The sequence below is a fragment of the Marinobacter sp. B-21 genome, assembly GCF_056857895.1.
The window spans coordinates 1-57,671 of sequence record NZ_JBSXNZ010000049.1 but is presented as its reverse complement, the minus strand read 5'-3'; the positions used below and the strand labels follow the sequence as shown (position 1 = coordinate 57,671).

Sequence of the window (57,671 nt, the reverse complement as noted above, 5' to 3'; positions counted from 1 at the left end):
GGCGGGAAACGCTTGAAGTACCGACCGGTGATTTCGCCACCGTCGATAACCACAGCCGCGTTATACAGGAGCGCTCCGTGGCGCAGGGGTGCACCGATAACGATGGCCGGCTCCAGTTGCGCCTCCTGCAGCCGCTCCAGCGCTTCGTTAACACGAACCTCAAGGCTTGGCCGCAACAGCAGGTCCTCCGGCGGATAACCCGTCAGGCAAAGCTCGGGAAAGACCACAACGTCCGCCTGGTGGTCCGATGCCGCCCGCTGGACAGCATCAATGACGAGCTCCGTGTTGCCGGGAATATCACCCACCAGAAAGTCCAGTTGGGCCATCACCACCCGCAGTTTTCTGGCTGTCACCCCGTAGACGGCCTGTTTTCCGGACACGGACATAAATCGGCTCCTGTAACTCATTGCCATGAAAAGGCTATTATAACCCCGCACGCGCGTGGATTTCTTCCGACCAACAGCGGATTCCGGTAAATCATGGCAACAGAGACATCTACAACAACAGCCAACACCATAAGCCCGGCCGTTCCCACCACGCCTTCCGGCCTGCAGCAGGCAAAACTGTTCAGGATCTACAACCACTACCGCCTGGTGGTCAGCCTGATACTGGTGGCGCTGCTGTTCGTCGATCCGGTCAATTTCGACGTGCAATTCCGGATGCTCGACTACTACCAGGCCGGCGTTTCAGCGTATCTGGGGCTGAACGCCTTTATCGCCCTGCTCCTCGTGGCGGGGTTTCATCCTGGCCAGCGGCACATCACGCTCTCGATTCTGCTGGACATTCTGATCATGCACGGGCTGTTGCTCACCAGCACGGGCATTACCAACGGCCTGGCCAACCTTGTTATTGTTTCCGTGGCCGCGGGCAACATCCTGACCCCAAGCCGCATGGGAACGTTTTATGCGGCACTGGCCGCCATCAGTTCGCTGGGCATCTCCGGGTGGGCGGTACTGGCACTGGGTGAATCGGCAGACGATATTGTCCGGGCCGGCTCCCTGGGCATCCTCTACTTTGCGGCGGCCTTCGTGTTGCAGAACATCTCCCGCCGGATGATGCGCAGCGAGGCACTGGCCACCAGCCGGGCCCGCAGCATTGCCGAACTGGAGCAGATCAACCAGCAGATTATCCAGCGCATGCGCACCGGCATACTGGTGCTGGATTGTTTCGGCCAGATTCGCCTGGCCAATGCCGCCGCCGAGGAGCTTTTGTACGGCGCCCCCAAAGCCGCGGCACCCATTCATGAATTCACAACCGTGCTACCCAAACCCTTGAAACAGGGCCTCGAAGCCTGGCTGAAAGACCCCACTCGCCGGATCGAACCCTTCCAGCCCTCGCCTACGTCCCCGTTATTGCAGGCAAACTTTACCCAACTGGACCAGGAACGCGGCGACCAGATACTCGTGTTCATTGAAGATATGAGTAAGGTCACCCAGCAGGCACAACAGATGAAACTGGCTTCTCTCGGGCGACTCACCGCAGGCATTGCTCATGAGATTCGCAACCCTCTGGGTGCGATCAGCCATGCGGCACAGCTGATGGAAGAGGCCCCGAACCTTGAGCCCGGCGACCGCCAGATGCTTGGAATCATCCGGCGCCATTCCCGCAGGGTAAATGGCATCATCGAGAATGTTCTGGACCTCTCCCGGCGCCGGGCCGCCAACGCCGACCTGATCGAGTTGGAGCCCTGGCTAAAGGAATTCAGGGAAGATTTTCTCCAAACCCAGGACCAAGACTGCACCTCCTCAAATATCATCCTGAAGAACGACTCAGACGACCTGCCGCCAGCCCGTTTCGATAAAAGCCAGATCGAGCAGGTGATGGTTAACCTCTGCGATAATGGCTTGCGGTATAGTAAACAGCAGACCGGCGAGCGGCACATCGAACTTCACGCCGGAGCCACAGCAGATGGCGAACGAGCCTACGTGGATGTCCGCGATTTCGGGCCTGGCATTGCCCCTGAAAACCGTAACTCGGTGTTCGAGCCCTTTTTCACCACCGACAAGAGCGGAACCGGGCTCGGGCTTTATCTGGCACGGGAACTGTGCGAGGCTAATCAGGCGCATCTTTCCCTGGTAGACGACGACCAGCCCGGCTGCTGTTTCCGCATTACGTTCGCCCACCCTGGGCGAATGATCTGACCCTACACCGGCGGATATCGGGCGTTTGAACAACGACATGGAACCGACGACACAACATGACCACATACACAGCGCTGATCGTTGACGACGAACCGGACATCCGGGAACTGCTGGAAATCACCCTCACCCGAATGGGCATAACCACCTTCACGGCACCCGACCTGACCAGCGCTCTGGCGCTGCTGGAGCAGAACAAACCGAACCTCTGCCTCACCGACATGAACCTGCCGGACGGCAATGGTATCGAACTGGTTCAGTGGATCCAGCAGCATGCTCCGGCAACACCGGTGGCCGTCATTACCGCCTACGGCAATATGGACACGGCGATTGAATCCCTCAAAGCCGGGGCTTTCGATTTTGTTTCCAAGCCGGTGGAACTGCCCCGCTTAAGAGAGCTGGTAAACAGTGCGCTCAAGCTCTCGGAGCCCAAGGCGGACTCGGAAGATGGAGCCGACGAGCCCGGCCTGCTACTCGGTAAATCTCCGGAGATCCGGAAACTCCGGAACCAGACCCGAAAGCTGGCCAGAAGCCAGGCGCCGGTATTCATCAGTGGTGAGTCCGGCAGTGGTAAGGAACTGGTTGCCCGAATGATTCACCTTCAGGGCCCCCGCCGGGAGGGACCTTTCATTGCCGTGAACTGTGGTGCGATTCCCTCGGAACTCATGGAGAGTGAATTCTTCGGGCACAAGAAAGGCAGCTTTACCGGGGCTGTGGAAAACAAGGACGGCCTGTTCCGCTCTGCCAACGGTGGCACTCTGTTTCTGGATGAAGTCGCAGACCTGCCGCTGGCCATGCAGGTGAAACTGCTCAGGGCCATCCAGGAAAAAGCGGTCCGACCAGTAGGTGACACCAAGGAAGTACCGGTAGATATCCGGGTGCTGAGCGCCACCCATAAAAACCTGCCGGAACTGGTTCAGGAAGGCAGCTTCCGCCAGGACCTGTTCTACCGGATTAACGTGATCGAACTGGCTGTTCCGCCTTTGCGGGAGCGGCTCGATGATATCCCCATACTCGCCGGCCACATTCTTGAACGTATTGCCGGAGAGTACGAATGCGATCCGGCCACGTTAACTCCCGCTGCGATAGAGCGCCTCAAGAGCTACGATTTTCCCGGAAACGTGCGGGAATTGGAGAATGTTCTGGAACGCGCGTTTACCCTGTGCGATGCCGACCAGATTGACGCTGACGATCTGCATCTCGGGAATGGTGTACAGCATGCCGCATCGCCCTCACAGATTATTGCCGAGGGCCAGGCCGGCGAAGGTGAGAATTTTACCGTGCCGGATGGTGAAATCGATCTGGAAGGATACCTGGAAAGCATCGAACGGCAAGCGATTGAGAAGGCTCTGGAGGCGACCCGCTGGAACAAGACGGCGGCGGCGAAGCGGTTGGGGATCAGTTTTCGGGCGTTGCGGTATCGATTGAAGAAGTTGGGGATGGAGTAAAGTTAGCAGACATTTAAAGGGACTGGTTCACAGAATATAAATTCCATCCTTTTAAAATAATCTTACCGGATATCGCAGGACGTGAATCCGGCACTTCCCAAAAAGATAGAACATGGATGTTAACGATGAGTACCGCCAAATCACCTGCAGGTTTTACACTGCCGGAGCTTGTTATTACGGTCGCCGTGCTGGCCATTGCCACCGGTTTTGCTGTTCAGTCGTTCGGAGGTTGGATCGAGCGATCAAATCACAGAACTCTTATTGAACACTATCACTCAATCTTCGCATTCGCCCGCTGGTCGGCGGCAAGTCAGCGTCAGCTGATCACGGTCTGCCCCCTCTCGTCACAGAACAAATGCATAGACGACTGGCAAAACACCATTTCGGTATTTGTTGATTCAGACAATAACAAACAACCTGACGAAGACACGGTAATCCGGGAATTCACGCCAGACTTCGGGGGTTTCCGGATACGCTCTCGCACAGCCGGGCGAGGCTACTTTCAGTTTAATCCCAGGGGTATGGCTCATGGCGCAATGGGAAGCCTGATACTTTGTCCTTCGAATCCGGCAAGCGGCAACATGAGCTACATGGCGGTCAACATTGCCGGTCGTTTCCGGGCCGAGCACGACAAGGACGCGGATGGCATGATTAAGCTTTCATGGGGAGCGAAGGTTTTCTGCCCTGGTTAATTGTCGGACATAGACGAAAAGGCCGACCCTGAAGGCCGGCGTTTCAATCATTGCTGCAAGGATTACCGGAAGTTAGTTTTCCCAGGTATTATCACCAGCGCCAAAGCCATCATTGTCGCGATCCCAGCGTCGCGCACCGGTAGAGTCAAGCTCCAGGTTTCCATCTCCCGCTTGCACGCCTTTCGGAGTTGCCCGCAAGGTGTAGGAGTTTGCATCCGCAGCCTCGATGGTCAGATCGTAATACTTCTGCCCACCGTCGAGCGGCGCCTCATCCGGGTATATAGCCGGAGCACCGGTATCCGCACCACCGGCCGCTGCACTCTCATAAGTGTTGTTAGAAGCATAATATCGCTCCATAGCACCCGAGAGCCCGGTTAACGCTCCTTGAGCATCAGAACGGCGAGTACGATCCGTGTACTCTACGTAACTGGGATAAGCAATGGCGGCGATGATCCCAATAATCGCCACCACGATCATCAGTTCAATAAGCGTAAAACCTGACTGGGAACTCCTTGCCTTAACCAAGACTTACTCCTCGTACCAATAGGTTTCAACGACGCCCTTGAGAGAGTCTACCGTCACACATTCCGCGCCAACACACACCACATCCGTATCATCAACACGCATGCGCTGAGGGTCGGCAGGCAGACCGATCGTATTGAGTTCCACCTCCCGGTCAGGGCGGGTCAGCTCGTCGGCTGCGCCCACTCCGTCGTAGTTGACGACAGCACGCCCATCAAGCACCGACAGGTGATACAGGCGCGATGTACCGGCCGACGGAATACAGATGTTTGTACTTGGAGTTGGCTCGTAAGTAGTGACAAACACCTCATTATTGATGGTCTGGCTTGTCGAGAGCACCTTTTCACCGCTGTTCGTCAGGCGGATATACCAGCCATCCGCCAAGCCAATCGCCGCAGCAGCGTCGTTCTGCTCTTGCGATGTTCCCTGTTGAACCAGGTTGTCAGTGGCATCGTAAAGATCTGTCTCAGTAATGGGCGTGTACAGCACGTTGCCTTGGTCGTCGACCGGCGGCGCGCTGATCTCAGGAATTCGCATCATGTAAATGCGGTCATCAATATTTTCGTCCAGAGGGTGAGCCTGAAAGCCCGACCCGATGACCAGACCAAGGAACCGCGTTCCGCCAAACTTCAAACCGAACAGGTCCGGCGCATGGTAGAAACGCCGATTGTTCGCGGTACTGTTATCCTCCGCCAGATCTGCGATTACACCACCGGTAACCAGGTCATCGGCAGCGTTGGAATTGGTAACATCAAACCGGAAAATCTGTCCGCCCATATCACCCACGTATATCTGGTTAATCTTACCATCACCGGTCAGGTCTAGAGCCTTGGGGGCAGAGGGGATACTGTATTTCAGATCAGCAAGCTCAAGGTTCGCGCCACTGCCTGTGGGGCCAGCCCACCAGAGACGGTCACCGGTTTCAGCATCCACGATGTACAAAGCCCGGCCGATATCGTCAACGGTGCGCGTTGTTGCATCGTCCTGGTCAGCATCGTATCCGCCGCCGAAGATCAACACGTCGTGGATCTGGTTGCCAATTTCCACCTTGGTCTTGGAAGGTCTCGACCAGGTTTGGCCCAGCTCAGCGAAATCGGTATTGGCTTGCCCACCCTGAATCGACCAGAGAAAGTCTGGCTGATCAGGGTTGGTTACATCCAGTGCGTAGTAGTTGGAACCACCACGGCGCATACCCGAGTAGATATAAGCGAAATCGCCGTCGCCAGCAATGATACTGCCGTCATTGTTGTCATCATTAACCCAGCTGAGGATAGACGAGTCCATGCCATACACTTTATTCGCGGTCTCGCTGTTTTCTTTTAAACCTGCCTGATTTTTCAGAAGGTCTCTGGGCATGAATGAGAAGTGCGTTTCCCCGGTCTCACCATCGATACCGTGGATAAAGCCCTGATTATCCCCAAAGAACACTGCGGTATCCGGTGAAGACTCACTGCCACCATAGACGATCAGGTGCGGTACGGAGTGGAGCGGGTCCGCGATAAACTTCCGTGAGTCGGTTGTTGATGCATCACCGTCCGAATCATCGAGATCCTGACCCCGGGTCCAGTTAACCAGGGCGGAGAAATCTGCATCGGACATGTTTGTGTCCCCGAAGAGAGCCTTGGTCAGATTATTATTACCTGTTGCGAGCGCATTGGCGCTATTCGTCAGCCCCCTGTTTGTGGCGAGATTCGAATAGACCTTGCGATCGGAGTTGGGATCTGCATGCTGTGACGAGGCTCCTCCGTCGGTAACAACCTTGCCATCCTGGATATTGCTCCACCAGCTCTGGGCACTATCCTTGAAGAAACCGCTGTTCGGGTCGACGGCTGGCTGCCCGTCCTCGCCGACAATGACGGCCTCACTTTGCCCGGTAGTGGAATTCTCCTGGATAGCGAGTTTGTAGCGCTTAAGATTACCCGGCCAACGGGCTCCTTTCGCCGGCTGGAACAGAGCAAAATAGAGCGCATCGAGGTGATTCAGGCGGTCAAAAGTGTTGACCGCAATGCCTGGAGCCACATAGGTTGCAGAGGTCGCAAGGATGTCGTTGAAGGCTGTCTCAAACGCGGTTGCCAATGAAGCGGCGTCGTTAGCCTGAAAGTACTGTCCGCCGCCATTGGAAGCGGCGTCAGAAAGCAGCGTCTGATTGCTCTGGAAGCCCACAGTGTATGTGCGGATGGACTGCGGACCGTCCTGTTCCGTGCTCATGTCGTTATCAAACATGTACTCCGCAATTTCGTCGAGGCAGTTGCCGGAACACGAGCCGACGGTGCTCTCCATGGTGCTTTGATAGTTGGTATCCTGAGTGGGCTGGCCGTCCGTTAACAAAATGATGTTGTTTGGCTGGCACTGGTACTCGATCGGGCTGTCGTATTTGTTTCCATCCATCACATCGGCAACGCTGGAATCACGGATGAACGTATCACCTCCCTGAAAATACCTCATTGCCTCAAAAGTTGTCTCGGAAAGCGGCGTATTTCCGCCCGGCGAGAGCCCATTGATTGCGGTTTTCAATGGTGACCTGACGTCAGCAATCGGTTTGATTGCCGAGAGGAAATAACCACCATCGTTGCCACCAAAATACATGGCCCCGACATTGACGTCTTCCATATCATCCAGAAGATTGCCCATTACCGCCTGAACAACCTCCAGGCGATTGGACGTTCCTTCCGCGATATTGCTCATGCTTCCGGACTTATCGAGAATAAACAGAATGTTGGGCTTGACGATCTTGTCAGCGTCTGTAAAGAAAATCTCGGTATCGTCAGCAACCGCTGTAGAGGTGCCAACCGTCAGGGACATGGAAAGCAGGCCCCACGCGAATCGTTTTATGAAGACCTTCATTGCAGCTCTCCTTCTTGCTGGATAGGATAAATGACCATCAACGCCATCCCACTATCCGAATCCACGAGTACGGTACCGGCTTGGCCAGAAACGCGCCGGTATCCATCTGCACCTACGTCACGCTTGCCAACCTGAACCTTGAATCCACGAGCTGGAAGCAGGCGTGGTTCAGGGCAAAGCTCGCAGCCTTCGGTAACCACACTGAATACCCGTGACGATGAATCTACCATCAACTCGACGGAAGCGGCTTCATAGGCCTCAATCGGGCTATCAATTAACCGCGCATCCTCAAGACTCGCCGCACTGACCGGAGTGATCGCCCAAACGAACATTACCAGTGGTAAACAAAGCATTTTCTTGATCATCTTTTCCTCCAGAGCTGGTCCCAAAACCAACAATCAGTAATATTCGATTCCCTTGAAGACCGTTGAAGTCGCACCGGTCCCTGCCATGGTTGCAGTGCCACTTAACTCATATCGATAACCATCCAGTGCCGTGGAGCTCTCGTTAGCATCCAGTGAGCTGCCGCTACCGGCTATTATTTCGCCGAGGTACCGGGCCTGGTAGGTACCGGCAACGCCGTTCCCGGCGTCAACCGTGAAGTTAACCGAACTGCTCATATTGTCCGCAGATTGCATCGACTCTCTTAGCAAGCTCAAATCATTCCCGATTAACCGCTCCGTCAAGGCACTGGCGGAACTCTCGGCAGCCTGAAATGTCCGATTGGAGTTCTGGGCATTCACGGCCATACGCTCCTGCATCACTGACGTATTCATCCCCGCGACACCGATGAGCGTCAAGACCAACAAAACCACAAGGCTTACGATCAGAACTGCGCCACGCTCCTGGCGACCTGTCTTCAATTCAGTCATAGCTTCTATCCTCTGGCGTTCTATGCACCTATGCTTAATCCCTGTTTCTCAAGGTCACCGTACTGATGAAAGTCCGCCTCAAGCGGGTGTCTTCCGGGTGCGTCACCGGGCCGGCACCACTTGCTTCAGTAATCACTTCGCCTGGCAGCGCATAGCTCGATGTATCGTCCGTGTCCCGAACCTGGTCAGCGTCACTGATCAGCAAGCCGATTCTCAGCGCGACCACGCGAGACATATCGGTGACGTTGTCAGCGGTTTCGTAACGGATATTGTTGGTGGGCAGTATCTCCCCATACTGGATTTGCATGCTCTCGACCCCCTCCACCAGCTCGTCAACCTGGAAGCTTGGCCCGCCGGCAGCGAGCATGTTATTGGCGCCCCTATAGAGAGCAATTATGTCGTTACCCTGAATGTCATCACGCCCGGTATCGGCGACAAAATAAACGTTGGATGAGAACCTCATAATCCGGGCGCTTTCGTTGTACGCCTGCCCCAGATTGTTGCTGGAGTTCACGTTTTGGGCGTGCGCCCAGGTGCCGCTACTTGGGTCGCTCGATATTCGAAAAAGATCCGCGTTCTCGCAATCGGAAATCAGAACAATGTCATTCTGGGTAAACGAATTAATCGCAGTGCCTGCCACCTGAATGTTGGCGTTTACCACGTTCATGTTTCCGGTCACCTCGACGTCAATGGTCTGGCCGCGCTGTATCGAAATCACATCGCTTCCAACGAGGGCATTGGCCTCAATCGGGGTCCCGTCAAACTCGGTGCCATTGGCCCAGTTGCCGTCGGCGACTTCCCAGCCTCTAAGGGTGGTGGAGAAGAAATCTGCCGTAGGGGCGTTATCCGCGATAATCCTCATGGTCACGTCTGCAGGGTCCGCACATCCCTGAAAACCAATCATCCGCATGTCTCGCCCGACGATATCCGTCGCGATCCGACCGGATTCCTGAATCCGCGCAAGAGACGTACTGAGGCGAGCGGTCTGGCTTGAATCCACATAGACCGTGAAAATGCCAAGAATCAGCGTTGCACTCAGGGCAAGCGCGACCATCAATTCAACCAGCGATAAACCGGCCTGCCCTTTTGGGCTATGGGTAATGAACCCCTGAACTTTTTTGGCTCCCATCAAGCACCTCATAATGAGAAATTCAGGAAAAAGGAATTATCACCGGCGATTTGTTCGTTAGCATCGCCTTCTCTGACAACTTCATCCCACTGGACAGAGATCGTAAACATCTCGGTGCCGGCATCGAACTGAATCGAGCCTTGCCCGCCAGGCAAGAGCGTCATGTCGCTTCCGACTCCCTGAATCTGGCGCGCCCACTGAGCCAAATCCACCGTTACCTGTTGCGCCGGCGAACATCCGCCGTTCTGCGTCGCACAAACCGGGAGGTTTGTGGATGCGCCAACGGTCGTGAAGCCGTCATAGGCTCCACCGCCTACAGCCTGGGCCCGATTGGCCCGTATGCGGTCAGCCATGTCATAGGCCAGAATGCTCGCCTGGGTCCGCAAATACGCACCCTGATTGTTTCGCATTCCGTCGACCAGCAAACCGGCGAGGCCCAGAAGCCCTATCGCCAGGATGAACACGGTCACCAGAATTTCAATCAGCGTAAAGCCCTGACTTTTCATGCCTTTCATTTCGCTTCTGTTGGCACCGCGCTTCGGAATAAACGACGTTTTCATCATTGCGCCACTCTCACGGACAGGTGATATTTGCGTTGTTGTGATCGTTCAGTACGCCGTTACCCGAGGTATCTCGCGCCAGACGTGTCTGACCGGACACGCTGACAACAATTGCCCGAGCTGCCGCCGCACCACGGGAATCACATACTGTAATCGTGCCTGCAGCCGATAGACCAATTCCCGGAGGAATCGGGAAGCCATTGCCTGAAAACTGCACAAATGAGCCTCCACCACTGGTAAGGCCAGCGATTCTCATGGTGTTGCCACCTTCTAGGGCCTGGCTGATCCGGAGGAGCTGGTCGTCTCCGGCATCGAGCACGCGATCACCGTCAAGGTCGCGCATCACAATCCAGCCGGTCTCCCACGTGTTTGCACCACTGCATGAAGCGCTGTCAGCACTGGCGCAGACAGTAATCACGCCATCCTGCATTTTGGATGCTTCACTGCGGGCATAGCTCATAAGGCTGGACGCTTCATTTATTTGAGACGTCAGCCGATTATTAAGTACGGTCTCGCGAAAAGACGGAACTGCAAACGATGCAACGATTGCCAGAATGACGATCGTTATAATCAGTTCAAGCAACGTAAAGCCAGAGCTTCGCTGGAATCCGGACATAATTCTTCCCTATTTCTGATTGGTTACAGATTATTTTGAGTCAGGGTGCGAAACCACCCACCTGCGATAAGCGGGAGTCTTAGCATGATAAACGGTCGCTACTTAAGAAGTGAGGTGTAACGGTTCACAAAAAAAAGGGGGGGGGAAATAGGGCAGGATATTGAAAGTCTGGGAAGCTTCCCGAATGAAGCAAGGCCCCATCCGGCAAAGCTCACCTGCCATACGAGGGCAAAAGTCAGGAAACCTCTACCACATCAATCCTGAGCTCTTTGGGCATCGAAAACACAATATTCTCCTCACGCCCGGCAACTTCCTCCGGAACACCACCCCCCAATTCCCTGAGGCGATTGATCACATCGTTCACCAATACTTCGGGCGCAGAGGCACCAGCGGTTACGCCAACTGAGGTCTTTCCCTCAAGCCAGGCAGGATCAATCTGAGATGCCTCATCGATCAGGTAGGCCGGCGTACCCATCCGCTCAGCCAATTCTCGCAACCGGTTGGAATTGGAACTGTTCGGGGAGCCAACCACCAGCATCAGGTCACAGTCTCCGGCGAGCTGCTTCACGGCGTCCTGGCGGTTCTGGGTGGCGTAGCAGATGTCGTCTTTGCGGGGTCCCTGGATTTCGGGGAATTTGGCGCGCAGGGCGTCGATGACTCGGGCGGTGTCGTCCATGGACAGCGTGGTCTGGGTGACATACGAGAGCTTTGTGGGATCAGTCACTTCCAGCTTTGCCACATCTTCCTCGTTTTCCACGAGGTAGATGTCACCGCCATTGCGGTGGTCATATTGCCCCATAGTGCCTTCCACTTCCGGGTGGCCATGGTGGCCGATCAGGATGCATTCCCGGCCGTCGCGGCTGTAGCGCATCACTTCCAGGTGGACCTTGGTGACCAGCGGGCAGGTGGCGTCGAAGACTTTCAGGCCGCGGCGGGCAGCTTCGTTCTGCACCGCCTGGGAGACGCCGTGGGCGCTGAAGATGACGAGCTTGTCGTCCGGGACTTCGTCCAGTTCGTCAACGAAGATGGCGCCGCGGTTGCGGAGGTTGTCCACCACGAATTTGTTATGCACGACTTCGTGACGCACGTAGATCGGAGCGCCAAAGACATCCAGGGCGCGATTGACGATTTCGATGGCACGGTCAACACCGGCACAGAAGCCACGGGGGTTTGCGAGTCTGATTTGCATTATCTTGCCACTATTTCCGGACGAAGGACTTTGGAGCATTGCGACCGCGGGCTACGGGGAAGAACCTGCCGGGACACGCTGTGAATACGTCCCTGTACGCTTGACTGCAGCATCCATGCTGCAGACAGTCCCGGCAGGTTCTTCCCCGCACCCCGCTAGTTCAGAGTATGACGCTCAGCTATTTCTTTTTAATGGGTCGCCCCTGCGGGCTCCACATCAATAATCTGTACTTCGAAGGTCAGTGTACGCCCTGCCAGGGGGTGATTGAAATCCACCTCCACTTCATCGCCTTCCACCCGGCTGACAACGCCCGGCAGTTCGCTCTGGCGGGCATCCGCGAAGGAGATCATCACGCCCGGCTCCAGCACCATATCTGGGCTGAACTCGTGGCGCTTGAACGTCTGCACGTTGTTGGGGTTGTGCTGACCAAAGGCTTTTTCCGGGGGCACTTGATAGCTTTCCCGGTCGCCGGCCTTCATGCCCATCAGGTAGGCTTCGAAATTCTCCGGCAGGTTTTCATCGCCGATTTCGAGGGTGGCCGGCTCTTTCTCAAAGGTGGAATCGATCACTTCACCATCCGGAAACTTCAGGGCGAAATGCAGTTTGACCCGGGTACCCTTGTCGACAGGCAGTTCATTCATAAGAGTTACTCGCTCCTTTCAGCATCCCCACCAGAATCGGTGGGTTTGCGGAACATATCGAGAATCATCATGGCAGCACCGATGGTGATGGCGGTGTCGGCCAGGTTAAAGGCGGGAAAGTGCCAGTCCTGCCAGTACAAATGCAGGAAGTCGACGACATAGCCGTGCACCACCCGGTCGTAGACATTACCCAGGGCGCCACCGAGTATGAGCACGATGGCAACGGCGGTCCAGGTTTCATGGCGCTTCAGGTTTTTCAGCCAGTAGATCAGCACAACACTGACCACCAGGGCCAGGGTTACGAAAAACCAGCGTTGCCAGCCCGCGGCTTCGGCCAGGAAGCTGAACGCGGCGCCGGTATTGTGGAGCAGGGTCAGGTTGAACATGGGGATGACCGGAACCGGATCGCCGTAGGTCAGCATGGCCGTGGCCATGGCCTTGGTGCCGAGATCGAGGATGATCACAAGCACCGCCAGCCACAGCCACTTGAGTTTGCTTCCGGCGACCTGTTCAGGCATGGCAGCGTCCATCAGGCGTAAGCGCGGGCTTCACCGGGCCCTTCCACGTTGGTCACGCAACGACCACAGAGGTCCTCGTACCTGGCGTTACGGCCGACATCTTCCCGGTGATGCCAGCAACGCTCGCACTTGGTGTGGGTAGCCGGAGTCACCTTCACCCGGAGGCCTTCGTGGGAAGTCATCTCGGCGTCGCCCGCCTCGGAGACCGGCTTCACGGTGGCCTCAGACGTGATCAGGACGAAACGCAGTTCCTCACCAAGGTGTTTGAGCTCTGCCGCCAGATCACCTTCGCAGTAAAGGGTGACTTCCGCACTCAGGGAGCCCTTGATCTCTCCACGCGCCCGGGCCTCCTCCAGCCGTTTGTTGACGGCTTCCTTGACGCTGTAGATCTCGCGCCAGTAGTCGCGACCAAGCTCGGCGTTTTCCGGCAGTGCGGTCAGGCCTTCGTACCAGGTTTCGTAGAATACGGTATCGCCCCGCTTGCCCGGCAGGTGCTGCCAGATTTCATCGGCGGTGAAGCTCAGGATCGGGGCAATCCAGCGAACCAGGGCCTCGGCTACGTGATAGAGAGCCGTCTGGCAGGAGCGACGGGCCAGGCTGTCGGCCTGGGTGGTGTACTGGCGGTCCTTGATGATATCGAGGTAAAAGCCGCCCAGGGTCGCCTCGCAGAAGTTGTAGACCTTCTGGTAGATCCGCAGGAAGGCATAGTTGCCGTAATCCTCATGGAGCTCTTCTTGCAACTGCAGGGCACGATCCACCATCCAGCGGTCCAGGGCGATCATGTCCTCCGGTGCCACCATGTGCTGTTCCGGATCGAAACCGGTCAGGTTGCTCAGCAGGAAGCGGGAGGTGTTCCGGATCCGGCGGTAACCATCGGCGGTCTGGCGCAGGATGTCCTTCGAGACGGTCATTTCACCGCTGTAGTCCGTCGCCGCCACCCACAGCCGCAGGATGTCAGCACCCAGCTCGTTCATGACTTCCTGGGGCGCGATCACGTTACCCAGGGATTTGGACATCTTGTGGCCCTTACCATCGACGGTAAAGCCGTGGGTCAGAACCTGCTTGTAAGGCGCCACACCGTTCATGGCGATGGAGGTTTTCAGGGACGACTGGAACCAGCCACGGTGCTGATCTGAACCTTCCAGGTACATATCCGCCGGGAACTGGCCCAGTTCCTCGCGAACCCGCAGCACCGATTCGTGGGTCACGCCGGAGTCGAACCAGACATCGAGGGTATCGGTCACCTTCTCGTACTGCTCGGCATCGCTGCCCAGCAGCGCGGACGCATCCAGCTCGTACCAGGCGTCGATACCGCCCTCCTCAATCTGCTGGGCCACCTTCTCGATCAGGTTCTGGGTGTCCGGATGCAGTTCCTGTGTCTCCTTGTGGATAAACAGGGTGATGGGTACGCCCCAGGTGCGCTGCCGGGAGATGCACCAGTCCGGAGACTGGTTGAACATGGCTTCGATGCGATTCTTGCCCCAGGAGGGCACCCAGCGCACGCCCTTGATCGCTTCCAGAGCGTCGGCGCGGAGGTGTTCCTTGTCCATGCTGATAAACCACTGGGGAGTCGCCCGGTAGATCAGCGGGGTCTTGGTGCGCCAGCAGTGCGGGTAGCTGTGACGGAACTTCTCCGAACGGACCAGCTTGCCTTCGCGCTCAAGCGCGCCGCAAACCGGCTCATCGGCCTTGTAAACGTGCACGCCAGCCAGTTCACCGGCCGCCGAGGTGTAGGTGCCGTCGGCCTGAACCAGGTTGATGGTGCCGATGTTGTAGGCCTTGCCTACTTCAAAGTCTTCCATACCGTGATCCGGCGCGGTATGGACAGCACCGGTACCGGCGTCGGTGGATACGTGCTCCCCCAGGATGACCGGCACCTGCTTGTCGTAAATCGGATGCTGGAGCACCAGGTGCTCCAGTGCGGCGCCGGAACAGGTCGCCAGCACTTCATAGTCTTCCACCTGCCAGCGGGCCATGACGCCTTCCACCATCTCGGCAGCCAGGATCATGCGCTCCGGCCCCTGCCCGACGTCGGTCTGGACCAGCGTATAGTCCAGCTCGGCATTCACGGACACGGCCTGGTTGGCCGGAATGGTCCAGGGGGTGGTGGTCCAGATGACGACAGACACATCGCCTTCGCCCCTATCAGTGCCAAACAGTGAGAGCGCTTTTGGCTGATCAACGGCGGTGAAGCGGACGTCAATCTGGGTAGAGGTTTTGTCCTGGTACTCAACTTCGGCCTCTGCCAGTGCGGACTGACCCACCACACTCCAGTAAACCGGCTTATAGCCACGAACCAGGTGACCTTTGGCTACGATCTTGCCCAGGGCGCGAACGATCCCGGCTTCCACCTTGGGATCCATGGTCAGATAGGGCTTGTCCCACTCACCCATCACACCCAGGCGAATGAAGTCTTCCTTCTGACCGGCGATCTGTTTGGTGGCATAGTCACGGCAGGCTTGGCGGAAGGTCTTGTAATCCACCTTCACGCCTGCCTTGCCGATCTCCTGCTCCACCTTGTGTTCGATGGGCAGGCCATGGCAGTCCCAACCCGGCACATAGGGCGCGTCGTAGCCCATGAAGCCTTGAGACTTGACGATCATGTCCTTGAGAATCTTGTTGACCGCATGACCTATGTGAATGCTGCCGTTGGCGTAGGGAGGACCATCGTGGAGAATGAACTTGTTCCGCCCCTCACGCTGCTTGCGCAGGTTGCCGTAGACGTCGAGATCCTGCCAGCGCTTGAGCATTTCCGGCTCGCGCCTGGCCAGGTTACCGCGCATGGGAAAGGCGGTTTCCGGCAGATTCAGGGTGTGCTTGTAGTCGCTCATGTTTGTGTGCGTACTCTTTTGGTCTTGGTCAGTGTTGGTCAGTCTTTTATTCGTTGGGGCGCAGCCGGGCGTTTCAATGCGCGCTTTTTACAGTGCCGTGCTCCGAAATCCACGCACGGGCGTGCTCGAAATCCCGGGTAATCTGTTCTTTCAGTTCATCCACGGAAGCGAACTTTTCCTCGTCCCGCAGGCCGTGGCGGAACACGACTTCCAGGTGCTGGCCATAAAGTGTGCCAGCAAAGTCAAACAGGTGCACTTCCAGGGACGGCTGCTTGCCATCCACGGTCGGCCGCAGGCCTATGTTGGCAACGCCATCGTACACGGCGCCATCGTCCAGTGTGGCCGCCACCACATACACCCCTTGCAGCGCTGGTAGCCGGTGCAACAGGATGTTCGCCGTTGGCGCCCCGATCTGGCGCCCCAGTTGCCTGCCATATACCACCCTGCCCCGGATGCGGTATGGATGTCCGAGCAGCGCCTCTGCCTGCTCCAGGCCGTTCACCGTGAGCAGTTCCCGCACACGGGTGCTGCTCACCCGCTCGCCATCAACCGTTACCGTGCGGGTATTCTCAACCGTGAACCCTGCATCCTTGCCTACTTTCTTTAGAAGGGCGAAATCCCCGGCCCGGTCGCAGCCAAAGCGGAAATCGTCCCCCACCACCAGGTGCCGGACGGCCAGCCCCTGAATCAGGATGTCTTCGATAAAGCCCATGGCAGAGTAACTGCGGAAGGCCTGATTGAAGCGCAGGCACAGCACGATATCGATGCCCTCGGCCAACAGGGCCTCAAATTTCTGCCGGAACCCCATCAACCTTGGCGGCGCCTCGCTACCCTGGAAAAACTCCCGGGGCTGGGGCTCGAAAATCATGACCATGGAAGGCACGCCAAGGGCTTCGGCCTTGCTCCTGACCTGATCAATAATGGTCTTGTGGCCCAGATGCACACCGTCAAAATTACCGATGGTGGCGACACACCCGTTGGCGAGTGGAGAATCCTCCCGCCGGGACAGCTTTTTCAGGTTGGTCAGGCCCCGGATCAGACGCATGTAATGCGAACCTTCAATTGCCAGCTAGCTTTCAGCGCTACCCTTGTTACCGCAACGCTGGTGAGAAAACGCGCGATTATACCTTACCTCTGGCGGAAATGTCTTACCCGAACCCCGGCCAGCGCCAGGGCAACAAAGTAAATGGCCACACCGGCACCCACCAATATCGCCATATCCGCCGCCCGCTGATAACCGCCGTTTGCCAGCCACACTGCCACCGGCGCCTTGAGCCACAAAATAACGGCAGCCAACGCACCATTGGCGAATAGAACCTGCAGCAGGAAACGGGGCCAGCCGGGCTGGCTCTGCCAGGCTCCTTCCTTGCGCAACCCTCGCCACAGCAGATATCCATTCAGCCAGGCCGACAGGGAGGTTGCCAATGCCAGTCCGGCATGCGCCAGCGGAAAAATCAGTATCAGGTTGAACACCATGTTCGCCACCATGGCGATAACACCGATCTTGACCGGCGTTTTAGTGTCCTCGCGGGCAAAGAAACCCGGAGCCAGCACTTTAATTAGCATGAACGCAAGCAACCCCGCGGAATAGGCCCGCAGGCTCTGGGCCGACATGGCCACATCCCGGTCGGCCACTTCGCCGTAGTGAAACAGGGTGGCAATCAGCGGCTCCGCCAGCAAGACGAGGGCCAGCGCCGCCGGCAAACCAATCAACAGGACCGCACGGACTGCCCAGTCCAGGGTGGCCGCAAACTGGTCAGCCGATGCCGCCGCATGCTTGCGGGACAGGCTTGGAAGAATCACCGTGGCAATGGCAATGCCAAAAACACCAAGAGGCAGTTCCGCAAGCCGGTCGGAGTAATACAACCAGGAGACACTGCCGGTCTGAAGAAAGGAAGCCAGCACGGTATCAAGCAGCAGATTGATCTGGCTGACCGATACCCCGAACAGGGCGGGCGCCATCAATTTAAGAATCCGGCTGACACCTTCGTGGCGATAATCGACTCGAGGCCTGGGCAACAGGCCGAGGCGCATCAGAAAAGGCAGCTGGAAGAACAACTGCAGGGCACCGGCAATGAACACCCCCCAGGCCAGCGCCATCACCGGCTCGTCCATCAGCGGCGTCAGCCAGATCGCCGCCGCAATCATGGCCAGGTTCAGAAGAACCGGGGTAAACGCCGGCACAGCGAACCGGTCGTAGCTGTTCAGTATGCCGCCGGCAAAGGCGGTCAGGGAGATCAGCAATAAATAGGGGAAGGTGATGCGCAGCATCTCGCTGGTCAGGGCAAACTTCACGTCATCATCAAGAAACCCCGGCGCAAAAACTGCCGTCAACACCGGCGCTCCCAGGATCGCCACCAGTGTTACACCCAGCAACACCAGACCCAGTGAACCGGCCACAGCATTGACCAGCCGCTGCACGTCGGAGTGGGACTGATTTTCCCGGTAGGACGACAACACTGGAACGAAGGCCTGGGAAAAAGCGCCCTCGGCAAACAGCCGGCGCAGAAAGTTGGGAATCTTGAAGGCGACAAAAAAAGCATCCGCCCCGGCACCGGCGCCAAAATAGCGGGCAATCACCATGTCCCGGACCAGGCCAAGCACCCGGGACAGCATGGTCATAATGCCCACAAGTCCCGACGACCTGAGCAGGCCAGGCGCTTTAGGCAATTGCTTTTGCTCAGGAGATGATTCAGGTTCCGAAGACATGCGGGCTCTGGTCTGGCATTGTGGAAATAGACAAGTGGCCGCGAGTTTACCACAGGCCTTCTGTGTCAGGGCATGAAATGGGTTTTGGCCTTGACATTTCGAGGTTTGAGCGGCATAGTTCCGCGTCATTTATTTCGACGCGCTGGTTTTGGCGCGCCCGCGATGTAACGAATCATTCAGCAACGAATTTGAGATTTTCAGGAGTTTTACGGTGGCAAATACCCCGCAAGCCAAGAAGCGCGCACGTCAGAACGAGAAGAACCGCAAGCACAATGCAAGCCTGCGTTCCATGGCTCGTACTTACATGAAGAAGATCCAGTCCAAGATTGAGGCCGGCAACTACGAAGAAGCCCAGGCTGCTTTCCAGCAGGCCCAGCCGATTCTGGACAGCATGGTCAACAAGGGTATCTTCGCGAAGAACAAGGTTGCTCGTCACAAGAGCCGCCTGAGCGCCAAGATCAAGTCTCTGAAGAGCGCGTAAGTCGCCCGACTTCAGAAGCATAAAAAAACCGGCCAGTTGGCCGGTTTTTTTATGCTTCAGTTATCAGAAACAAGCATTACACTATAACGAGGTTATCCCGGTGTATCATTTCCTCGCCGGAACTGTAGCCCAGAACCTCGGCAATCCGGTCACTGGATCGACCGGCGATCGCCCTGGCCTCGTCGGCATCGTAATTCACAAGCCCCCGGGCAATCTCCTTGCCAGCCTGATCAACGCAGGACACCATTTCGCCACGGCGAAACTGCCCGACCACACCCTTTACGCCCACCGGAAGCAGGCTGCGCCCGCCGAGACACACCACCTTCACCGCACCGTCATCCAGGGTCAACTTGCCCCGGGTCTGTAAATGGCTGGCCAGCCACTGCTTGCGGGCAGCGATCCGGCCCTGCTCCGGGAGCAGCAGGGTGCCAATCACGTCGCCTTGGCGCAGCCGGCCGATCACCCCCTCGATACGACCACCAACAATAACGGTAAACGCACCAGACCGGGCGGCCAGGCGAGCCGCACGCAATTTGGTCATCATGCCACCCCGCCCCAGCACACCGGCCCCGCCTCCGGCCATGGCATCCAGCTCATGATCACCAGCCTTGCGCTCAGTGACCAGCCGGGCATTGGCGTTCTTCCTGGGATCCTTGTCAAACAGACCAAGCTGATCAGTCAGGATAATCAGGCCGTCCGCCTCAATCAGGTTAGCGACCAGTGCGCCAAGGGTATCGTTGTCACCGAACCGAATCTCGTCGGTCACCACCGTGTCGTTTTCGTTGACGATCGGCACTACGCCAAAGTCGAGCAGCGCCCTGAGCGTGCTTCGGCCGTTGAGGTATCGCTTGCGGTCCGAGAGGTCATCGTGAGTGAGGAGAATCTGGGCAGTGTGGATATCATGCCGCTTGAACTGGGCCTCCCAGGTCTGAACCAATCCCATTTGCCCAACCGCGGCGGCGGCCTGGAGTTCGTGCAACTGCTCCGGCCTCACTGTCCAGCCAAGACGGCTCATCCCCTCAGCCACCGAACCGGAGGAGACCACGACCACTTCCACCCCTTCTTCGACCAGCTCTGCAATCTGATCCACCCACAAGCCCAGAGCAGCCACATCCAGCCCCCTGCCATCGTTGGTCAGCAGGGCGCTTCCGATCTTGATAACCAGGCGGCGGGCCTGGCGCAACTGTAGGCGTTCAGTCATGGTGCTTGAGCGGTCTCCCTGGTGTTAATCCTGCTTTACTCGGGCGCGTAAACCACTTCGACGTCGTAGTCATCATCGTCGAAGTCATCGTCATCGTCGTCCTCGCGGGCAGCACGGCGAGCCTGACGCTCCGCCTCGATACGGACCCGGGCCTCTTCATCCATCTGTCGACGGCGACGGGCTTCCCGCTCAGCGACCTCGGGATTCTGGGCCTCTTCTTCGGCCTGCTCTTCAATCCAGCGCATAACCGCCTGAACCAGCGGCCTGGTGCCCTCACCACTAAGCGCGGAAATCCGGAACACCGGCCCTTCCCAGCCAAGCTCATCAACGATGGCCTGGCAATGGGCATCGCGGTCTTCCTCAGCCACCATATCCACCTTGTTCAGCACCAGCCATCTGGGCCGATTGGCAAGAGTCTCACTGAACTTCTCAAGCTCATGCTCAATCGCCCGGACGGCATCCGCCGGCGAAGATCCGTCGTAAGGCGCAACATCCACAAGGTGCAGCAAAAGCCGGGTGCGGACCAGGTGCTTGAGGAACCGGATACCGAGCCCGGCGCCCTCGGCTGCGCCCTCGATCAGGCCGGGGATGTCGGCAATGACAAAACTCTGATGCGCCTGCACACTGACGACCCCGAGGTTAGGCACCAGTGTGGTAAAGGGGTAATCCGCCACTTTCGGGCGGGCCGCCGACACCGAACGGATAAAGGTGGACTTACCGGCATTGGGCATACCCAGCAGCCCGACATCCGCCAACACCTTCAGCTCCAGCCGAAGGTTGCGCAGCTCGCCTTCAGAGCCTTTGGTGGTCTGCCGGGGCGCACGGTTAACCGAGGACTTGAAGCGGGTATTGCCAAGGCCATGAAAACCGCACTGGGCAACCTTCAGACGCTGCCCTGCATGGGTCAGGTCCCCGAGCACCTCATGGGTGTCCATATCCACAACCGTGGTGCCCACCGGCACTGGCAGGACAAGATCCTCACCCTTGGTACCGGTGCAGTTGCGGCCGGAGCCTGGCTCACCATTCCGGGCTTTGTGTTTACGCTGGAAACGGTAGTCAATCAATGTATTGAGCGACTCGTCTGCTTCCAGATACACGGAACCACCATCGCCCCCGTCGCCACCGTCGGGGCCGCCCTTGGGAACGTATTTTTCACGCCGGAAGCTCAGGCAGCCGTGACCGCCCTTGCCGGCTTCCACAATGATGGTGGCTTCGTCTACGAATTTCATGAATCAACCCTTTGCGCGATGCGCATAAACTAAAAAGCCCCGCAGCCTCAAGGAAGCTTTGCGGGGCTCCGGATGGCTCTGAACACCTGATGATATCAGGATATCAGCGCCACCCAAGGTTCGACAGAACCGGATCGCCGCTGCTTACGCAGCCGGAACGATACTCACGAACTTACGGCTCTGCGGGCCTTTGACTTCGAACTTCACCTGGCCGTCTGCTTTCGCAAACAGGGTGTGATCCTTGCCAATGCCAACGTTGCTACCAGCGTGGAAACGGGTGCCACGCTGACGAATGATGATGCTGCCTGCAGAAACAGTCTCACCGCCAAAGCGCTTCACACCAAGTCGTTTCGACTCGGAATCGCGACCGTTACGGGTACTACCTGCTGCTTTTTTATGAGCCATTACCAGCCTCCTTCTCTAGGGGGTAATTCGAGAGCCTCAGCCCTGGATACCCGTGATCTTTACTTCAGTAAACCACTGACGGTGGCCCTGACGCTTCATGGAATGCTTACGACGACGGAACTTGATGATCTGAATCTTGTCGTGACGGCCGTGGCTAACCACTTCCGCAGTCACTTTGGCACCATCAACAACCGGCGCACCAACCTGAACCTTGTCACCATCGGCGATCAGCAGAACGCGATCAAACTCAACGTTACCGCCGGTTTCAACTTCCAGCTTTTCCAGCTTCAGGGTTTCGCCTTCTTTTACACGGTGCTGCTTACCACCGCTGACAATAACTGCGTACATTTACTCGTTCTCCGCGATTGACCCATCCCTGCTCTTATCCACCTGGTTCTAAGGGAAGCGCTCTGGCGACCCTATAGCAGGGAGCGCAGGTTGGGATGAGTTGGGCGCGTGATTGTACGAGAAGACGCCATGCTAAGCAAGTTGAACATAGGGTCAGAAGAAAGCTTTCTTCTGACCCCGACTTCGCCGACTTAACGTTGACACCTCAACCTGCAATACCTAGCATTGCCGCGACCTGCCTTTATTATCAGCGAACGCAACGACGACAACACCAGCAAGGGATCCACAAGCCGCATGACAGCCCAGCGCATTCACGACACCGTGGCCGACGACTTCAGCCGCGTCAATGACCTGATCATCCAGCGGCTTTCCTCAGACGTTCCCCTGGTGGAAAAAATCGCCCAGTACATCATCGAAAGCGGCGGTAAGCGGCTGAGACCCTTACTGGTTTTGCTTTCCAGCCAGGCTGCGGGCTACGACAAAAGCGACCACCTGAAACTGGCGGCTGTCATCGAATTCCTGCACACCGCCACCCTACTCCATGACGATGTGGTGGACACCTCCGACATGCGGCGGGGCCGGAGCACGGCCAATGCACGCTGGGGTAATGCCCCGAGCGTGCTGGTAGGTGATTTCCTCTACGCCCGGGCCTTCGAGATGATGGTGGAGCTCAAAAGCCTGCCTATCATGGAGGTTTTGTCCCACGCCACGGCCGTGATCGCCGAAGGCGAAGTCATGCAACTGATGAACGTGAAAAATCCGGACCTGACCGAAGACCAGTACATGAAGGTCATTCACAACAAGACCGCCATGCTGTTTGAAGCCGCGTCCCACACCGGCGCCCTGCTCGCCGGGGCCGGTGACGACCAGGAACGGGGCCTGAAGGACTACGGCAAGCATCTGGGCCTGGCGTTCCAGCTGGTGGACGATGTCCTGGATTACCGGGGCGATGCCGAAGCCATGGGCAAAAATGTGGGCGACGACCTTGCCGAAGGCAAGACCACCCTGCCCCTGATTTACGCCATGGCACACGGCACGGAAAATGAGCGCCAGTTGATCCGCCAGGCCATTCGCAAAGGCGGGCTGGACGACCTGCCCAGGATTCTCGAAATTGTTGAGCGCTCAGGCGCCATTGAATACACCATGACCAAGGCCCGGGAACAGGCGGACCTGGCCAAAGCCTGCCTGACAACCCTGCCGGCCTCAGACCACAAAGAAGCCATGGAGCTGCTGACCGACGTCGCGGTGGCCCGGGTGAGTTGACGTAAAAATGGGGTCTGAAAATGGGGTCAGATGAAAATTTCATCTGACCCCGATTTCAACTCAGGCGCTCGCGCCCATGAGGCTCGTCAAAGTTCAACGCCGGCCCCACCGGCACAATCTGGGTCGGGTTGATGGTCCGCTGGCTCACGTAGTAATGACGTTTGATCTGCCCGATATCCACGGTTTCGGCCACGCCGGGCTCCTGATACAAATCCCGCACGTAGGCAGAAAGCGCCGGAAAATCACTGATCCGCTGGCGATTGCATTTGAAATGGCTGTAATACACCGCATCAAATCTAATCAGCGTGGTAAACAGCCGCCAGTCCGCCTCAGTTAACTGGCTACCCACCAGATACCGCTGGCCAGACAACCGATCCTCCAGCCAGTCCAGCGACTCGAAAAGAGCGTCGTAGGCTTGCTCGTATTTATCCTGAGCGGTAGCAAAACCCGCCTTGTAGACACCGTTATTGACTGTGTCATAGACCCGGGCATTGACCTCATCAATTTCCCCCTGCAGTTCCTCGGGATAGAAGTTCCGGTCCGAGCGAACACCCTCCAGCCCATCGAAGGCCGAATTGAACATCCGGATAATCTCGGCGGATTCGTTACTCGCAATCGTCTGTTTTTCTTTATCCCACAGCGTCGGCACCGTCACCCGCCCGGAATACTCAGGCGCAGCTCTGGTGTAGACCTCATGCATGAAACGGAAGCCATGCAAGTAATCCCGGTGCTGCTCACTGTCAGGCCGGAACTCCCAGCCATTCTCTACCATATCCGGGTGCACAACAGACACTGAAATATGCTTCTCCAGCCCCTTCAGCTTCCGGAAAATCAGCGTCCGATGCGCCCACGGGCACGCCATGGACACATAAAGATGGTAGCGACCGGACTCAGCCTTGAAACCACCTTCACCATCCGGCCCCGGCAAGCCGTCTGCGGTCACCCAGTTCCGAAACCGCGCCGCCTCCCGCTCAAACTTGCCACCGGTCTTATCGGTGTCATACCACTGGTCATGCCATTTGCCGTCAATCAAAAGCCCCATAAACCCTCCGATGAAAAACCTTGAAAGTGTGGCCCCTGTAACAAGGGGGCGCCGGCAAAAAGTCTGCCAAGGGTATTGGAGAAGGCCTTTGCAAACCGTGCATTGCCAAGGATGGCAATGCCGAGCCCCCAGGGAAGGGTTCACGGCGTGTTTGCAAAGGCCTTCTCCAATACCCGCTGCCCCCAAAACTGACAGCGGCCCTGTTACCTGCCCTCCAAAGCCTGATAATTTGAAGGAAGAATACCGGCGACCCTGCTACCCTCTCAAACAAGCATTTCTGGCCAACAACCTCAGATAATTCGAACATGCACACAGCCATCACCATAGACGCCCTCAAAGTCCTTGACGCCATTGACCGCAAAGGCAGTTTTGCCGGCGCCGCCGGCGAACTCTTCCGGGTACCCTCGGCCATAAGCTACACCGTGCAAAAACTGGAAGAAGACCTGAACGTTGCCATCTACGACCGCACCGGCCACCGCGCCAGGCTGACCCCGGCGGGTCATTACCTCCTGGAAGAAGGCCGCACCCTGCTGGAGGCGGCAGAAAACCTTGCCCACACAACCCGTCAGGTGGCCCAGGGCTGGGAAACCAGATTAAAGATCGGATTCAACTCATTGCTGCCGGCACAATGCCTGTTCCCGGCCATCCGGGAATTCCATGAACTCGGAGTGCCGGTCGATGTGCAAATCGTGGAAGAAGTGTTTGCCGGCACCTGGGACGCCCTGCAAAGTCGCCGGGTCGACCTGATCATCGGCGCGGACAATTTCAGCAAACCGTCGGGAAACTTCACAACCAGAGCCCTTGGTGAAATGCCTTTCGTGTTTGCTGTCGGCCCCAATCACCCGCTGGCAAGTGCCGAAGAGCCTCTCTCAGAGGAGGATATCTCCCGGTACCCGGCAGCCGTGGCGGCTGATACCTCGCGTTCGCTGCCACCGGGACATGCCGGCATTTTTCGCCGGCAACGAACCCTGACCGTCGCCAACATCGACCAGAAAATTGCGATTCAGGCCGCAGGTCTCGGCGTCGGGTGGCTACCCAGGGCAAGAATCAGCCAACAGCTGAAAGACGGTAGCCTGATCTCCAAGCAGGTGCACGAGCCCCGGCAGCCCATCATGCTGCATCTTGCCAGACATGCTGAAGACCAGGGCAAGGCCCTTATGTGGTTCTGGGACCGGCTCAGCCGGGAAGAAGTTGTAAAACCAACGCCCGAGGGAGTTCTCTGATGCGGCAGCTGTCGGAACTGGATGCCTCGTTCCTGTACCTGGAATCGGAAACGACCCCGATGCATATTGGCGGGATCTATCTCTTTGATGCCAGCGAACGAGAAACACCACTGGCCTTCAGTACATTTGTTGCCTACCTTCGCAGCCGGCTCCACGTGGTGCCGGTGTTCCGTCAGCGTCTCAAGGAAATCCCCCTGCGCCTGGGCCGCCCCTACTGGATCGACGACCCGAACTTCAGCATCGAGCGCCACCTCGCCTACGTCAATCTCGGCGAACATGGTCGCAAAGCCAGCCTTATGAAACTGGCCTCCAAGATTCTGGAGGAACCCCTGAAAAGAGACCGTCCTCTTTGGCACATAACGTTCGTGGACGGTTTCAAGCTGGATGAGGAGGATGCCGGCAGTGCGGGCTTTGCGCTGATCGTGAAGTTACACCATGCGGCTATCGATGCCTTCAGCGGCGAAGAAATCATCGGAAAGTTACTCGAGTACACTCCGGAGCCTCGCTCGATTACACCACCCCGGCCCTGGCACCCCCGACCAGAACCTTCGGAAGAGCGGGTCATGTTGCAGGCAGGCGCAAATATCCTTCGAACACCACTGCAATTCACCTCGCTCGCCGTCAATGCCGCCGAAGCCACCGCACGGGGGTTGATTCAGAAGCAGTTACGCAAACTGCCTCTGCCACTGCCGCTGTTCTCTGCCCCCCATAGCCCGTTTAACCGGCAGATAACCGCGAACCGGCAAATTATCGCGGCCAGTGTTGAGCTGTCTCGCCTGAAAACGGTGAAGGCGTCCCTTGGGGACGTCACCCTGAATGACGTGGTTCTCGGTTTGTGCGCCGAGGCCCTAAGACGGTACCTGATCAGCGAGGGCTCGGACGCCGGCAAATCCCTGGTGGCAATGACTCCAATTTCTGTTCGCTCAAACAGCTTGCGCAGGGCGACCGGAAACCAGATGTCCGCCATGCTGCTGGATCTCGCCACCAACGAGCCAAACCCTGCGCAACGGATTCGCCGGATTCATTGGAACGCAGTCGCCTCGGAGCCCTACCGTGAGGCCATAGCCGCCGACCGGCTAACGGAACTTTTACCGTCAACCATGCTGGCCCTGTCCGCCAGACTTTACTCGGAGTTGCAGATTGCCCAGCGTTATCAGCCGGTATTCAATCTGCCGATCACCAACGTTCCGGGCCCCCAGGTACCGCTATATCTGCAGGGAGCGCGTCTGGTTCAGCAGTACAACACGGCGCCGCTGTTCGACAGCATGGGGCTGGTGATAGTGGCGGTAAGCTATGAAGGCAGGCTGACACTGAACTTCACCACCTGTCCGGACGTGGTCGCAAACGGGGATTCATTGCAGGCCCATGTCGCCGAAAGCCTTGATGCGATTGAGGAGGCGATACACCGGCTCGGGGCAGACGACGGCCACGGGCCAATTCCCGCAAGTTCAACCCAGACCCTGGCGGACGATGTGATGACGGCGCTGGAGGGACTTCTGAAGAAAGCCTTGAGCCGTTTCCGGGGCTGAACACGGCCCGGAAACGGCGGGCGCAGGATCAGAGATTATTCAAACGCCCAACGGAGAAACGCTTTTTTCTCCTCGTCGCTTGCCGTTGCCCAAACCGCCTTAAGCTGGTCGAGGGCATTAACATCATTCGCGGAAGCGCCCTCAGACGGGGATTCAGGGATGGGAGTCCGGGCTACCCTGCTTGCTTCAGCGGGATTCCATTCGGTCGAGCTTGCCACTGAATCCCCCGCCGAGGACACAATCGTTGCAGAAAACTCCGGCATCATCCGTTCTGCTTCCTGCCGGGAATCCGGTTGCTTGAATTCAAAGCGGTAAGTCTCGCCAGCGATGGCTTCGAAGCGGGCCTCCTGAGGCTTGCTTTCGATAACGTGAACTTTCGATTCCTCGTTTCTGACCACCCCGCTCTTTGCCCAAATGGTTTTGTAGACGAAAACAACCTCGTTTTCACCGGGCAGCAAAGCATAGTCCAGCGCCAGGTCGTTCATTAGGAAGTTGCCCGTGGTGCGGCCATTCACCCGGGTAACCCGAATTTCACCCGGTGTTTTCAGTGTCGCGGCGTTCGTCGCTGCCTCTGGATTGCCGTCCCAGGTCTCTACCCTACTTACCGGGGAGGCACAGCCCACCAATGACAACGCAAGCAATGCTGCCAGCCCGGCGCGAAGGCTAACGGCGTGTTTATGCCAGCCTTTCATCGCCGATTTGAAACCACGGTTAACGTGACAAATGCTCATTTAATCTCCTTGGCTATGAGGAACAAAACAGATTCAGGCTCGCGCCGGACCCGTAGCATTTTGACCAGTGCATCTGACAAGGGCAAGGCAATGGCATAGCTTTGCTGGCCTGTCCCGAGCCGCGGTCTCTGATCCCGTTTGAGACGCACCCCGTAAAAATGTAAAAAAATGTTGAATTCGTCCTGAATTGGATTAATTTTAAACAGATCGGCAGACATTAACGCGGCGCCCGAAAAAGCAGAACAGAAAAGCGGGCACAGGAGACACCATGGATACCCAATGCAGAACCGGAGAACAAGGGCCGGTTCCCTTTCGCAGCAGTCGATTCTTTTGTGTGGGGAGCAAATGGTACTTCACTACCCGGGAAGGGTTTGACAGTGGCCCGTTTGCGTCACGGGAACGAGCCGAGACTGGCTTAAAGCGATTTTTACATGTTGTCCGGTTGTTACCCGAAGAACAGCAACTTCATTAACAGGGAGCCTCATTGAGGCCCCCTAAATCATTACCGGGATCAGCCAGCGGTCAACTGCCCAAAGGCAGACCAGAGCCATAACCCCCGCCAGCACATCGTCCACCATGATACCAAGCCCACCGGGCATTCGTTCGTCCAGCCACCCGATGGGCCATGGTTTTGCGATGTCAAAAAGACGGAAAAGCAGAAAAGCGCCCAATACGCCGTAAATGGTATCCGGAAACAGTCCCAGGGCGATCCACATCCCGACAAATTCATCCCAGACAATGCCCCCGTGATCGTGGACCTTGAGGTCCTCAGCGGTTTTTCCGCACAGCCAGATACCCACGACAAAAGCCAGCAACACCACCAGCCAGTAGGCTATCGGTGGTAACCAGGCGAAGCCATACCAGAGAGGAATTGCCGCGAGACTTCCCCATGTTCCGGGAGCCCGTGCCGTTGCACCGCTACCAAAACCGAAGGCCAGCAAATGGACCGGATTACGCAGGAATCCCGGAGGCAGGAGAACTTCGGGAATTTCCGGTTCGGACGCCTCATCTTTCTGGCTCATGGTCTGCTCCTGAAATGATCGAACCCGGCATCTGCACCACACGGCTTACCATCGAGAATCAACCCGGGCGGGGATTCAACCGTACCAATCACCGACAGTTTTTTCCGGACCGCGTCCGGGGCGTTTCTCCAGCACTCTGCGGGGATGGTCAGGCACAACTCATAGTCATCCCCGGACCGCAGCGCATAATCCAGCGCCGCATCGCCTTTCAGGCGCTTCAGATGCGGTGATACCGGCAGTCGGGCACTGTCGATGCTCGCCCCGACGTCAGAGGCCTCAAGAATATGCCCAAGGTCCGCAAGCAGGCCGTCAGAAATATCAACAGCGGCACTCGCAATGCCACGGACAGCGCTGCCAAGTGCCAGCCTGGGCCGCGGTGAATGATAACGATCCAGCAGGGCTGTAACGTCTGGCGAAGGGCTCGCCTCGTCAAGGTAGTCCAGCGCCGCACCGGCGTCTCCAAGCGTTCCGGAGACCGCGACAAGGTCACCAGGCCGGGCACCCGCGCGCCGAATGGCGGCTCCATGCTCAACGGTTCCGTGCACCTGAAGAGTCAGAGTAAGCGGACCGGAGGTTGTATCACCGCCGGCCAGCGCCATCCCGAACGCATTGCTGGCACTTCTGAGCCCGCCGGCAAAACCTGCAAGCCATTGTTCGTCTGCAGCAGGCATGGTCAGTGCAAGGGTAAAGCACTCCGGATCGGCCCCCATGGCGGCCAAATCACTTGCCGCTACGGCCAAAGCACGCCAGCCAAGGTAATCCGGGCGATAATTCCTGGGAAAGTGGACACCCTCAACCAGGGTATCCATGGAGAAGACGAGATCCCGGCCCGCGGGAATATGCTGAATTGCGCAGTCATCCCCCGGCCCCAGAATCAGGGACCGGGCTGTCTGCTGCCTGGCGAGCGGCAAAAAATAACGCCGAATCAGCTCGAACTCGCCCATCAGCTAGCGGGCACGGGAGCGTGTCTCGGCAAGCCGGAGTCGGCCGCTCAGCTTGTCGAGGATGCTGTTGACGAATTTATGGCCCTCGGTGCCACCAAAGCGCTTGGCCATTTCAATGCCTTCGTTAATAACCACCTTGTAGGGCACATCAAGACGATGCTTCAGTTCATAGGCACCAAGCCGGACAATGGCCAGCTCCACCGGATCCACCTCATTGATCGGGCGATCCAGGAACGGCTCAATCAGCTTGTCCAGTTCGCCCTGCTCCCGGTGTACACCACGGAGCAGGTCGCGGAAGTACAGCAGATCAACCTTGCTCGTGTCATTGTCAACCATGAACTCGGCCTCAATGTCGGAAATGGCCGTCTTGCTGAAGTGGCGCTGATAAAGCCCCTGCATGGCCAGAGCCCTGGCGCGGCGTCGATCACCGGCTTTCGGCTGGCCGGCCGGTGCCGGCTGCGGTGATGTACCTTCAGTTTCGCTCATTACTCACCCAGTTTCCTGAACAGGCTGACCATTTCAAGGGCCGTGATGGCCGCTTCGGCGCCCTTGTTACCAGCCTTGGTGCCCGAACGCTCGATAGCCTGTTCGATGGAATCCACCGTCAGCACACCAAAGGTCACCGGTACGTCTGTATCAAGGCTTACCGCGCCGATACCGCTTGACGCTTCACCGGCAACGTATTCGAAATGCGGGGTGCCGCCACGAATGACGGCACCCAGCGCAATGATGGCATCGTACTCGCCGGTTTCGGCAACACGCTTGACGGCCAGTGGCATCTCATAGGCGCCAGGCACCCGCACAATGGTGACATCATCATCGGAGATCCCGTGGCGGCGCAGGGTATCCAGCGCGCCTTCAACCAGGCTTTCAACAACAAAACCGTTAAAACGGCCTACCACCAGCGCATAACGCCCGGTGCACTCGGTAAAATCACCTTCAATTACTCTGATATCCGCCATCGATGGCTCCTTCACGTGTCGCGGCACCAATGCCACGACCGGGTTTATCATTCAGGGGTATAGGGAACGTACTCAACAACTTCCAGATCAAAACCGGAAATGGCCGAGAACTTGATCGGCGGGCTCAGCAGACGCATCTTGCCCACACCGATGTCCCGGAGAATCTGGGAACCGGTGCCCACGGTGAAATAAACACCGGAGCTGCCCTTGCCGGAGGACCCTTGCCCTTCATCAAAAAATTCGTGGATGCGGTCTTCCAGGTTATAGCTGTCTTCGGCGCTGTTCAGCAGAACAACCACACCCCTGCCCTCGGTTGCCACTTTTTCAAGGGCGTGGTGCAGAGGCCAGCTTCGTGAATCCTTGCGGCGGGCACCCAGAAGGTCCCGCAAGGTGTCGGTGATGTGTACACGTACAAGAGCCGGCTCTTCCTGGGAAATACTCCCCTTCACCATAGCCAGGTGAGTCGCACCCTGGATATTGTCACGGTAAGTACGAAGGCTGAAGACACCGTATTCGGTGTCCAGGTCGTTCTCTTCCACACACTCAACGGTGCGCTCGTTCATGGTGCGGTAGTGAATCAGGTCGGCAATGGTACCAATCTTGAGATCATGTTCTTCGGCAAATCGTTCCAGGTCTTCCCTGCGGGCCATGGAGCCATCGTCGTTCATGATCTCGCAGATCACACCCGCCGGCTCGCAACCAGCCAGTCCGGCAAGATCGCAGGACGCTTCGGTATGGCCGGCGCGACTCAGAACACCACCCGGATCGGACATCAGCGGAAAGATATGGCCGGGCTGAACCAGGTCACTCGCCTTCGCGTTGCGGTCTACCGCCGCCTGAACCGTGCGGGCACGGTCTGCGGCAGAAATACCGGTAGTCACACCCACGGCCGCTTCAATGGACAGAGTAAACTTGGTACCGAAACCGGACGCGTTCTGCTGGACCATCAACGGAAGACCTAACTGCTCACAGCGATCCCGGGTCATGGGCATGCAGATGAGGCCGCGGCCAAAACGGGCCATGAAGTTGATGGCTTCAGCCGTGCAATGCTCGGCGGCCATCACGAGATCGCCCTCATTCTCGCGATCCTCGTCATCCATCAGTATGACCATCTTGCCCTGACGGATATCTTCAATGATGTCTTCAATGCTGTTCAGTGCCATATGGTTTTGCACCCTTGCGGAGTTCCGGCAGCCATCTGCTGATGAAACCTCCTGAATGTATGGATTACCGGCGAGCGAGAATCAGGCGCTGATCCTCCCCTAGCTGACGTCGGTCCAGCACCTTCCATTGTACTTTATCTGCCATGGTTTCCAGCAGCAGGCGCGCGGTCGGACGTCCCGTACTACCGAGGAAAACCGGCGCCTGATAGAGCCAGAGTTCGTCTACCAGGCCTTCGCTGATGAACGTGCCTGCCAGTGTGGGGCCCGCTTCGACCAGCAGCTCATTGATGCCGAGTTCCCCGAGAGAATCCAGCAGTTCGGCCAGATCAATGCCGTTGTCCTTCCAGGCCACCCCGGTGAGACTGATGCCCAGTGCCGCCAGATCCTGGGCCGGTGTCGTCGCCAGAGTTGACGACGCACAGAACACCTGCACATTGCCACCCTGCAGGATCTTCGCCGAACAGGGCGTCCGCGCATCCCGGTCGGCGATCACTCTCAGGGGCTGCCTCGATGGCTCCGTGGCGTCACCGATATCGCCCAGCTCTTCACGGCGAACAGTCAACGATGGATCGTCCACCAGAACGGTACCGACACCCGTGAGGATGGCATCGCTGATGGCCCTGAGACGCTGCACATCCCGGCGGGCATCGCTGCCGGTTATCCACTGGCTCTCGCCGGAGGCCATTGCCGTGCGGCCATCCAGACTGGCCGCCATTTTCAGACGCACCCAGGGACGACCGGTGTTCATGCGCTTCATGAAACCCGGATTCAGGCGGATGGCTTCATCCGCCAGCAGGCCTTCAGTAACCCGGACCCCGGCTTTCCGAAGCATATCCAGTCCACGCCCGGACACCGAAGGATTCGGGTCCTTTGTCGCCGCATAGACATGGGCCACTCCGGCGTCGATCAGAGCCCTGGCGCAGGGCGGTGTGCGGCCGAAATGGCTGCAGGGCTCCAGAGTCACATAAGCCGTGGCACCCCGGGCATCCGGGCCAGCCTGGCTCAGCGCACGGATTTCGGCATGGGCTTCGCCGGCACGCTCATGCCAGCCCTCCCCGAGCACCAGATCGCCCCGGGCGATGACGCAGCCCACCCTGGGGTTGGGGTGCGTCGAGTACCGACCGCGCCAGGCAAGCTGGACAGCCCGGGCCATCATGGCCCTGTCGCGGTTTTCGATCATGCTTTTCCTTCTGCAGAGCGGTTATCTGCCAGTGCCTTGGCAACATCAACGGCTGTATCTCCATTGCTGGCAGACAGGCGCTCGATTTCTTCCTTAAACTCGTTGATATCCTGGAAGCTGCGATACACCGACGCGAAACGGACATAGGCCACTTTGTCCAGTTGCCGCAACTCGGTCATTACCTCCTCACCCAGCTGCATCGATTTCACTTCCCTTTCACCGGTCGCCCGCAAACGGTACTTGATGCGGTTCAGGGCGGCATCGATCTGCTCAATGCTGACTGGCCGCTTCTCCAGTGCCTTCATCAACCCCGAGCGCAGCTTTTCCTCATCAAAAGGTTGCCGGGTGCCGTCCTGCTTCACCACCCGCGGCATCACCAGCTCGGCAGACTCAAAAGTGGTGAAACGCTCACGGCACGACAGGCATTCCCTGCGGCGACGCACCTGATCGCCCTCGGCCACCAGCCGGGAATCAATCACCTTGGTATCTGCTTCACCACAGAAGGGACAATGCATAGTCAGGAGCTCCGGAGAGGAAGCCGGGCCGACTGATCGGCCCGGCGGGTCATGCCTGTAGTCTAGCTATACAACGATCAGCCGTAGACAGGGAAACGGGCGCACAGAGCACTCACCTGCTCACGAACCCGACTGTTTACCGCCTCATCCTCCAGGTTATCCAGGATGTCGCAGATCCAGCCAGCAAGGTCACGGCACTCAGACTCACCGAAACCACGGGTGGTAATCGCCGGAGTACCAAGGCGCAGACCGGAAGTGACAAACGGAGAGCGAGGATCGTTGGGGACCGCGTTCTTGTTCACGGTGATGTGTGCCCGCCCCAGCGCCGCATCTGCGTCTTTGCCAGTGATGTCCTGCTTGATCAGGCTAACCAGGAACAAATGGTTCTTTGTGCCACCGGACACCACGTCATAGCCACGATCCACAAACACCTGGGCCATGGCAGAGGCGTTCTTGACCACCTGCTGCTGATAGGTCTTGAACTCGTCGCTCATAGCTTCCTTGAAGCAGACGGCCTTGGCGGCAATCACGTGCATCAACGGGCCGCCCTGGCTGCCCGGGAACACCGCAGAGTTCAGCTTCTTCTGCAGATCAGCGTCGTCACAGGCCAGGATCAGGCCGCCACGGGGACCACGCAGGGTCTTGTGGGTGGTGGTCGCAACCACGTGGGCGTGGGGAATCGGATCCGGGTACACACCGGCGGCTACCAGGCCGGCAACGTGCGCCATGTCGACAAACAGAAAGGCGCCAACCTTATCCGCGATTTCACGGAATCGGGCAAAGTCCAGTTCCTGGGAATAGGCGGAGAAGCCGGCAATGATCATTTTCGGCTTGTGCTCAACCGCCAGCGCTTCCACTTCGTCGTAATCGATCAGGCCGGTTTCCGGGTTCAGGCCATACTGCACGGCATGGTAGATCTTGCCGGAGAAGTTGACGCTGGCACCGTGGGTAAGATGACCACCGTGCGCCAGACTCATACCGAGAACGGTATCACCGGGTTTCAGCAGCGCCATAAACACAGCAGAGTTTGCCTGGGAGCCGGAATGCGGCTGCACGTTCGCGTAGGCGGCACCGAATAGCTCTTTGGCGCGCTCAATCGCCAGATCTTCGGCAATATCCACAAACTCGCACCCGCCGTAATAGCGCTTGCCCGGGTAGCCCTCCGCATACTTATTGGTCAGCATGCTGCCCTGGGCTTCCATCACCCGGGGGCTGGTGTAATTCTCGGACGCGATCAGCTCGATATGAGCTTCCTGGCGCTTCTCTTCCGCCTGCATGGCGTTCCAGAGTTCGTCGTCAAAGCCGGCGATTTTCATTTCACGATTAAACATGGATGCGCTGCCTCTGTGTGCTTGGCTGGCCCGGAGAGCTTTGGCAATCTCCGGAGGCTCCCTGAAAAATTGGGCCGCTATTCTATCTTACAAACGGGTGAAAAATCATCCTTTATACCGTCCGCAGATACCGGCATGCGGCCAACGCCGGTTTCTGCTCAATTGCTATCACTGGTAGGTTTCGATACCTTACCGGGTCAATAGCACTAGCTCGGATCAAGGGCGGCGGGGCTGGCCTTCCGGGATCGTCAAAATCAGGGATGATTTTGTCGAGCGTACATGGACGTATTCACAGCGTATCCCGGAAGGCCAGCCCCGCCGCCCGAACCATCAGATTGCGAATTCACGAACCTGTCTTACCAAGAGGTTTACGCCAACATGGCCCAATCTGTTTATCTATCCCATTAGTTTTTCGTTATGTTTTATCGGTACACAACCACTCCCTGTACCAGCTGGCCTTCCACCCCTTCCTAGTACCTCCACCCTGTCATCTTCACGAAAAACCAGTCGTTTTAGTTAACTTTTACCGATTTCGGACCAAATTGGACTCAAAAACTTAACTTTTTTGTACGCGCCCACTGATCAAACCTTGCCAGAAGTAAACAGCCGCGCTCCAGCTCTGAGACAACAAACCGCAGATCGCACTAACCTTCCTAGTGGACAGCTTGGCCAGCACATATCTCCTTTAGACACATTTCTCCTGTACGCTCAGCTTTACCACCAGGATCAGACTCATCGTGGATGGCGCGAGGATCAGTGAATGACGAGCAGCCACCATCGAGACTGTCAAAGGTCGGCACCCCCGACCCTATACACAGCTTCTAGACATTTCACATGCCGCAATATTTAGGTATATCGAAACTCTTCTCATTGAAGAGCCAAATGCAATCATCGAAGCACACCTTGATGAGCACCTCTGGGCCGAATAGATTCGATGTGCAAACCTTGTCGCGGTCTATTTAGCGGAAGCGCCGGGCATCCTGACTCAGCCTACGGGCCAAGATGAAATTGCAGAGCATCAAATGCGACAGAGAGGGATTTCCTGGTCACACGCCAGGCGGATGCTCAAATCGCTGAGCCAAGCCAGCAGCTCCGCCTGACAGATCGACTGATCGCTGACGCCACCATCAAGTCACCGCACTTGCGTGCTGCACATCCACTACAATATTCAGCGGAACCTAATTGAAACGGTCCGCCGTCGACATCGACAGACGGTTGCCAACAACACTTTTCTGTTAAACATAGATGACAAGCTTATTCTTTCAATCGAGGCTGATCGAGCAATAGCTCTGAAGGGTGACATCTCAGGCATTCGGCGAGTAAGTAGAGCTTCTCAATAGTGACGTTGACTTCCCCCCGCTCAATTTTGCCTACATAGCTCCTGTCTATTCCCGCCTCGTAAGCAAGACGCTCTTGCGAAAACCCTTTGGATTTTCGAATCGCACGCAAATTCCGGCCAAAAGCCTCGCAAACCAGTGAGCCCATTTCTCGCCCTCACAAAAGGCAAGACTATGGTTTCTTGAGGCATCACAGGCCACGGCATATAATACCCATTTTTTTAAGATCGACTTGTTCGATCAAAAGACCAATTGGGCCGCCGAATGGAAAAGACACAGTCACTGCAAGTCGATAAGATACTGATCGAACTGTTGCGAAAGCAGTTAGACACTCCTTTTTCCACCACCAGTATTCGGGATCTGTACGTCCTTCAAATACCTGAAGGTCAGCGACCGGGTCGCAACCAACTCCGCAAGCACATCTATAGAGAACTGCTGCGACTTGAATCGGCCAAGGTGATTGAACGACATGGCGGCTCCACGGGCCGCGGGTGCAAATTTATCTTCCGTCCAGAACATTCAAGCGTCGAGCTCGAAGCCAGGCCCTCGCCGTTCGAAACCAGTGATCCTCATGTTGAGTCACCGATGGACGTTAAAACACAGAGAGCGCTGCAAGAAGAGCTCTCCCAAAGGAGGATCGAGCTTGTCGCCAGCATTGGTGAAGCGGAAGAATACCAGCGCCTATATAACAAATACCCAGCGCTTCGAGGGGCCGTGAAGGAGCAATATCTGGAGTCTCGAGAGAAGAGCACGAAACTCCTGGGCCAGCTGCGCGCTGTCGAGTCCGTGATCACGAAAGTTGGCTTTCCCTCATGATGCAGTTGCGCGCGTGGCAGAGTGAGTGTATTGCTCAGGCTCTGAAATCTTTTGAACGCCAGTCCCACTTTCTATGTCATGCGACACCCGCGGCCGGGAAAACTGTCATGGTTGCGTCTGTCGCTAAGGCCCTTTTTGAACGGGGCAACATCGATTTTGTCGTATGTTTTTCACCTTCGCGAGCAGTAGCACAAAGTGTCGCCACAACTTTTAGCCAGATTCTCGGGAGAAGCTTTAATGGCCAAATCGGTGCTGCAGGTGGGTCTTATACCTATCAGTCGATGAGTACGCTCCCCAGTGAGCTTTGGCGAGTGCTGAGCGACCATCGAGTCCTCGTAGTATTGGATGAGGTCCATCACTGCTCTGGTAGTAGCTGGGACGAATTCTCTATGGGCAACAGTTGGGGGAGAATCATTCTCGATAGAATTCAGGGAAAGGCATCCTTCACAATCGCTTTATCCGGAACGCCATGGAGAACGGACGACAACCCTATTGTTCTCGCTCGATATTCTCAACCGGACGGCGAGCTGCATTGTGACTACGAATATGGCCTACAACGGGCTGTTCTCGACGGAGTGTGCCGAGCTCCAAATATCGTGCTCACTGACAATCGAGAGATCCATCTGAAGTCATCTGAACTCGGCCTTAAAACCTATTCCAGTATCCGTGACACTATCAAGCAGGGTCATATTTCTTATCCCGACTTTCTTTACCGGAACGAGGTGATCGACCACACGCTTTCTGAGGCATCAAAAAGGCTATCAAAGATTCGGCGGCGCGTTCCTACTGCGGCCGGGTTGGTCGTAGCAGCCACCGTGGTTCACGCAGAACAAATAGCGACCAGGTTTTCAGCCTTGGGTGAGAAACCCGTTGTTGTGACGAGCCGGACTCCGGAAGCTCATGAGGTCATCAATAACTTCAGAACCTCCTCTGATCGATGGATCATTTCTGTAGGGATGATCAGTGAAGGAACCGACATTCCTCGACTCCAAGTATGCTGTCACCTTAGTAGAATTCGAACAGAGCTCCATTTCCGGCAGGTTCTCGGCAGAATCCTCCGTTGCCAGGCAGGCGAACCTTCTGACATAGGAGGCTGGCTCTACGTACTCGCGGAACCCAGCCTGACAGAGTTTGCGCGTCGAATTGGCGAAGATCTCCCAGAGCAAAACGTGGTTTCATTTTCACCCAGGGCTTCAAGGCAAAACGCGGATGGCACTATGGAGCGAGCAGTTGTACCCGAAGACAGTGACGCATCCGAGTGGGACTTCAGTGTCAATGGGACGGATACCCGGACAGCAAGGCCTGACCAAACATGGCAAAAGGAAACAACTGAACTCTCCATGAGCAATCATTACTGGAAAGAAGTTCTGTCTTTATTCGGGGATAGGATGCTGTGACGGCTTCCCCGAAAATTTTTTCTGAGTTCCATTATCGGAATATTCCCGCGGACTTTTCTCAGACAATGAGTGGACGAATCCTCAGAACTTGATGGTTCGTTTATGCACGCTTGTGGAGCCCAGTTTAATGGCGTTTGCCCACAAATTTGGGGACAATTTCTCTCTAAAACAAGCAATTTGTTCCAATAAACTTCACGGTCGGCTCCACTTTGGTGCAATTAGTCAGTTTTTGGAGCCGTGCAGGCCTGAAAAGCCAGAGGCTGGTATTTTTAACGATCTGAAAATATTAGCGGTATGGCACTTTTCATACTGAGAGGAATGTAACGGGTTATCATTTTTGCTCTTTGTTATCCGGTTGATCTCGATTTTCCATAAAATCCTCCGTTACGCCCTCAGCCTCAAAGCACTCATCCCACACGGGATCAGTTGGCCGTTCGTAGCGAAGGACGGAACCTTTTAAACGTTCCAGAGCTGTCGGCTCATTACCCTGCGGCTCGGCAAGCTCATCCGCATGGGCCGCATAGGGATCCAGGCCGTCAAGCAGCTCTTCTTCAGTGAACCTTTTCTTTTTCATACCGCCTCTTTTGAGAGCGAATCATTACACCCTTAGTATAGCAATTGGTCAGGTGCGACACCTATTGAGGAAAGACTTGGTCCAACTGGCTTCCGCCGGAGACAGCTGAAGATCATATTGTTTTACGATTCGGCGAAATCGCGCCACGTATCCGCACTTTCCAGATGGTGGCAACCACTCGTCCGGGCCCTGGGCGCCCTTTGATCCTATAACAATATAAAATATCCCAAATGATCGTATGAGTGAGTGAATAAGCGTTTTTAGGTTTAGTAAACATACTAATCTAAAATCCTAAAAGTTAGCTGAAAGAAACCATGGCGTGACTTCTGTTCATGTAGTAGCACGCAAAAAAATCACCCCACTTTTGCGTCCACTCGGTTTTCAAAGCGGACCTTTCTGGACGTTCAGTTAAGCTCAAGCTCTTTTAAACAAAAGCGAACATTCAGAAACGACCGAATTTGACCCAAAACGGCCCTTTTCTTCGGCGCTTCATGATCTGATTGCCTCCCCCCCCCCCCTCCGGAGTCACCGAAAGTCCCTCTGACATTGGAGTTTTTGGCAAAACACAATCGTGTGGAGAACTCTAATTCGCGGCGCAATTAAAACAGGGATGCTTACATCGTCACCCACCGGCTGATTTGAGTTTTCAGTCAGTTTTCGACTCTGGCTTCGTTTTAGGTCTGCGCTGAATCGAAACAACTGGCTATTTACGCATTTGAGAAACTAGGTCGAGGCAACTCGCTGCAAGGATAGCCTGCGCGCGATTTTGAACATTCAGTTTACGTAGGACAGCCGAAACATGAGCCTTAACAGTGGTTTCCGCCAAGTGCAAGTTGTACGCGATCTGTTTGTTAGACTCTCCGCGTGTCATTCTCTCTAAAACTATCAGCTGTCGCTTCGTTAAAGATTGAAACTGGCTCGGATCAACCTCTGCTTCTGAGCCGGCCATGACAGCACCACGGCCGTTACCATTTTCGAATTCGTCAGAGCCTGCACAAACGCAAATCTTGCCATCCAAAACCTGTCGAATAGCGTCGACAATTTCATCTCTTGATGCAGTTTTTGCTATGACCCCCATGGCCCCCTGACCGATCGCCTGAGACGTGACATATCTGTTTACTCTAGCCGACATGACTATGGTGGGGAGCGAAGGCGCGATCTCATTTAAACGACCAAGCCCACCAAGCCCTCTCATATCAGGCATGTCGAGATCGAAGAAGATGAGATCAAGGCTGCCATGCTCACTCACGATTTCCATGGCGTCTTCCAAGCTGAATGCCTCGAAGACATGTTTGCAATCATGATTTCTCTGAATAATGCTCCTTAAGGCATCGCGAAAAAGCGGCTGACAATCAGCAATCATAGCCTTGAATAATGACGTTTTGCCGACTTCTTCCTGGCCAATGTCAGGAACCGGGAGGGAGTGCAGCGTGGTTTGGCTCTTTGACAAGCTTCTGAGGTTATTGGCTTCTTCTAGCATTTGTTATTCCTCGCCAAACTGTACATACATTTACTGGTGTGCTGCTCGCACTCCTCGCCGCATGGATACCTGACTATCTCGAGCGGCATCGCGCAAGGAGCCATACAGCAGACCTGCGTCATTCTGTTGATCCCCATATCGATGAAGCTTTGTGGCTCACCTGTGAGGAAGGTGGTATTCGACTCTCGGAAGTTGAATGGTCGACCAATCAAAGCTAAACCCCGGCTTCTCAGGGCCGGGGTTTAGCATTCTTCCTAAAGGGCAATGACAACCGACTTTGTTTCAAGATATGAATCGAGTGACTGCTTACCCATATCACGTCCAACCCCGGAGAGTTTATAGCCCCCGAATGGGATGTTGGCGTCAAGCATGTTGTGCCCGTTTACCCAGACAGTGCCTGCTTTTAATTTCGGGATTAAGCGTTGCACCTCAGAGAGATCGTTTGACCAGATGCTCGCTGCCAGCCCATATCGACTATCGTTGGCCCGGGCTACGACGTCCTCGATATCATCAAACGGGATGACCACCAGAACGGGACCAAAGATCTCGTCCTTGGCTATGACCAGAGAGTCGTCTTCGGTCGCAAATATGGTGGGCTTGACGTAATAACCTTTGCGGTCAGCACGTTCGCCGCCGGTAACCAGGCGTGCACCTTCCTGCCGCCCCGTCTCAATGTAGTGACAAACCCGGTCTAGCTGAACCCGGGACACGAGTGGCCCCATTTGAGCATCTGGATCCAGGCCAGGCCCCAGCGGGATGGCCTCTGCTAACTCGGCGAGCCGATCCAGGACCTTGTCAGAAATGCTCCGGTGAACGTAAAGTCGGGAGCCGGCACTGCAGGTTTGTCCATGGTTGAAAAAGATTGCTGCCGCTGCTCCTTGCGCAGCCTTTTCCGCATCACAGTCAGCCAGAACAATCATTGGAGACTTGCCCCCCAGCTCCAAGGTAACTCGCGCCATATTATCCATCGCAGCACGGCCTATGATCTGACCTACCTCAGTGGATCCGGTAAAACTAATCTTGTTGATGTCAGGATGAGTTATCAGTGCTGACCCGGTGCTCTGGCCCTCGCCAGTAATGATGTTGACAACCCCGTCAGGAAAGTTTGCCTCTTCGATCAGCTCGCCCAGATAGAGGGCAGAGAGCGATGTTTGTTCCGCAGGCTTCAACACAACCGTGCAGCCCGCTGCAAGTGCCGGAGCCAGTTTCCAGCAGGCCATCAGAAATGGAAAGTTCCACGGTATGATCGCGGCAACAACACCGACGGGTTCGCGTCGGGTATAAGCAGAAAAGTCAGAGTCAGCCGGGGCAAAGGGCATGGACACGTCAAGAGTCGAGCCCTCAATTTTTGTTGCCCATCCGGCCATGTAGCGAAAGAATTCCAGTCCCAGGCTTACGTCAACAGCTTCGGCAACAGCAACAGACTTGCCGTTGTCGATCGCGTCCAGCTCAGCAATGATTCTGGCATCTCGCTCGATCAGATCTGCAAGTTTGAGAAGCAGGTTCTGACGGGCGGAGGGTCTCATTCGGCCCCAGTCATCACTATTGAACGCACTTTTTGCGCAGCTAACCGCTTTGTTAACGTCATCAGGATGTGCAAGGGGTATGCTTCCTATAACCGTTTCTTCAGCCGGGTTTTCTACCTCTATGCGTTTGTTTTCCAGAGCATCAACCCATTGGCCGCCTATCAGCATACGGTGATTTTGACGTGCCAGGAACGCCTGGGTTTTATTCTCTAAACCATGTGGATGTTTTGTGAACGTATTCATTAGTTTCCCCCAAATCACTGACTTTTTGGACGGATAGCGTCTGCAGTACCCTGAATAAACGCTTTGATTTTCTCGACATCTGTCTTACTCAGCGTTTCGGTAAAATCGGGCATGCCACTGGAAACGAATGGACCGTGAAACAGGAAGGCGTCCAGGTTTTCAATGACTGATTTCTTTGAATAACCCAGGTTTGGAATATTACCGCCCTTGTCTACGCCGGGAACGCCATGACAGAACACGCAATTACTGACGTAAAGAGCCGTGCCTTCTCCAATGAAGTCGGGATTGTATTCAACGCCCGAAACCAGAGAGTTCAGCTGATACTGGGTGAACTCAGGCATCTCGGCATCACCGTTCAGGACAAATGTATAGACAGTGCCGGCGGTCTTGAGGTCGGAGGCCCTCTGGGATTTTCCAAAAACACCGCCCCAGCCTGCCGCAATAGAGACATACTGAGTGCCGTCCACTTCATAGGTTATGGGCGCTGCAATGACGCCGGTACCCATTGGGGATTCCCAGAGGGGGTCACCCGTCCGAGCGTTGAATGCCATAAAGCGAGCGTCTGCGGTTCCCTGGAATACCAGATCGCCGGCCGTTGTCAGGGTTCCGCCGTTCCAGGGAGAGACGTGTTCGTAACGCCAGGCTTCCTGCTGTGTAACGGGATCCCAGGCTGTAAGTCGCCCGAACGGCTTGCTTGATGGTGGCGCTACGTTAAATTGGAAGGCGGTGTTCCAACCTATGCCACTCATGGGTTGTCCCGGCTCATTGCTTTCTATGCTTTCCCAGGAGGGGTCCTCGACCATTGTGATCGGGATGTGCTGAGACGGGAAGTAAGCCAGGCCGGTTTGGTGGTTAAAAGACATTGAGTGCCAATTATGTCCACCAAAAGGCCCAGGGATGATATCGAAGGGTTCGTCCATGGATCGTGCTTCAGGAACTTCTATTGGGCGACCATTGCTATCGTATCCCGTGGCCCAATTAACATCGACGTAATTATCGGCCGATATGAATTCACCATTTGTCCGGTCGAGAACAAAAAAGAAGCCGTTTTTGGGAGCTTGCATGATTACTTTGCGACGCTCCCCATCAATCATGAGCTCGCTGAGAATCATGTCCTGCGTTGAAGTATAGTCCCAGTTATCCCCGGGCGTGGCTTGGTAGTGCCACACGTACTCACCAGTGTCGGCATTGAGAGCAACAATTGAGGAGAGATAGAGGTTATCTCCACCTTCCGGGCTCCGCTTCTTGTGTGACCATGGAGAGCCGTTACCTGTGCCGATATATAAGAGATTCAGGTCCGGATCAAAAACGATGGAGTCCCATACGGTGCCACCGCCACCGGCCTCCCAGTATTTTCCACTTGGGTCCCAGGTTTTCGCGGCGCGAGCCATGGCTTCGTTTTCAAACGGTTCGTTCGGATTTCCCGGCACGGTATACCAACGCCATTTCTGTGCGCCGGTTTTCGCGTCGTAAGCTGTGATGTAGCCCCTGACTCCAAATTCGGCCCCACCATTGCCTATGATCACGTTGCCGTTAACAACTCGAGGTGCGCCGGTAATCGTATAGCTCATGTCGTTGTCGGGCAGAGTATTCGTTTCCCAGACTTTTTCGCCGGTTTTTGCATCAATAGCGATCAATCGACCATCGTAGGATGCAACATAGACATTTCCGTAGTGCACTGCCACACCGCGGTTTACAACATCACAACAACCCCTTGAGCCCGCCTCCCCGGGTACTTCAGGGTCGTAGGTCCATAGTTTTTTGCCGGTCTTTGCATCGAGTGCATGTACAATGCTCCAGGAAGCAGTGACGTACATCACGCCATCCACGACAAGCGGAGTGGCCTCGACTCCTCGGGTAGACTCGAGGTTGTAGGACCATGCAAGCCCGAGGTTTTCGACATTATCGGCCGAAATTTGGGCGAGAGGGCTAAAGCGCGTCTCCGCATAATCAAAACCATGGGTTGGCCAGTCCTTGCCGGTTTTGGCGTTTTCAATGATATAGCTTTGATTTACCTGATCAGCCGCAATAACAGTGCTGGCTCCGATTACGAAAAATGGAACTAATGCACTACTTGTTAGTTTTTTTGATAGACGTTTTCTGTAGTGATTATTAGTCAGTTTCATTTTTATATCCTTTCGTTGTTATTACTGTTTTATGGGATTTTAAAACGCTTTTAGAATACGAAAGTTGAGTCGGTGCTGTTCTTTAAATCCATTTTCTACGGACAAATCTCTTCCATAATTTGCGATTAGTTGCAGTCCCGGATTCGCAAACCATGCCGTACCGATAGTCATCTTGGTAGTTGCAAGGTCATTGTCCTGGTTTATATCGTTTACTTGTGTCTCACCGCCGAGGGTATGAGAAATGCCGGTGCGAAGATCCCATTGAGGTGTTACGTTATAACGTAGGAAGCCTTGGAACTGGTACAAGGGATCCTGTTCCAGAGTGGCTTTGGAGGCACCAAGTTCGTCATTCTTGCCGAAAAAAGTGACATCACCAATCAGGTCTAACGAGATTTTAGAGGTAAGACCGGTGATGTAACCCGCCTGCAATGCATATTTCCATCGGTTTTCGCCGAGGTTTAATGTGTCATTCCGATCGTAACTCCCTACAGGAACATACAGAAACGGAGTAATGCCGAAGTAGGTGTTACTTTCGGGCTTGTTTACAAGCCAAACGGTTGCGGCAAGTAACAGGTCGCCAATGCCACTGGTGTCACCGAGGGCAGAGGTATCGTCTTTTCCCTCTACCTTGCCGAATGGAAGGAGGAATTGAGGGTCTACTGTATAACCGCCAATTTCAGTGAAATGCACCCCACGCAGGATTCCTACCTGTGAGTCCAATCCAGCGTTAATGGGGGCCTTGTCTCCATCCGAGTAGAGGGAATCGGCAGTGGCGTATTGATAGTAGACCACTCCAAGATTGGTGCCGGCGGGCAATGCTGTGTAATCCCCGGCATCAACCTCAATAGCTACTGCATTACCAGAAGCCAGCAACATAGTGGCCAGGCCAGCAGAAGCGACGCAGAAATTCCCAATTCTGGAACGGAGTAAACTTTTGTGCTTATAGTTTGATACAGATGACATGATGCAGCCTCTTATTAGTTTTGTTGGTATTGCACTCGAAGTTAAGCAATCAATATGCCAGATCGATTGATCCTTAGGAAATTATTATGAAACAATTACTTATGCGGCTTTATAGCATCTATGTTTTAGTTTTTGGAAAAAAATGGATCGTTTCAATACACTAAAATTGGATGGTTGAATAAAAAAAATACAGAGTGGTGGGTGTCCTTATGCATAAAAAGATCGTTGATCTGAACACTCAGGTCCAGCAAGCCCGTGAGTTGTTTGACGAAGGGCGTGTTGTACCATCCCAGTGGGTGCGGGATGAGGTTTTGCGCTCTTGGCTAAGATGCAGAAAACATGGCGTGTCCCCCTCTGATCAGCTCTTACTTGAGGCCGCGCAATTCGACCAGATTTCTCATATCCGCAATCAACATCAGCGTCTCATGACATTTGCGGAGCCTGAAATGCATCGGTTGTTTCGTGCAATCAGTTCTGCAGGTTGGGTTTTGGCGTGTGTGGAAAGAGAAGGCCACAGCATTAAATATTTCGGCAATGACAGTCCCTGCTACGAATTGCTGGGAGCCGCTTTGAATCCTGGTATGGACCTTTCAGAGGATATAGCTGGAACCAATGCCCCCGGTTGCGCTTTGATAGAAGGCAGGCCGTCGCTTGTGTGTGGAAGTGAGCATTTCTTGCATTCTCTCCGCGATCTATCCTGCGTGGCAGTGCCCATTTTTGACCCTGCAGGGACGCTGGTCGGGGCTTTGAATGCTTCGAAACCTTATGATGGCCGACCGGTCGGGATTCTTGAGGCAGTTGCGCTCGCAACTCGGTCTGTTGAGAATCGAATGGTCGACGATTTGCGTGGCGCCTTAGTCCTCGCGCTTCACTATCGCCCGGAGCTTACGCAGTCACCTATGCGTGGTTTGATACATTTCGGCGAGGATGGTGAAGTTTTAGGTGCAAACCCCTCGGCCAGGCAGATGCTGGATATCGATTCTCTCGAGAAGATGCAGAGTCATGTCTGTTTCAAAGACTTATTCTCATGCCGCGCTGCCGAGATTGAGGGATCACAACAAAGCCCTCTTGAGGTTGAATGTCACAATGGGGCAAGGCTTTTTCTTAAAGTTGAAAGTCTTCGCAAAGGGCCTTTGAGCGTCAACTCGATGCCACAGCAAAGACGGCCGGACATCGTTCAGTCTTTTTACGTGGGCGAGCCTACAAAACCACTTTTCGACAAGGCGCATCGGGCTTTTCAGTTTGGAGTTCCGGTTCTGGTGACTGGGGAAACCGGAACGGGCAAAGAGGTTTTAGCACGGTCGTTACATGCCAATGGGCCCTCTTCAAAAGGCGCGTTTGTTGCCGTGAACTGCTCGGCTATTCCTGCCGGGTTGATCGAATCAGAGTTGTTTGGCTACGCAGACGGTGCATTTACCGGTGCCAGACGTGGTGGCGCCAGGGGGAAGTTTGAGGAGGCGAACGGCGGTACGCTCTTCCTGGATGAAATAGGCGATATGCCATTGGAATTTCAAGCACGTTTGCTACGTGTTTTGCAGGAACGCACTGTCACAAGACTTGGAGAAGAGAAGCCTCGGCCCGTCTCGTTTTCTCTGGTCTGTGCGACACATCGGAACCTTGATGAGCTTATGGAAAGCGGAGACTTTCGGAGCGATCTTTATTACCGGATCAATGGCCTCAGGGTGCAGCTCCCTGCTCTGCGGGAGCGTGAAGACCTCGACGCTTTGATTGATCACTTGCTGGCATCAATTTCACAGGAAGATTCCCCGTCGATTCTGACATCCGAGGCTCGTAATCTCTTAAGGCACCATTCGTGGAGAGGTAATATCAGAGAGCTCCAGCAGGCACTGAATCTTGGTCAGGCGCTGTCTACTCAGGGAATTATCGATGTTGAACACTTGCCCGAAGACATCAAGGTCCAAAATGACACTGCGGAGGTGGACCTTGGCGAGGGCGGCACACTCGCCGCTGCAGAGCGCGAGGCGGTGCGATGTGTGCTTGAGAAACACAATCACAACGTCAGTGCCGCAGCTCGAGAATTAGGGATAACACGAGCCACTCTCTATCGAAAAATAAAACATTTTGGTCTCTGAGGTAATTCATGGAGTAGCCCGGATTTCTCATGAGAGGATAAAACGCGCCGCTCTTTTCAGCGAGCAAGCGCCCGGGCATTACAGTTTGTCAGGTGCATCCGGCTTCCAGTTGTGGGCCATTAGCTTGGCTGTGCCGGTCGCTGTCCGCCTATTCTAAATGTCCGCTTTGCGACCTCAGCGTGCTTAATCTCCCGGAATCTCGGCGACAAAAAAGGTCCGCTTCTTATCAAAAAACGGACGTAGCCTCGATTTCAATTGAGGGCTCTGCCCTCTCGCCGCAAGCGGCGATTCGCCCGAGGTATTTAAGGACCAGCGATTTTATCGCCGGATTCTGGCGCACGGCGCTCTCTCCGATACCGATAGCGTTGGCGACTTCGCCACGGTTTAGCTGGCCCCGAAAGACGATTTGCTTTAAATCGTCATCGGTTTTCGTAGCGGCCCAACGCTGAAAGGCAACAAGGTTTTCGCGAGCTTTTTCTTGTCCGTTAGTCATTCCCGATACTCAACGCTTTTTCAAGGGCATCCACAAAACCGTTTCTGAGGACAACCTTGCCGTTTTGGTCCTTGATGCTGCCGCGTTCTGTTTTAGTCCAGCCCTTTAATTTAAGGGACTCCTCAGAGATGGCGTCTCTCAATGCATCAATCTCGTGACTCAACAGGCTCGGTAACCTCGATTCAGATTTGTCTTCAGCACCCGCTCGGTAGTCAATTTCCAATTTCTTGATCGATGCAAACCTTTTATTTTCGGCCCTCAATTTACGGACCTTCGAAATCAGGTCGAGTATGAGGAAGCGGTGAGTTTTATTGCTTACCTCATCAACCCAATCGTACTCGCCCGAGGGCGTGGTCTGTGCTTTGATCGCTTTCTTTTTCTGGTCTCCAAGCGCCTGCCAAGCCTCAATGACCGCTCTATAATGTTCTCCGGTTTTGTTTCGGATGGTCTGCTCGCTAGGAGCGCCACGACTGGCCCCAAGCTTCGCAATCGTTGAGATTCTGAAATCAACCGAGCCTGACTCATGATGTTCCTTGCAAACGGCGTGAAGGGCCTCCAGGGACTTCCTGGAACGAGAATTTTTCAGTTGGCCCAGTATGGCCTCGTAGACTTCGTTCGGTTCACTCATTGCAGCTCTCGATTTCTAGCGGGAATTTCAAAGACCCGTTCATGGCTGACTCGATCTCTTGGCGCACATCACCTAGCTGTAGTGGTTCGGCGAGATCTTCCAAGGTGATTTGCCCATTGATCAACTGGTCAGCGACGTGCCAGTTATTCTGTGTCACTTGCATAATCAGCCGGACGACCTGATTGGCAGCTTTGAGCTGCTGATCCTCGGTCAACCGAAATATCGCGGGTGCAATCCCATTGGTGTCCGCCAATTTGTCGAGCATCTGACTGAGCAGGGGGCGTGCTCTGGAGGCACTGGCGCTCTCGTAAATCTCAGCGTTGGCACAGACCTCAGCGAGCAACCGAAATTCGCTGCTTTGCTCCTCCAAATGCATCTCCATTTCCACGTAATTGCCGCTGACGATCAGCTGGTGCTGGCCTGTCTCGGAGGTCTTCAGCAGTTCGGTAGATTGAGAAATCAGGCGGTATAAGTGCTGGAGATCCGTGAGAAGCATGTCGAGCTTTTTGGCTTTTTCCTCATACGCCGAGGTGATCTTTTTCAGCGTTCGCTCTTTACCAAAAAACTGTCCCGAAGACTCGGCATCGTACCGCTCGTCATCGAGCGTCTGCCTTTTTTCTTCGAGTTCGTGGTATTCATTGCGGGTGACATTGATTTCCAGAATGATTTCGTTGGCAATGGCCGACAAACCGCCCAGAAACGCCGGGCCGGTAATGAAGAAGCGGCACTGGGGACAATTTCGAGTCCCAAGGTAGCCATTGGGCACGGGCGCGTACTGTGCTTCAACCTTCCGCTCAACCAGTGCCATGCCACCTTCGTCACACTTGTTGCCGCTCATGGGGCAGATTCCGAAACTCATAAGTTGGAAGGCTCCAGAGGGCCAATTAGGTGTCAGACACTGATCCATGATGCTTCGGTCTGTGGCGATTAATTCCGGACGCGCCTCTTCGATTTTCTTCTGGAGGATGAGGTCTTCGTAACGATAATGACTCTGCTCAAGTGCCCGTTTTTCAGCCGCCGCCATCTCCAGCCGCATTTTGCTGGCTCCTACCTTTGTGTAGTAAATCGTCATCACCAGAGAGGAATGACCAACCAGCTTTGAAATCACGGCTATGGGCGCTCTGCCGTCGACAATGTAGGCAGTGATAAGGCTGACGCGGAGAGCATGAGGTGTAAATTGGCTCTTGTAATCCACGCTGCTCTTTTTTTCGATTTTCTCAGCGAGGTCCGCGCCTGGCCTCTGACTATGGAACAACAGAGCAGGCAGGGTTCGTGTAAACGCGGTTGTCGTACGCATGGGCGACGCCTTCTCATCACAGGCGTGTGAGGCCGGGTCGCGGAACAGGAACGATTGTTTACCGCGCCTTTTGAGGATGTCTTTGTGTATCCTTTGCTGCGGGTTGATTTGCGTCCACAGTGTCAGTTCTTCGATTGGGTTGTATTTGGATTGCCACTCCCGAAGCTGGATAATCCAATACGCCAGATCTTCCGGCATGAACGGAATATCGTAGCCGCCCAATTTCTTTCCGGTTTTGTTCGTCGTGATGTAGGCGCTCAACTCACCGTCATTGTTCCCTTTCTGAATAAAGCCCTTATTCCGCTTTCGGGTCGCAAGCGGACTTGGATTTTCGATCCAGTGAACCTTCCCATCACGCCATAACGGAACGAATTCATCTCCCTCTCCGCTGTCGAGCCAACAGATTTGCTGTCCTCGCAACGGAATGGATAGCAATGTGTAGTTTGCGACAATTTTTACGGGCGACCATAACTCGTGCATCTCTTCAAAATAGCGCTTGCGACCTCGCTTCCGCTCTTTTTTGACCACTCGATAAATGCAGTTTGGGTCATTGTCATCAATTAACTGTGGATCAACCCCGAACCAGCAGTCTTCGAGGAAGGGATGCAATTGATAGAGATCGCGAAACGACGTCGCCTCTAGCGGAATCAGATGCTGCTTGGCTCGTACAATGGCATCCATGGGCAATGGAGGCTTGTCTGATTCACTGCGCTTGTAACTGGGTAACTGATCTAACAAACCCTTGAGAACGGTTCTAAGAGGATTGCGGTAGCCGGGCAGAACTATCAACTCACCGTTCTCGTCCTCGTCAGAGCAATAAGTCTCCAAAATCCACTCGAAAAAAGCGGAACAGGCGTTATGCCGTGGTTTTTTTACAGTATCTGCGGTGACATTTATGAAGTTTTCGTACGCTCGCTCATCAAACGGGATATCCCTTGACAGCATGGCTCCCGGGTCGTCAACCAAGCCCAGCTTGTCCACGTAAAATCTAAGGAGTGCTCTCAAATGTGAGTATTTGTTGGATTGGCCTGTACCAGCCTCTACATAACACTGAATGGCTTTCCAAAACTCGGGGTATTTGCTGGTCAGTTCTCGATTAATGGCGTTTTCGTTGCCCAGGAAGTGAGGCCAAGATATCCAATGTTCGGAATAAGTTTTATTCGGCTGCGATGGCAACTTCGGGTCTTTTTCGTAGCCCCTGAAGTATTCCGCACCTGTTTTTAACCCCAAGCATTGAGCGGCTTCGGACGCCTCGGCGAGCGTCGCGTACCTCTTAACGGGGCGCTCAATGCCAAGGTAGCTGTACCAATCATCCCAATCTTCGGCATAGAAGTCGAAGGGACTTACTGTCAGCTTCGGGTCTTGTTTGTAGCCCTCGTAGAATTCCTTCTGTGTTTTGAATCCCAAGCGCTGGGCTGCTTCGGACGCCTCGGCGAGCGTCGCGTACTTTTCTTTGGGACGCTCATTGCCAAGAAAACTGTACCAATCAGCCCAATTTCTGCGATACATTCCGTCGGGATGGCGTGGCAGCTTCGGGTCTTGTTTGTAGCCCTTAAAGTATTCTGTGGACGTTTTGAATCCCAAGCGCTGAGCGGCTTCGGACGCCTCGGCGAGCGTTGCGTACTTCCCATCGGGGCGTCCAGTGCCAAGGAAGTTGTACCAACTACTCCAATCTTCGGCATAAAAGTCGTTGGGAGAACCTGGCAGCTTCGGGTCTTTTTGGTAGTCCTCATAGTATTCCGCCTGTGTTTTTAACCCCAAGCGTTGAGCGGCTTCGGACGCCTCGGCGACAGTGGCGTGCTTCTCACTGGGGCGTTCAGTGCCAAGGAAGCTATACCAATCATCCCAATCTTCGGCATAGAAAACAGAGGGTTGTGATGGCAGCTTCGGGTCTTTTTGGTAGTCCTCATAGTATTCCTGCTGCGTTTTGAACCCCAGGCGCTGAGCGGCTTCGGACGCCTCGGCAAGCGCCGCGTACCTCTCGGGGCGCTCAACGCCAAGAAAGCTATACCAATCATCCCACTCTCCGGCATAACTTCGTTGGGGATTCGATGGCAACTTCGGGTCTTTTTGGTAGCCCTCATGGTATTCGGTGCGTGTTTTGAAGCCCAATCGCTGAGCGACTTCGGACGCCTCGGCGAGCGTCACGTATTTTTCTCTAGGGCGCTCATTGCGAAGGAAGTTGGGCCAATCAGCCCAATCTTCGGCATAGTGTTTGTCGGGAGCTGCTGGCAGCTTCAGGTCTTTTTTGTAGCCCTTGTTGTATTCATCTCTTATTTCGAATCCCAAGCGTTGAGCGGCCTCGGACGCCTCGGCGACAGTGGCGTACTTCTCACCGGGGTGTTCAGTGCCAAGGAAGCTATACCAATCATCCCAATCTCCGGCATAGAGTTGGTTGGGATTTGCTGGCAGCTTCGGATCTTGTTTGTAGCCCTTCTTGTATTCCGGCTGCGTTTTGAATTCCAAGCGCTGAGCGGCTTCTGAGGCTTCGGCGAGCGTGGCGTACTTAGTTGCCATGAGTGAGTCCTTTCTTGATTGGAGAAATTAAGCCGTGCTCGGGCGACAATCTGCTCAAATGCGCACGCATCTGCTTATCAGTGAGTTCGGTGTAGACCTGCTGACTTTCTATCGATTTATGGTGTAGGGCGTTTTTAATGATCAGAGAATCAGCGTTTGCATCAGCCAGAGCTTGCCCATACGAGTGTCGGTGGGCGTGTGCTGTCGTTCCCGCTTCTTTTGAAAACGGTAAACCAATTCTCTCAACGGCTCTTTTAAGCGATTGGTTATAGCCTTTGATTGAGTGCGGAGCGCCTGATTGCGTCGTGAATGCAAACGGATGTTTACCGCCATCGGGGTATCGCTGGTAGGTCAGGTAAAGCCGCCAAAGGTCGTTAAAGGTTTCACCAGCACTTCTTGGAAACCACCAAACCTGAAGAAAGTGGCGACTTTCATTGTCCTCTTTGGGCGCTTTCCAACCTGCATGCAGCGTATGGGATTTCGAATATTCAAATCGCGGTTGCATCCCATACTTGTTGAGCAACTCTTCGCGCCTGCTGGGGCCGTTTGGACGGGGCCGCCCTTTATCGGGATGAAAAATTTTGACCAGTGCGGTTCCGTCCTCCCACGGCACGACATCTTCTACCCAAAGGTGAAAGCACTCGCTGAGCCTGAGTCCGCCGTAATGCATCAGCATGGTAATGAGCACATTCTTCAGGTCCAGGCGCTCATAAACTACGTCGCTCGTTTCAAAGCCATATCGCGTAAGGCCATTCCACAAGAGGTCGTCAATTCGTCCAGGAGGAAAGCTTTTCTTACCCTCATTGCCGTTAGAACGCGACACCGTCCTGGGCATAACCTTCCGGAAATAAGCAGGGGCTGGTTTGTTAGCCCAAAGGTGGGAAAGAAAAGCCCGCCGTTTCTTTTGGTAGAAGGCTGCGAGGCCCATCCACTCCTCGTAACGAGTCGGTTTCACCGTTGGGTTTATCTGAAGCTTTTTCTCTTCATACTGCTCAGAGAGCCAGTCTGTGTATTGTGTTATCAGGCTGATTAGAAAGTTCGCGTCCTTATCCTCGCGTGGTTTCCACCGCAGCCAACTCGGATCGCTACCGTCCTCGCCAATCGTTCCGGTGTAGAGGCTGTTTGAAAACTCCTGAAACAGTTGGTGAGGAGTTTCAAAGCAGTCTTTATTCTGATTCGTGTAATCGATGAGGAGTCGAACCGCAAACGCGCTCCTGTCTTTCCAGCTCCGAGATTTGTATCGATGAACGATCAAATAATCCAAATAACTTTTCAGCAAACCATCTTGGGTGACGATCACCGGAAGACTTATCTTCGTCCCCGTGTTGTCTACTTTGATATTTGCCTCTATGCAGACGCTGTTCAGCACGCAATTTCCAATTGGTAAAATAGTATGTTCGTAATTCCACTATATATGCATGTATGCTCAAGAAAAACCAGATTTCGATTTCTGGCATAGGTTTTTGATGCTTTTTAGGATATTTTTTCTATTCCACTAATACTTCTATTTAGGCTTAGCTCGACAGGCCAGAGATTGACCATATCGTTTGCAAACCGTTCTCTTTTCGCTTGGGGCCAAAGCTGTGCGCCACGCTTCCAGGCCCAATTAAGAGGGACCACGTGGTCAATGTCGATCTCGCTACTGTTCTGGATGACGTTGCCCGTGAAGGGACTTATCCAGCGACCGGTGACGACTCGACACTCTTTGTCTGTAGCGAATCGCACCGTAGTGCTGGAAGTTTCGATTAGTGCCTCGGCCCGACTGTTCTGGCAATCGCCATCTGCGTCATCCCACCCATTGCCAAATGCTGATCTCGCGTAGGACGTTGAGCTGGCCTCCGTCGGCTGAGTTGATTGGTTTTGCACCAATGTCTTTGGTAAGCGTCCGCCACTTGTTACGCAAGCGTCAACGGAGTCAAAAGGCTCAAAATCCCGGGTTCGTTCGTAATAAGGGCTTGCGGGTGGATGGCAAATGCCAGACGACGTCTTCTTGACCACGGCTGCACTGGCAACTCCGGACGCGATAAGCAGCATTACAGCCAACAGAGAATGCTGGAAATACTTCACTGACTTCCCCTATATCTCAAAAGCACAGACCCGAACGTCATGTTAAAGACAATGGTCACCGGTATTCTCTGTAGGATAAATCCCACCCGCCTTTCGGATTTATCCGCTTTAGGCGGTCGGCTGAAAACCAGACAATGCGGTCGAGCCGTTTGATCAGGATGATCAGGGCTCAACGCCGGCAAGGATGCCTGGCAAACGCGACACCTGCCAAGTGGTGTGACTCGCCGGGGAGAGGCCTGGTGTCCACTTCTGTTGTTGATTCCTTTCCACTTCGGCCGAGACGACGCGCATTTTAAATAGCCTGCTGTGCCGACGAAAGACCCGTCAAAGAAAATATTTCCAAATGATCGGCTCAACTAATTTAGCCGCCGTTTCACACAGTTGTGGGGCCGGTGTCGGGTCCAACTTCTTCGCTATGACCACAAAGCGGACCTTTTCAGATAGGGGCCTGCCTAATCCGCTATTCGGAAATAAAGCGCGCTGAGGTCGCAAAGCGGACATTAAGATTTTGGAATAACGCCTTGGCTTTGCGGCGTGCCGGAGCGACAGCGTAGGAGCGTTCGCCAACAGCCACAGGTTAGTTGATAGATGGTTATGCAACGAGGTTCCAGTAGCGATTCTTAAGGCAATCCAAGAACCAGCGAAGGTCAGGCTTATGCAATGATCTGGCCCTTATGACAGCACCCTTGGTAAACCTGGCCCGTATAAGAGAACAACAACTGCCCATCATGCTTCATCAAACAGTTCAGACTATAGTATGCATTCCTGCCTGCACATCTCTGTCGTGCCGGCATAGAGGATAGGCCTGGCTGCCGGTCTGTATCAACCGATCCGTCCGGGTACTAGCACTCTGGCAGTCGGCCGCCACAGTATCTCTCTGCTCCCTTACCAAGCCAATGTGTCCCCGCAGCGCCTCGATGCACATCCCTAACCCGTCGGGCAGCCTTTGAACGCAGCATCCCTCACACTGGTCCTCCGCATTTCACTTCAATGATTTTCGCCCTCCCTTCGCATCCAACCATAGTATGTAGCCCAGACAGGTTCGCTGAAACTCCCTAGCAGTCATCCCGGTTTTGTGATCCACGCTGATAAGAGGTTTCTAAATCCGAAAAATAGTCGCTATTACAACTTCATCAGCCACCTCACACACACCGCGACCTCGGATTTTACCTCGCGCAGCTGCACCCAGCTGCGCCAGGATTCTGTGCCACACTTTCCCGATTGCTAAATTGGCTCACGGTTTGAAGATCACACGCTCTACTAGCAAAGCACAGGTCTAACTGAGTAACGGGTGTCGCGCATTTCTGCACACCTACCCTCCCGGGCTTCAGAAACAGGTCCACTTGCCTTATGTACCGTTACCGTCCTAAGGATTCTTCAAGACCCACGTAAGCCAGCGACGCCACTGCCAGTAGAATTGTTCTCTGCTATTACCACTGAGTTTCAGATGGCCGGGATTGCCGGCTTCGCAAGCAAAAAAATGGCCCCACAAGGGGCCAAAAGGATCGCAACACAATGCAATGGGAATCTCTAATTATGACCTGAATCAGTGACTTCGCTCGCCAATATACCCGTCAAGCCCACCTCTGCGCCAACAAGAGGCGATAACTGGGTGAGATTCTGACTTTGAGGTCAGGAAGCAAAGAGCGGGAGCAACCGATGGTTCGAGATTGGTTGATAAATAACCAGCATGCAGTGTTTAGGCAATAGCGGGCTGTCCCGGCAGAGGATTCCGGGAGGATTGTTTTTTGCCAGTGGTTGAGTTGGCCTATCCGGCGGAAGCAAGGCCCCGATAAAGATCGCGGTAAACCGCAAAGCCTGGGCAGTGTCGGCCAAATCGCAGGATCCACTGCCGGCCACTGTGCACCAGGCGGCAGGCCATGGTCATGATCTCCTGCATCACGGTTCTCAGGCGGCGACGCCTGGCCGGGTGGCGAACCGGTGCATCCGGGCCGGTCAGTCGCAGACCCATCCAGCGCAACACGTTGTAACCCATCGTCGCGAAGGCCATGACCAGGTTGTTGGTGTCGAATTTCCCGGACGGAAGTCGTTCCAGGTCCAGGTCGGTCTTGAACTCGCTGTGGAACTGCTCACTGGTGGCGTGATCGCTGTACAGCGCCATGATGTGTTGCTCGTCGGCTACTTCGGCCGGCAACGAGGTCACCCAGCCTTCGAGGCTGACTTCCGGTTCGAGATACAGCTGGCCTTCGGCATCGCTGGTACGAACGGTGACCTTCACGATGCGACGTAGACCGGGCTCGTCCGGAATCGCTTCCGACAGAACCGCTTCCATCTTGCCATCGCGCTCCAGTGACCAGGCTTTCCGGGCCTGGACCTTGTCCGCCCAGACGAGCGGATCCTCTTTACGAGGGTTCCACTTGATCAGGAAGTCGACCTGGTCCTGCTCGCGCAGGAAATCGCGATTGGCACGGGCATCGTGTGCGCTGTCCAGGCGCAACAAAATGGGCTTATCCGTCAGTGATCGAGCCCGGGGTAACACCCGTTTGAGGGTATCGAGAAATCCCTTGTTGGCGTGCTGGCTGCCAGGGCGCAGCTCGCAACCCAGGCACCAGCCTTCCTGCCCAAGGTAGGCGGCCATCGGCGCATAGCCGTCATAACCCTTGTAGGTGTAGCTGACACCCTCTTTGCGGGTCTGGCTGTTGTCCATGGGAAAGACATCCATATCCAGCGCAACGTAAGCGTTCATTCCAGGACGTCCTGCCACCCGGCTGAAAATCGCCCTACAGTAACCTCACATTTTTCAACACGAGGTTACCCCCATGAGAAAGCACCGTACCCCAGAACAGTGGCAGGCCCTGGTTGATCAGCAGCGCGT

At 55.2% G+C, this 57,671-nt stretch carries 51 protein-coding genes and 1 pseudogene (1 of these 52 running past the window's edge); 11 read left to right on the top strand and 41 right to left on the bottom strand.

The window, feature by feature from the left end:
* Window positions 1-386, bottom strand: the 5' portion of a protein-coding gene (locus AC13C0_RS03545; protein ID WP_117619592.1) for an NAD+ synthase. It extends 1,279 nt beyond the left edge of the window; the window shows 386 of its 1,665 coding nt (coding positions 1-386); the start codon lies at window positions 384-386; its stop codon lies off the left edge, out of view.
* A 93-nt stretch (window positions 387-479) separates the two neighbouring features.
* On the opposite strand from AC13C0_RS03545, the gene AC13C0_RS03540 reads away from it, so the two are divergent.
* From AC13C0_RS03540 to AC13C0_RS03530, 3 genes are all read left to right on the top strand, one after another.
* Complete coding sequence (locus AC13C0_RS03540; protein ID WP_117619591.1) at window positions 480-2,141, top strand: sensor histidine kinase; 1,662 nt, start codon at window positions 480-482, stop codon at window positions 2,139-2,141.
* Window positions 2,142-2,197: 56 nt separating this feature from the next.
* Window positions 2,198-3,586: a sigma-54-dependent transcriptional regulator gene (locus AC13C0_RS03535; RefSeq protein ID WP_117619590.1), complete on the top strand. Its 1,389-nt coding sequence runs from the start codon at window positions 2,198-2,200 to the stop codon at window positions 3,584-3,586.
* A 125-nt stretch (window positions 3,587-3,711) separates the two neighbouring features.
* Window positions 3,712-4,278, top strand: coding sequence for a GspH/FimT family pseudopilin (locus tag AC13C0_RS03530; protein WP_162893763.1), 567 nt, complete (start codon window positions 3,712-3,714; stop codon window positions 4,276-4,278).
* Window positions 4,279-4,350: 72 nt separating this feature from the next.
* Here AC13C0_RS03530 and AC13C0_RS03525 read toward each other — a convergent pair whose 3' ends face one another.
* From AC13C0_RS03525 to murJ, 13 genes are all read right to left on the bottom strand, one after another.
* Window positions 4,351-4,803 carry a type IV pilin protein gene (locus AC13C0_RS03525; RefSeq protein ID WP_117619588.1) on the bottom strand — a complete coding sequence of 151 codons (453 nt, stop codon included), beginning with the start codon at window positions 4,801-4,803 and terminating at the stop codon, window positions 4,351-4,353.
* 3 nt (window positions 4,804-4,806) lie between these two features.
* Window positions 4,807-7,431, bottom strand: coding sequence for a pilus assembly protein (locus tag AC13C0_RS03520; RefSeq protein WP_341581395.1), 2,625 nt, complete (start codon window positions 7,429-7,431; stop codon window positions 4,807-4,809).
* Window positions 7,432-7,640: 209 nt separating this feature from the next.
* Window positions 7,641-8,009, bottom strand: a complete 369-nt coding sequence (locus AC13C0_RS03515; RefSeq protein WP_117619586.1) for a hypothetical protein — start codon at window positions 8,007-8,009, stop codon at window positions 7,641-7,643.
* Window positions 8,010-8,042: 33 nt separating this feature from the next.
* Window positions 8,043-8,516: a PilX N-terminal domain-containing pilus assembly protein gene (locus AC13C0_RS03510; protein ID WP_117619585.1), complete on the bottom strand. Its 474-nt coding sequence runs from the start codon at window positions 8,514-8,516 to the stop codon at window positions 8,043-8,045.
* A 34-nt stretch (window positions 8,517-8,550) separates the two neighbouring features.
* Window positions 8,551-9,645, bottom strand: a complete 1,095-nt coding sequence (locus tag AC13C0_RS03505) for a PilW family protein (RefSeq protein WP_117619584.1) — start codon at window positions 9,643-9,645, stop codon at window positions 8,551-8,553.
* 8 nt (window positions 9,646-9,653) lie between these two features.
* Entirely contained in the window at window positions 9,654-10,208 is a 555-nt protein-coding gene (gene pilV, locus AC13C0_RS03500) for a type IV pilus modification protein PilV (RefSeq protein ID WP_227539330.1), read from the bottom strand.
* A gap of 10 nt (window positions 10,209-10,218) precedes the next feature.
* A complete protein-coding gene (locus tag AC13C0_RS03495; protein ID WP_117619583.1) occupies window positions 10,219-10,821 on the bottom strand; it encodes a GspH/FimT family pseudopilin in 603 nt (200 codons plus the stop codon).
* A gap of 235 nt (window positions 10,822-11,056) precedes the next feature.
* Entirely contained in the window at window positions 11,057-12,010 is a 954-nt protein-coding gene (ispH, locus tag AC13C0_RS03490; RefSeq protein ID WP_341581394.1) for a 4-hydroxy-3-methylbut-2-enyl diphosphate reductase, read from the bottom strand.
* A 188-nt stretch (window positions 12,011-12,198) separates the two neighbouring features.
* Window positions 12,199-12,651, bottom strand: coding sequence for an FKBP-type peptidyl-prolyl cis-trans isomerase (gene fkpB, locus AC13C0_RS03485; protein ID WP_117619581.1), 453 nt, complete (start codon window positions 12,649-12,651; stop codon window positions 12,199-12,201).
* A 5-nt stretch (window positions 12,652-12,656) separates the two neighbouring features.
* Window positions 12,657-13,181, bottom strand: a complete 525-nt coding sequence (gene lspA, locus AC13C0_RS03480; protein ID WP_117619580.1) for a signal peptidase II — start codon at window positions 13,179-13,181, stop codon at window positions 12,657-12,659.
* Window positions 13,181-16,000, bottom strand: coding sequence for an isoleucine--tRNA ligase (gene ileS / locus AC13C0_RS03475; protein ID WP_341581393.1), 2,820 nt, complete (start codon window positions 15,998-16,000; stop codon window positions 13,181-13,183). The genes lspA and ileS overlap by 1 nt, the downstream gene beginning before the upstream one ends.
* Before the next feature lie 73 nt (window positions 16,001-16,073).
* Window positions 16,074-17,045, bottom strand: a complete 972-nt coding sequence (gene ribF, locus AC13C0_RS03470; RefSeq protein WP_341581392.1) for a bifunctional riboflavin kinase/FAD synthetase — start codon at window positions 17,043-17,045, stop codon at window positions 16,074-16,076.
* An 83-nt stretch (window positions 17,046-17,128) separates the two neighbouring features.
* The gene (murJ, locus tag AC13C0_RS03465) at window positions 17,129-18,709 is read right to left on the bottom strand and encodes a murein biosynthesis integral membrane protein MurJ (protein WP_117619577.1); all 1,581 of its coding nucleotides are present in this window, start codon (window positions 18,707-18,709) and stop codon (window positions 17,129-17,131) included.
* Window positions 18,710-18,920: 211 nt separating this feature from the next.
* Between murJ and rpsT the strand changes: the two genes are divergently transcribed.
* A complete protein-coding gene (rpsT, locus tag AC13C0_RS03460; protein ID WP_117619576.1) occupies window positions 18,921-19,190 on the top strand; it encodes a 30S ribosomal protein S20 in 270 nt (89 codons plus the stop codon).
* A gap of 76 nt (window positions 19,191-19,266) precedes the next feature.
* Here rpsT and proB read toward each other — a convergent pair whose 3' ends face one another.
* The 4 genes from proB to rplU all read right to left on the bottom strand — a co-directional run bounded on the left by proB (window position 19,267) and on the right by rplU (window position 22,373).
* Entirely contained in the window at window positions 19,267-20,391 is a 1,125-nt protein-coding gene (proB, locus tag AC13C0_RS03455; RefSeq protein ID WP_117619575.1) for a glutamate 5-kinase, read from the bottom strand.
* A gap of 35 nt (window positions 20,392-20,426) precedes the next feature.
* Window positions 20,427-21,620 carry an Obg family GTPase CgtA gene (cgtA, locus tag AC13C0_RS03450; protein ID WP_117619574.1) on the bottom strand — a complete coding sequence of 398 codons (1,194 nt, stop codon included), beginning with the start codon at window positions 21,618-21,620 and terminating at the stop codon, window positions 20,427-20,429.
* Window positions 21,621-21,764: 144 nt separating this feature from the next.
* The gene (rpmA, locus tag AC13C0_RS03445) at window positions 21,765-22,025 is read right to left on the bottom strand and encodes a 50S ribosomal protein L27 (RefSeq protein ID WP_088829262.1); all 261 of its coding nucleotides are present in this window, start codon (window positions 22,023-22,025) and stop codon (window positions 21,765-21,767) included.
* Between the two features lie 36 nt (window positions 22,026-22,061).
* Entirely contained in the window at window positions 22,062-22,373 is a 312-nt protein-coding gene (gene rplU / locus AC13C0_RS03440; protein ID WP_027831003.1) for a 50S ribosomal protein L21, read from the bottom strand.
* Between the two features lie 294 nt (window positions 22,374-22,667).
* Between rplU and ispB the strand changes: the two genes are divergently transcribed.
* Window positions 22,668-23,636 (top strand): octaprenyl diphosphate synthase, encoded by a 969-nt coding sequence (gene ispB, locus AC13C0_RS03435; protein WP_117619573.1) that lies wholly within the window; start codon window positions 22,668-22,670, stop codon window positions 23,634-23,636.
* 55 nt (window positions 23,637-23,691) lie between these two features.
* Here ispB and AC13C0_RS03430 read toward each other — a convergent pair whose 3' ends face one another.
* Window positions 23,692-24,678 (bottom strand): glutathione S-transferase family protein, encoded by a 987-nt coding sequence (locus AC13C0_RS03430; protein WP_341581391.1) that lies wholly within the window; start codon window positions 24,676-24,678, stop codon window positions 23,692-23,694.
* Window positions 24,679-24,983: 305 nt separating this feature from the next.
* Here AC13C0_RS03430 and AC13C0_RS03425 point away from each other — a divergent pair, with 305 nt between their 5' ends.
* Complete coding sequence (locus AC13C0_RS03425; protein WP_482953965.1) at window positions 24,984-25,901, top strand: LysR family transcriptional regulator; 918 nt, start codon at window positions 24,984-24,986, stop codon at window positions 25,899-25,901.
* Window positions 25,901-27,430, top strand: a complete 1,530-nt coding sequence (locus AC13C0_RS03420; protein ID WP_482953964.1) for a WS/DGAT/MGAT family O-acyltransferase — start codon at window positions 25,901-25,903, stop codon at window positions 27,428-27,430. The genes AC13C0_RS03425 and AC13C0_RS03420 overlap by 1 nt, the downstream gene beginning before the upstream one ends.
* 35 nt (window positions 27,431-27,465) lie before the next feature.
* On the opposite strand, the gene AC13C0_RS03415 is transcribed toward AC13C0_RS03420, so the two are convergent.
* A complete protein-coding gene (locus AC13C0_RS03415) occupies window positions 27,466-28,161 on the bottom strand; it encodes a DUF2057 family protein (RefSeq protein WP_117619569.1) in 696 nt (231 codons plus the stop codon).
* Entirely contained in the window at window positions 28,158-28,379 is a 222-nt protein-coding gene (locus tag AC13C0_RS03410) for a hypothetical protein (RefSeq protein ID WP_482953963.1), read from the bottom strand. The genes AC13C0_RS03415 and AC13C0_RS03410 overlap by 4 nt, the downstream gene beginning before the upstream one ends.
* Before the next feature lie 50 nt (window positions 28,380-28,429).
* Here AC13C0_RS03410 and AC13C0_RS03405 point away from each other — a divergent pair, with 50 nt between their 5' ends.
* Window positions 28,430-28,633 (top strand): DUF6316 family protein, encoded by a 204-nt coding sequence (locus AC13C0_RS03405; protein WP_099619836.1) that lies wholly within the window; start codon window positions 28,430-28,432, stop codon window positions 28,631-28,633.
* A gap of 22 nt (window positions 28,634-28,655) precedes the next feature.
* On the opposite strand, the gene AC13C0_RS03400 is transcribed toward AC13C0_RS03405, so the two are convergent.
* From AC13C0_RS03400 to AC13C0_RS03360, 9 genes are all read right to left on the bottom strand, one after another.
* A complete protein-coding gene (locus tag AC13C0_RS03400; RefSeq protein ID WP_117619567.1) occupies window positions 28,656-29,183 on the bottom strand; it encodes a phosphatidylglycerophosphatase A family protein in 528 nt (175 codons plus the stop codon).
* Window positions 29,180-30,127 carry a thiamine-phosphate kinase gene (gene thiL, locus AC13C0_RS03395; protein WP_117619566.1) on the bottom strand — a complete coding sequence of 316 codons (948 nt, stop codon included), beginning with the start codon at window positions 30,125-30,127 and terminating at the stop codon, window positions 29,180-29,182. The genes AC13C0_RS03400 and thiL overlap by 4 nt, the downstream gene beginning before the upstream one ends.
* Window positions 30,128-30,130: 3 nt before the next feature.
* Complete coding sequence (gene nusB, locus AC13C0_RS03390) at window positions 30,131-30,613, bottom strand: transcription antitermination factor NusB (protein WP_117619565.1); 483 nt, start codon at window positions 30,611-30,613, stop codon at window positions 30,131-30,133.
* Entirely contained in the window at window positions 30,613-31,089 is a 477-nt protein-coding gene (ribH, locus tag AC13C0_RS03385) for a 6,7-dimethyl-8-ribityllumazine synthase (RefSeq protein WP_117619564.1), read from the bottom strand. The genes nusB and ribH overlap by 1 nt, the downstream gene beginning before the upstream one ends.
* Window positions 31,090-31,136: 47 nt before the next feature.
* Complete coding sequence (ribBA, locus tag AC13C0_RS03380) at window positions 31,137-32,252, bottom strand: bifunctional 3,4-dihydroxy-2-butanone-4-phosphate synthase/GTP cyclohydrolase II (RefSeq protein ID WP_117619563.1); 1,116 nt, start codon at window positions 32,250-32,252, stop codon at window positions 31,137-31,139.
* A 64-nt stretch (window positions 32,253-32,316) separates the two neighbouring features.
* The gene (gene ribD / locus AC13C0_RS03375) at window positions 32,317-33,432 is read right to left on the bottom strand and encodes a bifunctional diaminohydroxyphosphoribosylaminopyrimidine deaminase/5-amino-6-(5-phosphoribosylamino)uracil reductase RibD (RefSeq protein WP_117619562.1); all 1,116 of its coding nucleotides are present in this window, start codon (window positions 33,430-33,432) and stop codon (window positions 32,317-32,319) included.
* Window positions 33,429-33,947, bottom strand: a complete 519-nt coding sequence (gene nrdR, locus AC13C0_RS03370; protein ID WP_117619561.1) for a transcriptional regulator NrdR — start codon at window positions 33,945-33,947, stop codon at window positions 33,429-33,431. The genes ribD and nrdR overlap by 4 nt, the downstream gene beginning before the upstream one ends.
* 77 nt (window positions 33,948-34,024) lie before the next feature.
* On the bottom strand, window positions 34,025-35,278 hold the full coding sequence (glyA, locus tag AC13C0_RS03365; protein WP_117619560.1) for a serine hydroxymethyltransferase: 1,254 nt from the start codon (window positions 35,276-35,278) through the stop codon (window positions 34,025-34,027).
* A gap of 1,254 nt (window positions 35,279-36,532) precedes the next feature.
* Window positions 36,533-36,763: a helix-turn-helix domain-containing protein gene (locus AC13C0_RS03360; RefSeq protein WP_053114477.1), complete on the bottom strand. Its 231-nt coding sequence runs from the start codon at window positions 36,761-36,763 to the stop codon at window positions 36,533-36,535.
* Window positions 36,764-36,879: 116 nt separating this feature from the next.
* Between AC13C0_RS03360 and AC13C0_RS03355 the strand changes: the two genes are divergently transcribed.
* Both AC13C0_RS03355 and AC13C0_RS03350 read left to right on the top strand, forming a co-directional pair.
* On the top strand, window positions 36,880-37,431 hold the full coding sequence (locus AC13C0_RS03355) for a hypothetical protein (protein WP_053114475.1): 552 nt from the start codon (window positions 36,880-36,882) through the stop codon (window positions 37,429-37,431).
* Window positions 37,428-38,828 (top strand): DEAD/DEAH box helicase, encoded by a 1,401-nt coding sequence (locus tag AC13C0_RS03350; RefSeq protein ID WP_075267661.1) that lies wholly within the window; start codon window positions 37,428-37,430, stop codon window positions 38,826-38,828. The genes AC13C0_RS03355 and AC13C0_RS03350 overlap by 4 nt, the downstream gene beginning before the upstream one ends.
* A 331-nt stretch (window positions 38,829-39,159) precedes the next feature.
* Here the strand turns inward: AC13C0_RS03350 and AC13C0_RS03345 are convergent, their stop codons facing one another.
* The 5 genes from AC13C0_RS03345 to AC13C0_RS03325 form a co-directional block, all read right to left on the bottom strand.
* Window positions 39,160-39,402 (bottom strand): AbrB/MazE/SpoVT family DNA-binding domain-containing protein, encoded by a 243-nt coding sequence (locus AC13C0_RS03345; RefSeq protein WP_053114471.1) that lies wholly within the window; start codon window positions 39,400-39,402, stop codon window positions 39,160-39,162.
* A 703-nt stretch (window positions 39,403-40,105) separates the two neighbouring features.
* Entirely contained in the window at window positions 40,106-40,882 is a 777-nt protein-coding gene (locus AC13C0_RS03340; RefSeq protein WP_052479352.1) for a LuxR C-terminal-related transcriptional regulator, read from the bottom strand.
* Between the two features lie 254 nt (window positions 40,883-41,136).
* A complete protein-coding gene (locus AC13C0_RS03335; RefSeq protein WP_058091439.1) occupies window positions 41,137-42,651 on the bottom strand; it encodes an aldehyde dehydrogenase family protein in 1,515 nt (504 codons plus the stop codon).
* Between the two features lie 14 nt (window positions 42,652-42,665).
* Window positions 42,666-44,777 carry a PQQ-dependent dehydrogenase, methanol/ethanol family gene (locus tag AC13C0_RS03330; protein WP_082040488.1) on the bottom strand — a complete coding sequence of 704 codons (2,112 nt, stop codon included), beginning with the start codon at window positions 44,775-44,777 and terminating at the stop codon, window positions 42,666-42,668.
* Between the two features lie 39 nt (window positions 44,778-44,816).
* On the bottom strand, window positions 44,817-45,740 hold the full coding sequence (locus tag AC13C0_RS03325; RefSeq protein ID WP_482953962.1) for a transporter: 924 nt from the start codon (window positions 45,738-45,740) through the stop codon (window positions 44,817-44,819).
* Between the two features lie 209 nt (window positions 45,741-45,949).
* Between AC13C0_RS03325 and AC13C0_RS03320 the strand changes: the two genes are divergently transcribed.
* Entirely contained in the window at window positions 45,950-47,833 is a 1,884-nt protein-coding gene (locus tag AC13C0_RS03320; RefSeq protein ID WP_058091440.1) for a sigma-54-dependent Fis family transcriptional regulator, read from the top strand.
* A 226-nt stretch (window positions 47,834-48,059) separates the two neighbouring features.
* On the opposite strand, the gene AC13C0_RS03315 is transcribed toward AC13C0_RS03320, so the two are convergent.
* The 6 genes and pseudogenes from AC13C0_RS03315 to AC13C0_RS03290 form a co-directional block, all read right to left on the bottom strand.
* Window positions 48,060-48,326, bottom strand: coding sequence for a hypothetical protein (locus AC13C0_RS03315; RefSeq protein WP_011783462.1), 267 nt, complete (start codon window positions 48,324-48,326; stop codon window positions 48,060-48,062).
* Window positions 48,319-48,954, bottom strand: coding sequence for a gamma-mobile-trio protein GmtX (gene gmtX / locus AC13C0_RS03310; protein ID WP_011783463.1), 636 nt, complete (start codon window positions 48,952-48,954; stop codon window positions 48,319-48,321). Before gmtX ends, AC13C0_RS03315 begins: the two co-directional genes overlap by 8 nt.
* Window positions 48,947-52,768 carry a gamma-mobile-trio integrase GmtZ gene (gene gmtZ / locus AC13C0_RS03305; protein ID WP_011783464.1) on the bottom strand — a complete coding sequence of 1,274 codons (3,822 nt, stop codon included), beginning with the start codon at window positions 52,766-52,768 and terminating at the stop codon, window positions 48,947-48,949. Before gmtZ ends, gmtX begins: the two co-directional genes overlap by 8 nt.
* Window positions 52,758-54,137 carry a gamma-mobile-trio recombinase GmtY gene (gmtY, locus tag AC13C0_RS03300; RefSeq protein ID WP_114435623.1) on the bottom strand — a complete coding sequence of 460 codons (1,380 nt, stop codon included), beginning with the start codon at window positions 54,135-54,137 and terminating at the stop codon, window positions 52,758-52,760. The genes gmtZ and gmtY overlap by 11 nt, the downstream gene beginning before the upstream one ends.
* 104 nt (window positions 54,138-54,241) lie before the next feature.
* Complete coding sequence (locus AC13C0_RS03295; RefSeq protein WP_482953966.1) at window positions 54,242-54,802, bottom strand: HNH endonuclease family protein; 561 nt, start codon at window positions 54,800-54,802, stop codon at window positions 54,242-54,244.
* A 1,801-nt stretch (window positions 54,803-56,603) separates the two neighbouring features.
* Window positions 56,604-57,533 (bottom strand): annotated as a pseudogene (locus tag AC13C0_RS03290) (IS1380 family transposase); the annotation flags it as partial.
* Window positions 57,534-57,671: the final 138 nt, after the last annotated feature.

What these genes read in the sequence shown, in the direction of transcription:
- AC13C0_RS03540 (WP_117619591.1), top strand. Translation starts at nt 480, where the DNA reads ATGGCAACAGAGACATCTACAACAACAGCCAACACCATAAGCCCGGCC.
- AC13C0_RS03535 (WP_117619590.1), top strand. Translation starts at nt 2,198, where the DNA reads ATGACCACATACACAGCGCTGATCGTTGACGACGAACCGGACATCCGG.
- AC13C0_RS03530 (WP_162893763.1), top strand. Translation starts at nt 3,712, where the DNA reads ATGAGTACCGCCAAATCACCTGCAGGTTTTACACTGCCGGAGCTTGTT.
- AC13C0_RS03520 (WP_341581395.1), bottom strand. Translation starts at nt 7,431, where the DNA reads ATGGGCAATCTTCTGGATGATATGGAAGACGTCAATGTCGGGGCCATG.
- AC13C0_RS03515 (WP_117619586.1), bottom strand. Translation starts at nt 8,009, where the DNA reads ATGATCAAGAAAATGCTTTGTTTACCACTGGTAATGTTCGTTTGGGCG.
- AC13C0_RS03510 (WP_117619585.1), bottom strand. Translation starts at nt 8,516, where the DNA reads ATGACTGAATTGAAGACAGGTCGCCAGGAGCGTGGCGCAGTTCTGATC.
- AC13C0_RS03505 (WP_117619584.1), bottom strand. Translation starts at nt 9,645, where the DNA reads ATGGGAGCCAAAAAAGTTCAGGGGTTCATTACCCATAGCCCAAAAGGG.
- pilV (WP_227539330.1), bottom strand. Translation starts at nt 10,208, where the DNA reads ATGATGAAAACGTCGTTTATTCCGAAGCGCGGTGCCAACAGAAGCGAA.
- AC13C0_RS03495 (WP_117619583.1), bottom strand. Translation starts at nt 10,821, where the DNA reads ATGTCCGGATTCCAGCGAAGCTCTGGCTTTACGTTGCTTGAACTGATT.
- ispH (WP_341581394.1), bottom strand. Translation starts at nt 12,010, where the DNA reads ATGCAAATCAGACTCGCAAACCCCCGTGGCTTCTGTGCCGGTGTTGAC.
- fkpB (WP_117619581.1), bottom strand. Translation starts at nt 12,651, where the DNA reads ATGAATGAACTGCCTGTCGACAAGGGTACCCGGGTCAAACTGCATTTC.
- lspA (WP_117619580.1), bottom strand. Translation starts at nt 13,181, where the DNA reads ATGGACGCTGCCATGCCTGAACAGGTCGCCGGAAGCAAACTCAAGTGG.
- ileS (WP_341581393.1), bottom strand. Translation starts at nt 16,000, where the DNA reads ATGAGCGACTACAAGCACACCCTGAATCTGCCGGAAACCGCCTTTCCC.
- ribF (WP_341581392.1), bottom strand. Translation starts at nt 17,045, where the DNA reads ATGCGTCTGATCCGGGGCCTGACCAACCTGAAAAAGCTGTCCCGGCGG.
- murJ (WP_117619577.1), bottom strand. Translation starts at nt 18,709, where the DNA reads ATGTCTTCGGAACCTGAATCATCTCCTGAGCAAAAGCAATTGCCTAAA.
- proB (WP_117619575.1), bottom strand. Translation starts at nt 20,391, where the DNA reads ATGACTGAACGCCTACAGTTGCGCCAGGCCCGCCGCCTGGTTATCAAG.
- cgtA (WP_117619574.1), bottom strand. Translation starts at nt 21,620, where the DNA reads ATGAAATTCGTAGACGAAGCCACCATCATTGTGGAAGCCGGCAAGGGC.
- rpmA (WP_088829262.1), bottom strand. Translation starts at nt 22,025, where the DNA reads ATGGCTCATAAAAAAGCAGCAGGTAGTACCCGTAACGGTCGCGATTCC.
- rplU (WP_027831003.1), bottom strand. Translation starts at nt 22,373, where the DNA reads ATGTACGCAGTTATTGTCAGCGGTGGTAAGCAGCACCGTGTAAAAGAA.
- ispB (WP_117619573.1), top strand. Translation starts at nt 22,668, where the DNA reads ATGACAGCCCAGCGCATTCACGACACCGTGGCCGACGACTTCAGCCGC.
- AC13C0_RS03430 (WP_341581391.1), bottom strand. Translation starts at nt 24,678, where the DNA reads ATGGGGCTTTTGATTGACGGCAAATGGCATGACCAGTGGTATGACACC.
- AC13C0_RS03425 (WP_482953965.1), top strand. Translation starts at nt 24,984, where the DNA reads ATGCACACAGCCATCACCATAGACGCCCTCAAAGTCCTTGACGCCATT.
- AC13C0_RS03420 (WP_482953964.1), top strand. Translation starts at nt 25,901, where the DNA reads ATGCGGCAGCTGTCGGAACTGGATGCCTCGTTCCTGTACCTGGAATCG.
- AC13C0_RS03415 (WP_117619569.1), bottom strand. Translation starts at nt 28,161, where the DNA reads ATGAGCATTTGTCACGTTAACCGTGGTTTCAAATCGGCGATGAAAGGC.
- AC13C0_RS03410 (WP_482953963.1), bottom strand. Translation starts at nt 28,379, where the DNA reads ATGTCTGCCGATCTGTTTAAAATTAATCCAATTCAGGACGAATTCAAC.
- AC13C0_RS03405 (WP_099619836.1), top strand. Translation starts at nt 28,430, where the DNA reads ATGGATACCCAATGCAGAACCGGAGAACAAGGGCCGGTTCCCTTTCGC.
- AC13C0_RS03400 (WP_117619567.1), bottom strand. Translation starts at nt 29,183, where the DNA reads ATGAGCCAGAAAGATGAGGCGTCCGAACCGGAAATTCCCGAAGTTCTC.
- thiL (WP_117619566.1), bottom strand. Translation starts at nt 30,127, where the DNA reads ATGGGCGAGTTCGAGCTGATTCGGCGTTATTTTTTGCCGCTCGCCAGG.
- nusB (WP_117619565.1), bottom strand. Translation starts at nt 30,613, where the DNA reads ATGAGCGAAACTGAAGGTACATCACCGCAGCCGGCACCGGCCGGCCAG.
- ribH (WP_117619564.1), bottom strand. Translation starts at nt 31,089, where the DNA reads ATGGCGGATATCAGAGTAATTGAAGGTGATTTTACCGAGTGCACCGGG.
- ribBA (WP_117619563.1), bottom strand. Translation starts at nt 32,252, where the DNA reads ATGGCACTGAACAGCATTGAAGACATCATTGAAGATATCCGTCAGGGC.
- ribD (WP_117619562.1), bottom strand. Translation starts at nt 33,432, where the DNA reads ATGATCGAAAACCGCGACAGGGCCATGATGGCCCGGGCTGTCCAGCTT.
- nrdR (WP_117619561.1), bottom strand. Translation starts at nt 33,947, where the DNA reads ATGCATTGTCCCTTCTGTGGTGAAGCAGATACCAAGGTGATTGATTCC.
- glyA (WP_117619560.1), bottom strand. Translation starts at nt 35,278, where the DNA reads ATGTTTAATCGTGAAATGAAAATCGCCGGCTTTGACGACGAACTCTGG.
- AC13C0_RS03360 (WP_053114477.1), bottom strand. Translation starts at nt 36,763, where the DNA reads ATGGGCTCACTGGTTTGCGAGGCTTTTGGCCGGAATTTGCGTGCGATT.
- AC13C0_RS03355 (WP_053114475.1), top strand. Translation starts at nt 36,880, where the DNA reads ATGGAAAAGACACAGTCACTGCAAGTCGATAAGATACTGATCGAACTG.
- AC13C0_RS03350 (WP_075267661.1), top strand. Translation starts at nt 37,428, where the DNA reads ATGATGCAGTTGCGCGCGTGGCAGAGTGAGTGTATTGCTCAGGCTCTG.
- AC13C0_RS03345 (WP_053114471.1), bottom strand. Translation starts at nt 39,402, where the DNA reads ATGAAAAAGAAAAGGTTCACTGAAGAAGAGCTGCTTGACGGCCTGGAT.
- AC13C0_RS03340 (WP_052479352.1), bottom strand. Translation starts at nt 40,882, where the DNA reads ATGCTAGAAGAAGCCAATAACCTCAGAAGCTTGTCAAAGAGCCAAACC.
- AC13C0_RS03335 (WP_058091439.1), bottom strand. Translation starts at nt 42,651, where the DNA reads ATGAATACGTTCACAAAACATCCACATGGTTTAGAGAATAAAACCCAG.
- AC13C0_RS03330 (WP_082040488.1), bottom strand. Translation starts at nt 44,777, where the DNA reads ATGAAACTGACTAATAATCACTACAGAAAACGTCTATCAAAAAAACTA.
- AC13C0_RS03325 (WP_482953962.1), bottom strand. Translation starts at nt 45,740, where the DNA reads ATGTCATCTGTATCAAACTATAAGCACAAAAGTTTACTCCGTTCCAGA.
- AC13C0_RS03320 (WP_058091440.1), top strand. Translation starts at nt 45,950, where the DNA reads ATGCATAAAAAGATCGTTGATCTGAACACTCAGGTCCAGCAAGCCCGT.
- AC13C0_RS03315 (WP_011783462.1), bottom strand. Translation starts at nt 48,326, where the DNA reads ATGACTAACGGACAAGAAAAAGCTCGCGAAAACCTTGTTGCCTTTCAG.
- gmtX (WP_011783463.1), bottom strand. Translation starts at nt 48,954, where the DNA reads ATGAGTGAACCGAACGAAGTCTACGAGGCCATACTGGGCCAACTGAAA.
- gmtZ (WP_011783464.1), bottom strand. Translation starts at nt 52,768, where the DNA reads ATGGCAACTAAGTACGCCACGCTCGCCGAAGCCTCAGAAGCCGCTCAG.
- AC13C0_RS03295 (WP_482953966.1), bottom strand. Translation starts at nt 54,802, where the DNA reads ATGCTGCTTATCGCGTCCGGAGTTGCCAGTGCAGCCGTGGTCAAGAAG.